The sequence below is a fragment of the Dietzia natronolimnaea genome (genome assembly GCF_002289575.1).
Classification (GTDB): Bacteria; Actinomycetota; Actinomycetes; order Mycobacteriales; family Mycobacteriaceae; genus Dietzia; species Dietzia natronolimnaea_A.
Map to the genome: position 1 here is coordinate 57672 of NZ_NTGA01000018.1, position 57671 is coordinate 115342.

General features: G+C 70.2%; 49 protein-coding genes and 2 tRNA genes (2 of these 51 cut by a window edge). 21 read left to right on the forward strand and 30 right to left on the reverse strand.

Translation table 11 applies throughout. The features are described from left to right. Positions 1-440, forward strand: the final stretch of a protein-coding gene (locus CEY15_RS10565) for a CaiB/BaiF CoA transferase family protein (RefSeq protein ID WP_245847539.1). Its footprint begins 712 nt before the window's first position; the window shows 440 of its 1152 coding nt (coding positions 713-1152); the start codon falls outside the window, past its left edge; it ends in the stop codon at positions 438-440. On the opposite strand, the gene CEY15_RS10570 is transcribed toward CEY15_RS10565, so the two are convergent. The 4 genes from CEY15_RS10570 to CEY15_RS10585 all read right to left on the reverse strand — a co-directional run bounded on the left by CEY15_RS10570 (position 424) and on the right by CEY15_RS10585 (position 5478). Further along, the gene (locus tag CEY15_RS10570) at positions 424-1599 is read right to left on the reverse strand and encodes a cytochrome P450 (protein ID WP_095718409.1); all 1176 of its coding nucleotides are present in this window, start codon (positions 1597-1599) and stop codon (positions 424-426) included. The two genes, CEY15_RS10565 and CEY15_RS10570, sit on opposite strands and share 17 nt — an antisense overlap. Positions 1600-1706: 107 nt before the next feature. Further along, complete coding sequence (locus CEY15_RS10575) at positions 1707-2879, reverse strand: MFS transporter (protein ID WP_245847542.1); 1173 nt, start codon at positions 2877-2879, stop codon at positions 1707-1709. 32 nt (positions 2880-2911) lie between these two features. Next, a complete protein-coding gene (locus tag CEY15_RS10580; RefSeq protein WP_176475085.1) occupies positions 2912-4732 on the reverse strand; it encodes an FAD-binding dehydrogenase in 1821 nt (606 codons plus the stop codon). A gap of 17 nt (positions 4733-4749) precedes the next feature. Continuing rightward, positions 4750-5478 (reverse strand): AAA family ATPase, encoded by a 729-nt coding sequence (locus CEY15_RS10585; protein WP_245847543.1) that lies wholly within the window; start codon positions 5476-5478, stop codon positions 4750-4752. 23 nt (positions 5479-5501) lie between these two features. Between CEY15_RS10585 and CEY15_RS10590 the strand changes: the two genes are divergently transcribed. After that, the gene (locus CEY15_RS10590) at positions 5502-6284 is read left to right on the forward strand and encodes an MBL fold metallo-hydrolase (RefSeq protein WP_017835679.1); all 783 of its coding nucleotides are present in this window, start codon (positions 5502-5504) and stop codon (positions 6282-6284) included. After that, a complete protein-coding gene (locus CEY15_RS10595; protein WP_095718411.1) occupies positions 6281-7159 on the forward strand; it encodes a Sir2 family NAD-dependent protein deacetylase in 879 nt (292 codons plus the stop codon). The genes CEY15_RS10590 and CEY15_RS10595 overlap by 4 nt, the downstream gene beginning before the upstream one ends. Before the next feature lie 22 nt (positions 7160-7181). On the opposite strand, the gene proB is transcribed toward CEY15_RS10595, so the two are convergent. The 12 genes from proB to CEY15_RS10655 all read right to left on the reverse strand — a co-directional run bounded on the left by proB (position 7182) and on the right by CEY15_RS10655 (position 22384). Then, positions 7182-8297 carry a glutamate 5-kinase gene (proB, locus tag CEY15_RS10600; protein WP_095718412.1) on the reverse strand — a complete coding sequence of 372 codons (1116 nt, stop codon included), beginning with the start codon at positions 8295-8297 and terminating at the stop codon, positions 7182-7184. Beyond that, complete coding sequence (obgE, locus tag CEY15_RS10605; protein WP_095718413.1) at positions 8294-9754, reverse strand: GTPase ObgE; 1461 nt, start codon at positions 9752-9754, stop codon at positions 8294-8296. The genes proB and obgE overlap by 4 nt, the downstream gene beginning before the upstream one ends. Positions 9755-9888: 134 nt before the next feature. Beyond that, a complete protein-coding gene (gene rpmA / locus CEY15_RS10610) occupies positions 9889-10152 on the reverse strand; it encodes a 50S ribosomal protein L27 (protein ID WP_017835683.1) in 264 nt (87 codons plus the stop codon). A gap of 67 nt (positions 10153-10219) precedes the next feature. Continuing rightward, complete coding sequence (gene rplU, locus CEY15_RS10615; RefSeq protein ID WP_017835684.1) at positions 10220-10525, reverse strand: 50S ribosomal protein L21; 306 nt, start codon at positions 10523-10525, stop codon at positions 10220-10222. 238 nt (positions 10526-10763) lie between these two features. Continuing rightward, the gene (locus CEY15_RS18990) at positions 10764-14315 is read right to left on the reverse strand and encodes a ribonuclease E/G (RefSeq protein WP_095718414.1); all 3552 of its coding nucleotides are present in this window, start codon (positions 14313-14315) and stop codon (positions 10764-10766) included. Between the two features lie 331 nt (positions 14316-14646). After that, positions 14647-15057: a nucleoside-diphosphate kinase gene (gene ndk, locus CEY15_RS10625; protein WP_017835686.1), complete on the reverse strand. Its 411-nt coding sequence runs from the start codon at positions 15055-15057 to the stop codon at positions 14647-14649. 30 nt (positions 15058-15087) lie between these two features. Beyond that, on the reverse strand, positions 15088-15519 hold the full coding sequence (locus CEY15_RS10630) for a DUF4233 domain-containing protein (protein WP_017835687.1): 432 nt from the start codon (positions 15517-15519) through the stop codon (positions 15088-15090). Then, positions 15516-17114, reverse strand: coding sequence for a bifunctional tetrahydrofolate synthase/dihydrofolate synthase (folC, locus tag CEY15_RS10635; RefSeq protein ID WP_176475086.1), 1599 nt, complete (start codon positions 17112-17114; stop codon positions 15516-15518). The genes CEY15_RS10630 and folC overlap by 4 nt, the downstream gene beginning before the upstream one ends. Beyond that, positions 17114-19822, reverse strand: a complete 2709-nt coding sequence (locus CEY15_RS10640; RefSeq protein WP_095718467.1) for a valine--tRNA ligase — start codon at positions 19820-19822, stop codon at positions 17114-17116. Before CEY15_RS10640 ends, folC begins: the two co-directional genes overlap by 1 nt. A 65-nt stretch (positions 19823-19887) precedes the next feature. Continuing rightward, the gene (locus CEY15_RS10645; RefSeq protein ID WP_095718415.1) at positions 19888-20880 is read right to left on the reverse strand and encodes a malate dehydrogenase; all 993 of its coding nucleotides are present in this window, start codon (positions 20878-20880) and stop codon (positions 19888-19890) included. A gap of 110 nt (positions 20881-20990) precedes the next feature. Continuing rightward, positions 20991-21620 carry a CoA transferase subunit B gene (locus tag CEY15_RS10650; RefSeq protein ID WP_095718416.1) on the reverse strand — a complete coding sequence of 210 codons (630 nt, stop codon included), beginning with the start codon at positions 21618-21620 and terminating at the stop codon, positions 20991-20993. Beyond that, a complete protein-coding gene (locus CEY15_RS10655) occupies positions 21617-22384 on the reverse strand; it encodes a CoA transferase subunit A (RefSeq protein ID WP_095718417.1) in 768 nt (255 codons plus the stop codon). Before CEY15_RS10655 ends, CEY15_RS10650 begins: the two co-directional genes overlap by 4 nt. A 146-nt stretch (positions 22385-22530) precedes the next feature. Between CEY15_RS10655 and pcaD the strand changes: the two genes are divergently transcribed. The 3 genes from pcaD to CEY15_RS10670 are packed head-to-tail and all read left to right on the forward strand — an operon-like array spanning position 22531 to position 25393. Further along, positions 22531-23322, forward strand: a complete 792-nt coding sequence (gene pcaD / locus CEY15_RS10660) for a 3-oxoadipate enol-lactonase (RefSeq protein WP_095718418.1) — start codon at positions 22531-22533, stop codon at positions 23320-23322. 14 nt (positions 23323-23336) lie between these two features. Beyond that, positions 23337-24146, forward strand: coding sequence for an IclR family transcriptional regulator (locus tag CEY15_RS10665; RefSeq protein WP_095718419.1), 810 nt, complete (start codon positions 23337-23339; stop codon positions 24144-24146). 35 nt (positions 24147-24181) lie between these two features. Beyond that, on the forward strand, positions 24182-25393 hold the full coding sequence (locus CEY15_RS10670; protein WP_095718420.1) for an acetyl-CoA C-acetyltransferase: 1212 nt from the start codon (positions 24182-24184) through the stop codon (positions 25391-25393). Between the two features lie 9 nt (positions 25394-25402). Here CEY15_RS10670 and catC read toward each other — a convergent pair whose 3' ends face one another. The 3 genes from catC to catA all read right to left on the reverse strand — a co-directional run bounded on the left by catC (position 25403) and on the right by catA (position 27823). After that, positions 25403-25684 (reverse strand): muconolactone Delta-isomerase, encoded by a 282-nt coding sequence (gene catC, locus CEY15_RS10675; RefSeq protein ID WP_095718421.1) that lies wholly within the window; start codon positions 25682-25684, stop codon positions 25403-25405. A 35-nt stretch (positions 25685-25719) separates the two neighbouring features. Further along, entirely contained in the window at positions 25720-26841 is a 1122-nt protein-coding gene (locus CEY15_RS10680; protein WP_095718422.1) for a muconate/chloromuconate family cycloisomerase, read from the reverse strand. A 115-nt stretch (positions 26842-26956) separates the two neighbouring features. Beyond that, a complete protein-coding gene (gene catA, locus CEY15_RS10685; protein ID WP_095718423.1) occupies positions 26957-27823 on the reverse strand; it encodes a catechol 1,2-dioxygenase in 867 nt (288 codons plus the stop codon). Positions 27824-28195: 372 nt separating this feature from the next. Here catA and benA point away from each other — a divergent pair, with 372 nt between their 5' ends. The 7 genes from benA (at position 28196) to CEY15_RS10720 (ending at position 38579) form a co-directional block, all read left to right on the forward strand. Then, on the forward strand, positions 28196-29551 hold the full coding sequence (benA, locus tag CEY15_RS10690; RefSeq protein WP_095718424.1) for a benzoate 1,2-dioxygenase large subunit: 1356 nt from the start codon (positions 28196-28198) through the stop codon (positions 29549-29551). A gap of 51 nt (positions 29552-29602) precedes the next feature. Then, entirely contained in the window at positions 29603-30112 is a 510-nt protein-coding gene (gene benB / locus CEY15_RS10695) for a benzoate 1,2-dioxygenase small subunit (protein ID WP_095718425.1), read from the forward strand. Positions 30113-30203: 91 nt separating this feature from the next. Further along, positions 30204-32114: a benzoate 1,2-dioxygenase electron transfer component BenC gene (gene benC / locus CEY15_RS10700; protein WP_095718426.1), complete on the forward strand. Its 1911-nt coding sequence runs from the start codon at positions 30204-30206 to the stop codon at positions 32112-32114. After that, positions 32111-32944, forward strand: a complete 834-nt coding sequence (locus CEY15_RS10705; RefSeq protein ID WP_428844197.1) for a 1,6-dihydroxycyclohexa-2,4-diene-1-carboxylate dehydrogenase — start codon at positions 32111-32113, stop codon at positions 32942-32944. Before benC ends, CEY15_RS10705 begins: the two co-directional genes overlap by 4 nt. Before the next feature lie 240 nt (positions 32945-33184). Next, the gene (locus CEY15_RS10710) at positions 33185-34519 is read left to right on the forward strand and encodes an MFS transporter (RefSeq protein ID WP_245847558.1); all 1335 of its coding nucleotides are present in this window, start codon (positions 33185-33187) and stop codon (positions 34517-34519) included. Positions 34520-34524: 5 nt separating this feature from the next. Continuing rightward, positions 34525-37344: a helix-turn-helix transcriptional regulator gene (locus CEY15_RS10715; RefSeq protein WP_095718428.1), complete on the forward strand. Its 2820-nt coding sequence runs from the start codon at positions 34525-34527 to the stop codon at positions 37342-37344. Next, complete coding sequence (locus CEY15_RS10720; RefSeq protein WP_095718429.1) at positions 37341-38579, forward strand: benzoate/H(+) symporter BenE family transporter; 1239 nt, start codon at positions 37341-37343, stop codon at positions 38577-38579. Before CEY15_RS10715 ends, CEY15_RS10720 begins: the two co-directional genes overlap by 4 nt. 27 nt (positions 38580-38606) lie before the next feature. Here CEY15_RS10720 and clpX read toward each other — a convergent pair whose 3' ends face one another. From clpX to CEY15_RS10745, 5 genes are all read right to left on the reverse strand, one after another. After that, a complete protein-coding gene (gene clpX / locus CEY15_RS10725; RefSeq protein ID WP_095718430.1) occupies positions 38607-39875 on the reverse strand; it encodes an ATP-dependent Clp protease ATP-binding subunit ClpX in 1269 nt (422 codons plus the stop codon). A 148-nt stretch (positions 39876-40023) separates the two neighbouring features. Then, a complete protein-coding gene (locus CEY15_RS10730) occupies positions 40024-40647 on the reverse strand; it encodes an ATP-dependent Clp protease proteolytic subunit (protein ID WP_095718469.1) in 624 nt (207 codons plus the stop codon). Between the two features lie 71 nt (positions 40648-40718). Beyond that, complete coding sequence (locus CEY15_RS10735; protein WP_176475089.1) at positions 40719-41288, reverse strand: ATP-dependent Clp protease proteolytic subunit; 570 nt, start codon at positions 41286-41288, stop codon at positions 40719-40721. Positions 41289-41610: 322 nt separating this feature from the next. Then, entirely contained in the window at positions 41611-43029 is a 1419-nt protein-coding gene (gene tig, locus CEY15_RS10740) for a trigger factor (protein ID WP_017835696.1), read from the reverse strand. A 50-nt stretch (positions 43030-43079) separates the two neighbouring features. Continuing rightward, a tRNA-Pro gene (locus CEY15_RS10745) sits at positions 43080-43156 on the reverse strand. A 197-nt stretch (positions 43157-43353) separates the two neighbouring features. On the opposite strand from CEY15_RS10745, the gene CEY15_RS10750 reads away from it, so the two are divergent. Next, a tRNA-Gly gene (locus tag CEY15_RS10750) sits at positions 43354-43427 on the forward strand. A 255-nt stretch (positions 43428-43682) separates the two neighbouring features. On the opposite strand, the gene CEY15_RS10755 is transcribed toward CEY15_RS10750, so the two are convergent. Both CEY15_RS10755 and CEY15_RS10760 read right to left on the reverse strand, forming a co-directional pair. After that, positions 43683-44576: an Fpg/Nei family DNA glycosylase gene (locus tag CEY15_RS10755; RefSeq protein ID WP_095718432.1), complete on the reverse strand. Its 894-nt coding sequence runs from the start codon at positions 44574-44576 to the stop codon at positions 43683-43685. A gap of 6 nt (positions 44577-44582) precedes the next feature. Next, positions 44583-45056, reverse strand: a complete 474-nt coding sequence (locus CEY15_RS10760; protein WP_095718433.1) for a ribose-5-phosphate isomerase — start codon at positions 45054-45056, stop codon at positions 44583-44585. Between the two features lie 78 nt (positions 45057-45134). Between CEY15_RS10760 and CEY15_RS10765 the strand changes: the two genes are divergently transcribed. Further along, complete coding sequence (locus CEY15_RS10765) at positions 45135-45476, forward strand: DUF1330 domain-containing protein (protein WP_095718434.1); 342 nt, start codon at positions 45135-45137, stop codon at positions 45474-45476. A 50-nt stretch (positions 45477-45526) separates the two neighbouring features. Here CEY15_RS10765 and CEY15_RS10770 read toward each other — a convergent pair whose 3' ends face one another. Then, a complete protein-coding gene (locus CEY15_RS10770) occupies positions 45527-46051 on the reverse strand; it encodes a GNAT family N-acetyltransferase (RefSeq protein WP_245847549.1) in 525 nt (174 codons plus the stop codon). Between the two features lie 10 nt (positions 46052-46061). Further along, entirely contained in the window at positions 46062-46688 is a 627-nt protein-coding gene (locus tag CEY15_RS10775; RefSeq protein ID WP_095718435.1) for a DsbA family protein, read from the reverse strand. 94 nt (positions 46689-46782) lie between these two features. Here CEY15_RS10775 and pepN point away from each other — a divergent pair, with 94 nt between their 5' ends. From pepN to CEY15_RS10790, 3 genes are all read left to right on the forward strand, one after another. Beyond that, positions 46783-49377, forward strand: coding sequence for an aminopeptidase N (gene pepN, locus CEY15_RS10780; RefSeq protein ID WP_095718436.1), 2595 nt, complete (start codon positions 46783-46785; stop codon positions 49375-49377). Between the two features lie 198 nt (positions 49378-49575). Next, entirely contained in the window at positions 49576-50721 is a 1146-nt protein-coding gene (locus tag CEY15_RS10785; RefSeq protein WP_245847550.1) for a cytochrome P450, read from the forward strand. Positions 50722-50776: 55 nt separating this feature from the next. After that, positions 50777-52441 (forward strand): FAD-dependent oxidoreductase, encoded by a 1665-nt coding sequence (locus CEY15_RS10790; protein ID WP_095718438.1) that lies wholly within the window; start codon positions 50777-50779, stop codon positions 52439-52441. Positions 52442-52477: 36 nt separating this feature from the next. Here CEY15_RS10790 and CEY15_RS10795 read toward each other — a convergent pair whose 3' ends face one another. Further along, entirely contained in the window at positions 52478-53116 is a 639-nt protein-coding gene (locus CEY15_RS10795; RefSeq protein WP_095718439.1) for a TetR/AcrR family transcriptional regulator, read from the reverse strand. A 123-nt stretch (positions 53117-53239) separates the two neighbouring features. Here CEY15_RS10795 and CEY15_RS10800 point away from each other — a divergent pair, with 123 nt between their 5' ends. From CEY15_RS10800 to CEY15_RS10810, 3 genes are read left to right on the forward strand one after another with little or no spacing between them, the layout of a single operon-like run. Continuing rightward, the gene (locus tag CEY15_RS10800; RefSeq protein ID WP_095718440.1) at positions 53240-54379 is read left to right on the forward strand and encodes a VOC family protein; all 1140 of its coding nucleotides are present in this window, start codon (positions 53240-53242) and stop codon (positions 54377-54379) included. Beyond that, positions 54376-55314: a fumarylacetoacetate hydrolase family protein gene (locus CEY15_RS10805; RefSeq protein WP_095718441.1), complete on the forward strand. Its 939-nt coding sequence runs from the start codon at positions 54376-54378 to the stop codon at positions 55312-55314. The genes CEY15_RS10800 and CEY15_RS10805 overlap by 4 nt, the downstream gene beginning before the upstream one ends. A gap of 58 nt (positions 55315-55372) precedes the next feature. Then, entirely contained in the window at positions 55373-56938 is a 1566-nt protein-coding gene (locus CEY15_RS10810) for a bifunctional 3-(3-hydroxy-phenyl)propionate/3-hydroxycinnamic acid hydroxylase (RefSeq protein WP_095718442.1), read from the forward strand. A gap of 72 nt (positions 56939-57010) precedes the next feature. Here CEY15_RS10810 and CEY15_RS10815 read toward each other — a convergent pair whose 3' ends face one another. After that, positions 57011-57671, reverse strand: partial view of a mycofactocin-coupled SDR family oxidoreductase gene (locus CEY15_RS10815; protein WP_095718443.1) — the 3' portion only. Its footprint extends 158 nt past the window's final position; only the last 661 of its 819 coding nucleotides appear in the window; the start codon falls outside the window, past its right edge; it ends in the stop codon at positions 57011-57013.

A 57671-nucleotide genomic window follows, 5' to 3' on the forward strand; every position in this document is an offset into this window, starting at 1 on the left:
CGTTCTACCGGGCCTACGAGTGCGCCGACGGCGGGTTCGTCGCGGTGGGAGCGCTCGAGGACGTGTTCTACGATCGCCTCATTCGCGGTCTCGGGCTGGATCCCGCCGCCCTGCCGAATCGCTGGGACACCACCAACTGGGGCGCTCTGACCGAACTCATCGGCCAACTGTTCGTCTCGCGTGACCGCGACGCCTGGGCCGAGGTCTTCGAGGAGCTGGACGCGTGCGTCACACCGGTGCTCACCCTCCGCGAGGCCACGCTCCACGACCACGCGCTGCAGCGGGAGGCCTTCGTCGACGCGGGTGGCTTCCCCATGCCCGCCGCCGCCCCCCGGATGGGCTCCTCCCGCGGAGCCGCACCACCGCCGGGGCGGGCGGACGTGGACGCGGCCCTGTCGCGGTGGGACGGGCCGCGCCGCCGCGTCACACCCGGAGACTGAGCGTCCGGAGTCGCCGGACCAGCAGACTCTGGTGCCACTCGGCGTGTGAGGAATCGATCTCGGGGGCCGGGTCGAGTTCGAGGAGGAAGTCCAGAGCGGCGAGCGACTCCATCCGAGCCAGCGCCGCGCCCACGCAGAAGTGGATCCCCCGCCCGAACGACAGGTGCGAGCCCTCCCCCCGGTCCGGCATGAACCGACCGGGTCGGCTGAACTGTCGGTCGTCACGGTTGGCGCTACCCCAGAGCAGGAACAGGTGGGTATCGGCAGCGAGCTCGACCCCACCGAGTTCGGTGTCCCTGGTGACGTGGCGATAGTGCCCCCGGAACGGCGCCTCGAGTCTGAGGGTCTCCTCGATGAAGAGCGGGCGCTCGGCGGGGTCCGACCGAAGTGGATCCAACCACTCCGGGTGCTGCCCCAGTCGCCAGACCAGCGACCCCAGGTGCCCGACCGTCGACTCGATCCCCGCCGCCACCAGCTGGACCAGGACCTGCACCGCGACCTCGTGTGTCATGTCGGCGTCGTCGACCAGTCGGGCGAGGTCTCCGAGCACCGAGGCCGGTCGGGTGGACCGCGCTTCTGCGAGCGCGCCGGAGAGGTAGTCGATCAATTCACCGACCGATCGGACCGAGTCGTCGAGCTCGTCGGCCGAGACCATCCCGTCCAGCATCCGCGTACTGGCGAACGCCCAGTGGCACAGCCTGTCGCCGTCCTGTCGGGGCAGACCCATGAGAGTGGCGACGACCGAGGCCGGGAGGCGTTCGGCGATGTACTTGACCCAGTCGATGCGACCGTCCCGGTGGCCCTCCGCCCACAGTTCGCGCAATCGGGTGTCGATGACGGGTCTCCAGGCTCGGAGCTTGCGCGGGGTGATCGACGGCATGACCAGCGTCCGGTGGGCCCGGTGGATCTCACCGTCCGCGGTGGCCAGCACGTGTACGGGGGACCCGAGTTCGGCGACGGGAAACTCGGTGACCCGCCCGTCCGGCGCCACCACCATCGTCGCGGTGAGGTTGGAGGAGAAGTCCTCGACCCGGGCTGCCGCCTCCACCATGAGGTCCCAGGAGCGGACCGCGTAGAACGACGAGTCCCCGACCCGTTCGATCCCCGGCGACACCCGTGACGGATCGAGGAGGTCCATGACGTCGCCCGCGCTCTGCATACCTGTCACCTTCGCGCACGAGCCCGAGCCGCACGGTGGATTCGGGGACACAGCGGTGTCCAGAATGCAGTGGCGTCGGGGACGCAGCGGTGTCGGGGCCGCTGCTCTCAGGCCGCGGGAGCGGTGGCGTTCCTGCGGATTCCGCCGAGCAGCACCAGCCCCACCCCACTGCCCAGGGAGACCGCGGCACTGAACAGGAGCAGCGGCCCGAGCCCGACTGTCGGGATCACGGTGCCCGCGATCGCCGGTGCGGCGACGGAGCTCACCGCCCCCACGACCAGGCACCCGGTGAACGCCGCGCCCGCGCGATCCGGCACCAGCTCGGCGGTCCACACCGCCAGCACGGCGGATCCAGTCATGTACCCCACACCGAAGACGCATGCCGACACCACGATCGCGGACAGGGAGTCGCCGGCCATGCCCAGCAGCGCCAGGGCGAGCGCCACGATCACGAGACACATCGCGGCGACCCGGGTGCTTCCCCAGCGCCCCGCCATTGCTCCGGTCGCCAGGGCAACAAGACCGCTGGCGCCGATCAGCACGTAGATCACCGGTACCGCCACAGCCGGTAGCTCCGTGCCGCCGAGGATGTCCGCGGCGTAGGTGAAGTAGATGACGATGACGGCGAAGTAGACGACCGAGTACCCGGCGGGGACCGCAAGCGCCCTGGCCAGGCCTGCGACGCCGCCCTGGGTGCGTGGTACGTCGTCCGGCTCGGTCCGCGGCACCAGTCGGAGGTTCACGATCGCCGCGATCACCGCTACGACCCCGACACCGGCCCACACCAGGCGCCACGATCCGAGCACGGCCAGAAATGCGAGCCCGCCCAACGCCATCAACCCGACGCCGGTGCCCGTCGTGATCATCGCCAACGCCCTGGACTGGTGGCGGGGCGACACCGTCCGGGTCACGATGTCGGAATACGGTGCCCAGACCCATCCGCCCGCGCTGCCGCACAGCACCGCGCCCGCTGCGAGAACCCCGGGTGAATGCGCTGCCACCACGGTCACCGCACCCACCGCGCCGCAGACCCCGCCGACGGTGGTGGGCGCACGCGCCCCGCGACGCGCCGACACCGGACCCGCGAGGACCAGACCCGCGAGGTATCCCGCGAACGTGGCGCTGGCGATCAGCCCCAGAACCAATTCCGAGAGCCCGAGGTCCTGCCTGATATCGGGAAGCGTCAGTCCGTAGACGTACCGCGCCATGCCGAAGGCGACGCCGACGACCGCCGCCCCGGCGATCCCGATCCTGGTCGCGGACGCGCTCGCCTCAGCCACACGTCACCAGGAACCACTCCCCATGTCGGCGGTCACACCTTCCTCGCCATCGCCCGCCCGGCCTTCATGCCCGAGAAGATGCAGCCGCCGAGGAACGTGCCCTCGAGGGAGTTGTATCCGTGCACTCCCCCGCCGCCGAATCCGGCGACCTCGCCGGCGGCGTACAGCCCGGGGAAGGGTTCGCCGTCGGGGCGTAGGCACTGGGAGTCGAGCGTGGTCTCGATCCCACCGAGGGTCTTACGGGTCATGAGGTGCACCTTGATCGCGATCAGCGGGCCACCCGGGCCCGCGGCGGAACCCTTGCCTGCGCCCGAGTCCGCGAGCAGCTTGTGCGGCTTGGCGATGCGGGTGAGCTTGTCGGTGAGGACCCGGCGCGAGTTGTGGATGGCCTGAACCTGCGCGTCCTTGGCGAAGGGATTGTCCATCTGGCCGTCCATCGACAGGACGAACTCGCGCACACTCTCCACGTCGAGCTCGGGCTCGTCCTCACCGACCAGCTCGTTCATCCCGGCGACCAACTCCTCCATGGTGTCGGCAACGACCCAGTCCACGCCCTTCTCGGCGAATGCGCCCACCGACGCCGGCAGCCCCTTCTTGGCGCGGGACAAGAACTTCTTGACCACTTTGTCGGTCATCTCCGGATTCTGCTCGGAACCGGAGAGCACGAACTCCTTCTCCGCGATGGCCGAGTCCAGGACGAACCACGAGTAGTCGTACCCGGTCCGGCGGATTGCCTCGACGGACGCGGTGGTGTGGAACCCCGGGAACAGCGGCACCGGCATGCGCGCGCCGGTGGCGTCCAACCACAGCGTCGACGGGCCCGGGATGATGCGGATGGCGTGCGAGGGCCAGATGGGCGCGAAGTTGGCGACCCCTTCCGTGTAGTGCCACATCCGGTCGCGGTTGATGAGATTCGCCCCGGCCGTGCCCGAGATCTCGAGCATGCGGCCGTCGACGTGCTCCGGGACCCCCAGGATGAGGTCCCGGGGCGCCTCGCCCATCCGGTCCGCCGGCCAGTACCGGCGCACCAGATCCGGGTTGCCGCCGATCCCGCCCGAGGACACGAGCACCGCGCCGCCGCGGAACTCGAAGGTCCCCGTCTCCTCGCGGGGGGAGGACACGCCCCGGTCCAGATCGCACGGGACCAGGGTGGCCCCGCGGACGCCGACAGCCCGCCCGTCCTCGACCACGATCTCGTCGACCCGGTGTCGCACCGCGAAACGCACCAGGCCCTCGGCGGCGGCCGCACGAACCGGCTCCTCGAAGACCCGCACCACCTCGGGCCCGGTGCCCCAGGTGACGTGGAAGCGCGGGACGGAGTTGCCGTGGCCCCCCACGTCGCCGCCACCACGTTCCGCCCAGCCGACGGTGGGGATGATCCTGAGCCCCAGCGCGTTGAGGTACGTCCGCTTCTCCCCCGCCGCGAACTCCACGTACGCCCGCGCCCACCGACGGGGCCAGTGGTCCTCCGGCCGGTCGAAGGCGGCCGACCCGAGCCAGTCGCGCCACGCCAGGTCCAGTGAGTCGTGGATGCCGATGCGCCGCTGCTCGGGGGTGTCCACCATGAACAGCCCGCCGAGCGACCAGTAGGCCTGTCCGCCCAGGTTCTTCTCGTTCTCCTGATCCACCACGAGGACTTTCTTGCCCGCACGGCTCGCCTCGTAGGTGGCCACCAACCCCGCCAGTCCGTGACCCACGACGATGATCTCGGGCTCGAACCCGGGTTCGGGGGCCGGGAGCGGCCCGGCGTTGGCCGCGGTCGAGGCGGACGGCGGCGCGTACGAGGGGTAGACGGGGTGGACGGGGCGGGCCTCCCCGGCGGTGCGGTCGGGGCGCGACGAGAAGTTGGTCATGAGTCCAGTGTGCCGGGTCACTCCAGGAGATGACGGAGATACCGCTCGGGCGCCGCGAGATATCGGCGGTAGTGGTCCACCATCGCCAGGTCCTCCCAGCGGCGACGGTGCATCCCGTCCTCCGACAGCTCGTACACTGCGGCTCCCGGCACGGAGGCCAGGATCGGCGAGTGGGTGGCCATGAGCACCTGGGTGCTCCGACGGTCGGCGAGGTCGAGCAGCAGCGCGACCAGGCGGAGTTGCGCGTCGAAGGACAACCCCGCCTCCGGCTCGTCCAACACGAACAGCCCGCCGCCGGTGAACCGTGAGTCCAGCAGGTCCCAGAACGCCTCGCCGTGGCTGCGCGCGTGGAAGTCCTGCCCCGGTCCCGTCGACTGCAGGTAGGTGAACAGGCCGTGCATGGTCTCGGCCCGCACGAAGTACCCCCACCGGGGCGCCCCGCCACCGCGCACCAGACGCAGCGCGTCGTGTAACGGGGACTCCGACGCCCACGTCGAGTTCCGGGCGCCGGTGGACCCGCCCTCGGCGTTGAGGCCGAACGCCATGGCCACCGCCTCGACGATCGTGGACTTGCCGGACCCGTTCTGCCCCACCAGCACGGTGAGGGTCTCCAGCTCCAACCCGTCGCGCGCCAGAGCGGACACCGCGGGTACCGAGTACGGCCACTCCCCCACGGGCGGAACGAGACCGGGGTCCACCGTGACGCGGACCAGCGGCCGCGGGTCCAGCACGCCGTCTCGACTCACGCGGCCACGGTACCGTTACCGACATGCGGATCCACCAGATGAACTGCGGGACGTTCGCCGGACGGATGCCCACCCGCGTGCTGCTGGTGGAGACCCCGGGGGGACTGGTGCTGGTGGACACCGGCATCGGACTCCGCGACATCGCGGACCCCGCCGCCCGGCTGGGCCCGATGAGACATGCGATGCGGCCCCGACTGGACGCGGATGAGACGGCGTACCGACGCATCGAGGCGATGGGGCTGGACCCCCGCGAGGTACGCCACATCGTGCTCACCCACATGGACTTCGATCACATCGGCGGTCTCGCCGACTTCCCAGAGGCGCAGGTCCACGTGTCCTCCGAGGCTCTGACGTGGGCGGCGCGCACCCCGCGCTGGATCGAGCGGCGGCGGTACCGGCGTGCCCAGTGGGCGCACGGGCCGGACTTCGTCGAGTACACCTACGGGACCGACCGGTGGGAGGGCTTCCGGGTGCACCCCCTCGACCGGGTCCTCGAGGGGATGATCCTGGTGGACCTGCCGGGTCACACCGTCGGACATGCCGGGGTCCTGGTGCCGGGAGATCCCCGGGACCCGGGCGAACTCGACGTCCTGCACGCCGGGGATGCGTTCTACCTGAGGGGCCAGATCGACCCCTCCGTCGGATACCCCAGAGCGGTCGCGGTCGCAGAACGCACCCTGTCGCTGGTCCCGTCGGCAGTGGACCTGACCCACGCGCGCCTCGCGGCGCTGGCCGGGCGTCGGGGCGCGGACCTGCGTGTGGTGTGTGCCCACGACCCGGCCGGCCCGGGAGGCGTACCGGGGTGAGGATCCGGGACACGGCCTGGACCCCCGCCGCGCGCACCGATCCTGACCGGGACCTGCCGGCGCGGGCGGCCGCGGTCGCCGACCTCATGCGGGGCCGGAACACCACGATCCTCACCGGCGCGGGGATCTCCACCCCCTCCGGGATCCCCGACTACCGTGGCCCCGACTCCCCCGCCCGGACGCCCATGACGTTCCAGCAGTTCGTCGGCGACCCCGGGTTCCGCCGCCACTACTGGGCCCGCAACCACCTGGGCTGGCGACACATGGAGGCCGCCCGCCCCAACGCGGCCCACGCGCTGCTGGCCGACTGGGAGCGTCGGGGGCTGGTCAGCGGTGTCATCACCCAGAACGTGGACCTGCTCCACCTCAAGGCCGGCAGCCGCCGGCTCGTGGACCTCCACGGCACCTACGCCGTGGTGACGTGCCTCGACTGCGGGCTACGGCAGAGCAGGTGGGCACTGCACGAGGAGCTCGACCGCCTGAACCCCGGGTTCGCGGAGCGAGTGGCCACACGCGGCGCCATCGAGGTCGCCCCGGACGCCGACGCCGTCCTCACCGACACCTCGGACTTCCGCATGGTGGACTGCCGCCGGTGTTCGGGAGTGCTCAAACCAGACATCGTCTACTTCGGGGAGAACGTCCCGGCGCACCGCGTGGCCGAGGCCAACGACCTGGTCGACGGGTCCGACCTCGTCGTCGTCGTGGGGTCTTCTCTCACCGTACGGTCCGGTTATCGGTTCGTGCGGCGTGCGGTGACCACCGGCACGCCCGTGGTCGTGATCAACCGCGGCCATACCCGGGCACACGCGGAGGCCACCCTGACGATCGACGGCGACTGCGTGGACGTGCTCGCGCTCGTCGACAACGCGTTGTAGAGACCAGGCACTCCGGCGCCGTCTACAGCGCCACCAGGTCGTCGGCGTGGACGAGCGGACGACCCTGGCCCGTCGTGCCGCTGCCCGAGGCGCGTTCGGCCAGTCGCGTCCGCACCTCGACCGAGTCGTACTGGGCGATCCCCCTCGCGACGGTCTGACCGGCGGGATCGCGCATCTCGATCACGTCGCCGAAGTGGAACAGACCGTCGACGCCGGTCACCCCCGCCAGCAGCAGCGAGCGCCGCGATCCGGTGACGGCACGCACCGCGCCGTCGTCCAGGAGCACCGCGCCCCGCGCGTCGGCGGCGTGGCGGACCCAGAACCGGCGCGCGGTCATCCGCTCGGGCCGGGGCGCGAACACCGTGCCCACCCCCGGATCGTCGGCCAACGCCTCTGCCGCCCGCTCGGCCGCGGTGAGCAGCACCGGGATGCCGGCGTCAGCCGCCAGCCTCGCGGCCGCGAGCTTGGAGGCCATCCCGCCGGTCCCGAGCGCGCCGCCGGCCCCGGCCACCACCCCGTCGAGGTCGGCCGCGCCCGACACCATCGTCACCGCGGTGGCGTCGCCCTTCCGCGGGTCCGAGTCGTAGAGGGCGTCCACGTCCGAGAGCAGGACGAGCGCATCGGCGCTGATGAGGTGCGCCACCAGAGCGGCCAGGCGGTCGTTGTCGCCGAAGCGGATCTCGTTGGTGGCCACCGTGTCGTTCTCGTTGACCACCGGTACCGCGCCGAGTGTGCGGAGGCGGTCCAGGGTGCGCTGCGCGTTGGCGGCGCTCTCGCGGCGCCCGATGTCGCCGGCCGTCAACAGGACCTGGCCCACCACCCGGTCGTATCGGGAGAAGGAGTCGCCCCACGCCCGGGCCAGCTCGAGCTGCCCCACGCTGGCGGCGGCCTGCTTGGCGGACAGTGTCGAGGGGCGGGTCGTCATCCCCAGCGGGGACATCCCCGCTCCGATCGCGCCGGAGGAGACCACGAACACATCCGACCCCGCGGCCATGCGCGCCTGACAGACGTCGGCCAGGGCATCGAGCTGCGGTCTGCGGATCCCGCCCCCGAAGCTCGTGATGGCCGAGGAACCGATCTTGACCACCACGCGGCGGGCCGTGCCTATCCGGCGCCGCAGCTCCGGTTCGTCGGTCACTCCAGGATCTCCTCGTCGGGATCGATCAGTCCGCGGCGCACGCGCTTGCGGTACTTGCGCTCATGCGCGCCCACGCGCTCGTCTGACTCCAACCGGATGTCCGTGCCGCGCCCGGTGCGCATGAGGTCCACGCCGGCCGGGGTCTGGGGTTCCCAGTCGAACGAGACGTCGCCGATGGTGACCGCGCAGCCCGCCTGCGCCCCGGCCTTGATGAGCGCGTCCTCGACACCCAGGCGCGCCAGCCGGTCGGCGAGGAAGCCCACGGCTTCGTCGTTGGCGAAGTCGGTCTGGCGGATCCAGCGTTCGGGCTTGGATCCCGACACCACGAAGGCACCGGCCTCGTCCGGATCCTTGCGGACCGTGAACTCGGCCACGTCCACGGCCCTGGGCCGCAGGACGATCCGCTCGGGCGCCGCAGGCGGGTTCGCCTTGCGATGGGCCTTGATGAGCTCGTACAGCCCGTACCGGAGCTCATCGAGACCCTTGTGCGCGACCGCGGAGATGGCGTACACCGGCCAGCCCTTGGCCTCGAAGTGGACGGTGACCATCTCGGCCATGTCGGCGGCATCCGGAACATCGATCTTGTTGAGCACCACGACCCGGGGCCGGTCGGCCAGGTCCCCCAGCCCGGCGTCGGCGAGTTCCGGTTGGTAGGCGGCGAGCTCCGCCTCGAGTGCGTCGACATCCGAGACGGGGTCGCGGTCGGATTCGAGGTTCGCGCAGTCCACCACGTGCGCGAGGACGGCCGTGCGTTCGATGTGGCGCAGGAAGTCCAGGCCCAGACCGCGTCCCTCGCTGGCACCGGGGATGAGCCCGGGCACGTCCGCGATGGTGAACGTGTCGTCACCCACCGAGACCACACCGAGGTTTGGGGCCAGGGTGGTGAACGGGTAGTCGGCGATCTTGGGCTTGGCCGCGGACAGCACCGACACGAGCGACGATTTGCCCGCCGAGGGGAACCCGACCAGTCCGACGTCCGCCATTGACTTCAGTTCGAGGGTCAGGTCGCGGACCTCGCCGGGTTCCCCGAGCAGGGCGAAACCGGGAGCCTTGCGGGCCCTGGAGGCGAGCGCGGCGTTGCCGAGCCCGCCCTTGCCGCCCTCGGCCGCCACGAAGCGGGTCCCGGCGCCGACCAGATCGGCCAGCACCTGCCCGTCCTCGTTCAGGACGACGGTCCCGGGCGGGACCGCGAGGACGAGATCCTCGCCGCGGGCGCCGTTGCGGTTGGCCCCCATGCCGGGCTGCCCCTTGCCCGCCCGGGCGTGGGGCCGGAAGTGGAAGTCGAGCAGGGTGTGGACCTGCGGGTCCACCACCAGCACGACGTCGCCACCGCTGCCGCCGTTGCCCCCGTCAGGGCCCCCGAGCGGTTTGAACTTCTCCCGGTGCACGGACGTGCAGCCGCGGCCACCGTCCCCCGCCGCGAGGTGGAGCACTACGCGGTCGACGAATCTCGACATGGGCGGACTCCTCCTGCTGCTGGTGGGTGGTGGTGGGATTCGGGCGACTGCGGCGGAAATGAGCTCGGGGGCCGGGCGTGGGGTCCTCCGACCCCGCCCGGCCCCCGAGGGCGTTTCTCGTCAGCGTTGCCGGGTCAGCCCTCGACGCCGACCGGGACGATGTTGACGGTCTTGCGACCACGCTTGGTCCCGAACTCGACCGCACCGGCGGCCAGAGCGAACAGCGTGTCGTCGCCGCCACGGCCGACGCCCACGCCCGGGTGGAACTTGGTGCCACGCTGGCGGATCAGGATCTCGCCGGCATTGACCTCCTGGCCACCGAAGCGCTTGACGCCGAGGCGCTGCGCGTTGGAGTCACGACCGTTACGGGTGCTGGATGCGCCCTTCTTACTTGCCATGTCCGAACCCTCCTTCAGGGAAGACGCCCGAGGGCGCTGAACTGGTGGCCTTGGCGGCCGTGATGGATTACTTGATACCGGTGATCTTGAGCACCGTCAGCTTCTGACGGTGACCCTGACGCTTGTGGTAGCCGGTCTTGTTCTTGAACTTGTGGATCCGGATCTTCGGACCCTTGGTCTGCTCCACAATCTCACCGGAGACGGAGACCTTGGCCAGGGCGTCGGCAGCGGAGGTGACGGTCGACCCGTCGACCACGAGGATCGGGGACAGGGACACGGAGGTGCCGGCCTCACCCTCGATCTTCTCGACCTTGACATGGTCACCTTCGGCGACCTTGTACTGCTTGCCGCCGGTCTTGACGATCGCGTACATCGAGGGCTTCCCCTTGCTTCTCGGGTGTGTGACCGCCGCTGGGGACGACCACGACTACTGTGCGGTGTTCTCTCTGACCGACCGACTCTCGTCGGCCGGGATCGCCGGTCCCGGGGCCTCGGAAGGCCCGGCCCGCGACTTCTCGCGCGACGACATAGCGCCGCCACGAGCGACTTGTCAAGGTTACGGCCCGGCGGCGCAGCAGGTCAAACCGGCAGCGCCTCCGGGCTCGAGACCTCTATCGATCGCCCCCTTCGGGAGCTGTCGTGGTCCGCGTCGCGCGTCGTCGCGCCGGACGCCGGCGCGGCTCGGCGAGGGCGACCGGGGGCGCCTCCGCGAGCGGGGCGGCCTCGACGGGGACCACCGTCACCGGTGCCGACTCCCCCGTCGGGGCCTGGGTCGCGGCGGCGCCGGCCTCGCGACGGGTCGACCGCCTGCGCGGCCGTCGGCCGGGCGCGCCGGATTCCGCGGGGTCGGGATCCGACTCGACGGCCGCGACCGTCTGCACGACCTCCGCGGCCTCCGCCACGACCGCGGCCTCGTCCTCGGGCGTCTCGGCGGCCTCTGCGGCAGCACCGTCCTCCGCCGCGACGGCCGGGGCGATGGTCCCGTCGGCGGGGCGACGAGTGGCGCGACGACGACGGCGACCCGGGCGCGACCCGGCGGCGTCCGCGGACTCGGGCACCCCGGCGTCGGTGTCCGCGGGCTCCGCTATGTGAGTGTCCGCGGGCTTCGCGGTGTCGGAGGACCCGGCGTCACCGGTCGTGGCCGGCGGCGTCGGCTCGGCGGTGACGACCTTCGCCTGGCCCGATGTGCCCTTGGCCACCTGATCCGTGTCCGACGTCGCTGCGACGGCCTGATCCGTGTCGGGCTTCTCCGCGGCCGCCTGCTCGGCCTCGTGACGCGCGATCGCGAGCGCGGCCGGGTGGGCGGCCGGGGCGGGCCCGTCCTTCTTGGGCGCCTGCCTGGGCGCGGTCGACGACGTGGCCTGGGAATCGGACTGATCCGAGTCCGCTCCCTTGCCACCACGCTTGCGGCCCCGTCGCGAGCCGGGCTCGTCGGCGTTGTGCGACTCGGTGTGCACCGGGTCGGCGTGCACGATCAGCCCACGGCCCTGGCAGTGCTCACACGGCGTGGAGAAGGCCTCGATGAGACCGGTGCCGAGCTTCTTGCGGGTGAGCTGGACGAGTCCCAGGGAGGTGACCTCGGAGACCTGGTGCCGGGTGCGGTCGCGGCCCAACGCCTCGGTGAGCCGCCGCAGCACGAGGTCGCGGTTGGCCTCGAGCACCATGTCGATGAAGTCGATGATCACCATGCCGCCCACGTCGCGCAGGCGCAGTTGGCGGACGATCTCCTCGGCCGCCTCGAGGTTGTTCTTCGTGACGGTCTCCTCGAGGTTGCCGCCCGAGCCGGTGTACTTGCCGGTGTTGACGTCGATGACCGTCATGGCCTCGGTGCGGTCGATCACGAGTGAGCCGCCGGAGGGCAGCCACACCTTGCGATCGAGCGCCTTGGCCAGTTGTTCGTCCACGCGGTGGGTGGCGAACACGTCGACGTCGGGGTTGTCGTAGCGCTCGAGTCGTTCGGTCATCTCCGGTGCGACCCTCGAGACGTAGTCGTGGACGGTGTCCCATGAGGTCTCGCCCTGGATCACCAGCGAGGAGAAGTCCTCGTTGAACAGGTCGCGCACCACCTTGACCAGCAGGTCGGGCTCCTCGTACAGGGCGACCGGAGTGCCCGAGCCGGAGGAGGTCCGCTTGGCCGCGGCCTCGGAGATCTCGGTCCACTGGGCCGCGAGGCGTTCGACGTCCCGGCCGATCTCCTCCTCGCTGACCCCCTCCGCGGCGGTCCGGATGATCACACCCGAGCCCTCGGGGACCACGTCCTTGAGGATCGCCTTGAGCCGGCGCCGCTCGGTGTCGGGGAGTTTGCGGGAGATACCGGTGGAGTTGCCGTCGGGCACGTACACGAGGAACCGGCCGGCCAGCGAGATCTGCGTGGTCAGCCGGGCACCCTTCTGGCCGATCGGGTCCTTGGTGACCTGCACCAGGACCATGTCGCCGGGCTTGAGCGCCTGCTCGATCCGCCGGGCCTTGCCGCCGAGTCCGGCGGCCTCCCAGTTGACCTCGCCGGCGTACAGCACGCCGTTGCGGCCACGCCCGATGTCGACGAACGCGGCCTCCATGCTCGGGAGCACGTTCTGGACGCGGCCGAGGTAGACGTTGCCCACCATGGACCGGGCGGATTCGGTGGTGACGAAATGCTCCACCAGGACCTTGTCCTCGAGCACGCCGACCTGGGTCATGACCCCCTTGCCGTCGCCGCGCTTCTTCTCCCGCACCACCATCACGCGGTCGACGGACTCGCGGCGGGCGAGGAACTCGGACTCGGAGAGGATCGGCTGACGGCGGCGCCCGGCATCGCGCCCGTCACGGCGACGCTGCCGCTTGGCCTCGAGCCGCGTCGACCCGCTGATGCCCTGCACCTCGTCGGTGGCCGGGCCGGAGCCCTGGCCGCCGCGCGCCGAGCGGCGTCGAGGTTCGCGCTGCTCCCGGGCGTCAGAGTCGGCGGAATCGTCACCGGCGGCCTGGGTGTCGTCGTTGCCCGACCCCCCTCCGCGACGACGACGACGGCGGCGCCGACGCGAACCGGACGGCGACCCGTCGGAGTCGTCCGAGACGTCCTCCGCGGCGTCGTCCCCCGACCCGGACCGCCCGTCGGACGTGTCGGACTCGGGACTGGCATCGCCCCCACCCGACGCGCCCCCACCCGACGCGCCGGCGTCGGACTTGTCCTGCTCGTCGGAGCCTGCGGCCTCCGGCGACCCCTCGGCGCCGTTCGTGTCGACGTTCTGCTCGTCCTGGTTCTCGCCCCGGCCACGCCCGCGGCCACGACGGCCCCGGCGACGGCGACGACCACCCTCCCCGGCGTCGTTCTGGTCATCGGACGCGTCGGACGCGAGGGACGGATCGGACGTGCCGGTGGTCTCCGCGGCCTCGGCGTCGGACCCGGTCCGGGCCTTCTCGGTGGTGGGCTTCTCAGCCCGGGCGGTGTCGGACGCGGTGGACGTCGAGCGGGACGGACGCTCCTTCGCGGCCTTGGCGGCGGCCTCGTCGGGCGAGAGGAACAGAGGAGAGAACGAGGGGGTGGCGGTGGACCGGCGACGGTTGCGCGATTCCGCCGCGCCCACCTCGCCGGTCACGATCGACATCTCCGGCAGGGGCCGACGGCCGGTCGCCCTCGACCCGGACTTCGCGTCGGTGGCGTCTGCGGTTCCGGGCTCGGTGGTATCGGGCTCGGTGGTAGCCGACTCTGCGGCAGGGCGGTCGGCTGTCGGTTCCGTCGCCGCGCCGCCCGCGGCGGACTTGCGGGTCTTCTTCGCCGGCGCCTTCTTATCGGCCGGCGCCTTCTTATCGGTTGCCGCCTTTTTTTCAGTGGCTTTCTTCATCTCGGCGGGCGCCTTCTTCGCCGCAGACTTTCTGGCGGGGGCCTTACCGGCTGCCGCCTTCTCCGCGGGGGCCGTGTCGGCCGGGACATCCTCGGCGGGGGCGTCCTGGTCGGCGGGGGACGCCGCGGGGGCCGCCCCGCCTCCGTCCTCACGGCCGGCGAACCAGGTGAGCAGCACCTCGCGGGTCACGCCGGACTGGGCGCTCCTGATCTCCACGCCGATCCCGGCCATCGCGGCCAGGAACTCCTTGCTGGTCATGCCCACGGCCTTGGCCGCGGCGTGCGCGCGCATCTTCTCCGGGAGCGCGTTGAGATCGTCGATGGTCAGGGTCGAATCCGACACGTGTCTCCTCTGGCCGGACTCCGGGCGCGATCACGTCACCGGAACAACTCCGGTGACCCACGCCGCCGCACGGGGTCGGCATTTCTCTCTGGGCCCCACACAGGTGGGGCTGTGTCATGTGGTCCGCGATTCCGGTGTGATCCGGCCCGCGGATGGCGGGCGCCCGATCCGGGGCGAACTGGTGGTCCGCTCGCCAAGAATGTGGGCTCCGGCCATTGTCCCACACCCGCCGTCGATGCGTTGCCGCGCGGGAGCGGTGGGTAGACAGATGCGCCCGCCGGGCACAGGGCCGACGGGCGCATCCAGCGCGGGCGCTGGCGAGGAATCCGGATCAGAGGTCGGGGAACCACAGTCCGATCTCGCGGGCCGCGGACTCCTCGGAATCGGATCCGTGGACGAGGTTGAACTGGGTCTCCAACCCGAAGTCGCCGCGGATGGACCCGGGAGCGGCCTTGTCCACCGGGTCGGTCCCGCCGGCCAGCTGGCGCCAGGCGGCGATCGCGCGGGGGCCCTCGACGACACCGGCCACGACCGGCCCGGAGGTGATGAACTCGAGCAGATCGCCGTAGAACGGACGCTCGGCGTGCTCGGCGTAGTGCTCGGCCGCGGTCTCCTGGGGAACGTGGCGCATGTCCATGGCCACGAGCCGGAGGCCCTTGGCCTCGATTCGCGCGAGAATGGTCCCGGTCAGGCCTCGCTGGACGCCGTCGGGCTTGATGAGGAAGAAGGTTCTCTCGGTCACGGCCGCAATGCTACAAGTACCCGGACCCCGTCAGTCGTGTTGGCTGGGCAGGTAACCGGCGGCCATCCTCCGGGACAGGTCCCGCCGAAGATAGAGGATGTACGCCCACACCGCCGCGAACATCAGCCCGCACACCCCCATCGACCAGTGCACGGCCCACCCGGCCACCGCCAGTCCGGCGAGAGTGAGGTTCATCGGGATCGCCCAGGGCCGCCGCTGCAGACCACTGGCCACGACCATCGCCACGGCGAGGAGGCTGACGAACCACACCTTCCATGGTTGGAAGTGCTCGCCGTCGTCCACCCGGGCGATCACCGTGAGCACCAGTCCGATCACGATGGCCTCGAGGATCAGTGTCCCGGCCATGATCCCCCGCAGGCCCTTCCACGGGTCGACGGAGGGTTCGTGCGCGGTGGCGCCGGGATCGACGGAACCGGAGTCGACGGAACCGGAGTCGGTCACTGTGCGTCCTTTCCGAACAGGCCGCGGGCGGCGCCCGCGGTGACCACCGACCCCGTGACCAGTACGCCGACTCCCGAGACGTCGTCGTCGGCGGTCGGGTCGGGAACCCCCACCAGGTCCAGCGCGGCGCTGATCGCCTCGGGCAGGGTGTCGACCACGTGGACCCGTTGGGCGGTGAACCGGTCCTCGGCGATGCGGGCGAGGTCGCCCGGCGACATCGCCCGCGGCGATCCGGTCCTGGTGACGACGACCTCGTCGACGACGGGCTCGATGGCCGCGAGGAACGCGTCGGCGTCCTTGCCGTCGAGCATCGCCACCACGGCGACCAGACGGCGGAAGTCGAACTCGGAGGTGACCGCCTCGGCCAGGGCGCGACCGCCGTGACCGTTGTGCGCGGCGTCCACCAGCACCGTGGGGCTCGAGCTGAGCCGCTCGAGCCGGCCGGGGTTGTCCACGGCCGCAAATCCGGCGCGGATGAGTTCGGGGTCCAGCGAGCGGTCGGGCCCCGCCCCGAAGAACGCCTCGACGGCGGCCAGCGCGGTGGCGGCGTTCTCGGCCTGGTGCTCGCCGAACAATGGCAGGAACACCTCCGGGTACTCGCCGCCGAGACCGCGCAGGGTGAGCTGCTGGCCACCCACCGCCAGTCGTCGCTCGACCACGTCGAACTCGGAACCCAGACGCGCCACCACCGCGCCCACCTCGACCGCCCGACGCAGCAGCACCTCCATCGCCTCGGGCTCCTGGCGGCCGATCACGGCGATCGGGTCCCTCGGCAGCAGGTCGTCCTCGGCTCCCGGCTGGATGATCCCCGCCTTCTCCCCCGCGATGGTCGCCAGGTCCTCGCCGAGGTAGTCGGTGTGGTCGAGGCCGATCGGGGTGACCACGGCGACGGCCGGCCGCACCACGTTGGTGGCGTCCCAGGTCCCGCCCATGCCGGTCTCCACCACGGCCACGTCCACCGGGGCGTCGGCGAAGGCCGCGAAGGCCATTGCGGTGAGCACCTCGAAGTAGCTCATCCGGGGACCGCCGTCGGACACGGACCGCTGGTCCACCAGTTCCAGGTACGGCTGCAATTCGCGGTAAGTGTCCACGAACAGACGGGCCGGGACCGGCTGGCCGTCGAGGGCGATGCGTTCGGTGACCGTCTGGAGGTGCGGGCTGGTGTTACGTCCGGTCCGCTGGTGCAGAGCCCGCAGGAGGGCATCGATCATCCGGGTCACGGAGGTCTTGCCGTTGGTCCCCGCCACGTGGACGACCGGGTAGGCGTGCTGCGGGTCGCCGAGGACGCCGGTGAGCTCCGCGATCCGGTCGAGGCTCGGTTCGAGGCGGGTCTCCGGCCAGCGGGTGGCCAGCTCCTCCTCGACCGCGGCGAGTTCGGCGGTGTCGGCCTGCCACTCGGGGCTGCCGACCTCCGGGATCGGGCGCGGCTCCTGGTGGTCCTCACCGTCCCCGTCCTCGTCACCGGGCAGCGGTCCGCCGAGGGAGACGCCGGAGACCAGGCCCTCCTCGCCGAGCAGCTCGGCGACGTCCTCCTCAGTGGGGGTGTCCCAGCCCTCCTCCGGGTCGTGGGGCTCGAGCCACCGGTGGCCCGCCATCAGGCGCCGCCCCCGACGGGGAGGCCCTCGAGTCGGGCGGTGATCCTGGCGACCTCGGCCGCGGCGAGATCCCGGCGCGCGCGGATCTTGTCCACCACGTGGTCGGGGGCTTTGCCCAGGAACGCCTCGTTCCCCAGCTTCGCGCCGGTGGTCTCCAGCTCCTTGCGCGCGGCCGCGAGGTCCTTTTCCAGACGACGCCGCTCGGCCGCCAGGTCGATGGTCCCCGAGGTGTCGATCTCGACCCCCACGGTGGACAGCCCAAGCCGGACCTCCAGCGAGGCGGTGGCGGTGAAGTCGTCCCCGGCCGGGGTGAACCGCGCGAGCGAGGCCACCTGGTCGAGCAGGTCGGCGGGCAGATCCGCCCGGTCGACCCCGGTGACGCGTGCGGGCACCCGCTGGCCGGGCTTGAGTCCCTGGTCGGAGCGGAAGCGACGGATCTCGGTGACCAGGGTCTGGGCGTCGGCCACCCGGCGCACGGACTCCGTGGCGCCCTCGGTCGGGACGACGTCGGAGGGCCAGTCCGCGATCACCACGGAGTCGCGCCCGGTCAGGGCCGTCCACAGCACCTCGGTGACGAACGGGATGACGGGATGCAGCATCCGCAGCACCACGTCGAGCACGTGCCCCAGGACGAGACGGGTGTTGTCTGCCCGATCGGAGCGGCGCGACTCGTCGTCGCTTCCGAACTGGACCTTGGCCAGCTCCAGGTACCAGTCGCACAGCTCGTCCCACGCGAAGTGGTACAGGGCCTCGCAGGCCTTGGAGAACTCGTAGCGATCCAGTGCGTCGTCGACGGAGACCCGAACCTCACCGAGGCGCCGGAGGATCCAGCGATCCGCGTCGGTGAGCGCGGCATCCTCCGGCAGGTCGCCCACCCTCGCGCCGTTCATCAGCGCGAAACGGGTGGCGTTGAAGAGCTTGGTGGCGAAGTTGCGTGAGGCCTGGGCGGCGTCGTCGCCCACGGACAGGTCACCGCCGGGATTGGCGCCCCGGGCCAGGGTGAAGCGCAGCGCGTCGGCGCCGAAACGGTCCACCCAGTCGAGCGGGTCGATGCCGTTGCCCTTGGACTTGGACATCTTCTGGCCGTGCTCGTCGCGGACGAGCCCGTGGAGGAACACGTCGGTGAACGGGACCTTCCCCGGGGCGGACCTCTCGCCGGTGAGGGTACGACCCACGAAGGTGCCGAACATCATCATCCGGGCCACCCAGAAGAACAGGATGTCGTATCCGGTCACCAACACGGAGGTGGGATAGAAGCGCTCGAGGTCCGCGGTCCGGTCGGGCCAGCCCATGGTCGAGAACGGCCACAGACCGGAGGAGAACCACGTATCGAGCACGTCCGTGTCCTGCGTGTACCCGGCGGGCGGCTGCTCGTCGGCTCCCACACAGACCACCTCGCCACCCGGCCCGTACCAGATGGGGATGCGATGGCCCCACCACAGCTGGCGGGAGATGCACCAGTCGTGCATGTCGTCGACCCAGTCGAACCAGCGCGGTTCCTGGCTCGTCGGGTGGATCACCGTGTCACCGTCGCGCACGGCATCACCCGCCATCCGGGCCAGTTCCTCGACCCTGACCCACCATTGCAGGGACAAGCGGGGCTCGATGGGCTCACCGGAACGCTCCGAGTGACCGACGGAGTGCAGGTACGGCCGCACCTCCTTGACGATCCGGCCCTGGGCGGCGAGGTCCTCGCGGATCACCCGCCGCGCCTCGAACCGGTCCATCCCGTCGTACCGCGTCCCGGTGTCGGCGATGCGACCGGTCGCGTCCATGATCGTGGGCATCTCGAGCCCGTGGCGCTGGCCGATCGCGAAGTCGTTGGGGTCGTGCGCGGGCGTGACCTTGACCGCGCCCGTGCCGAACTCCGGGTCGACGTGCTCGTCCGCCACGACACGCATGGTCCACCCGTCGCGGAACGGATGCTCGATCTCGGTGCCCACGAGGTGGGCGTAGCGCTCATCCTGCGGGTGCACGGCGATGGCCGTGTCGCCCAGCATCGTCTCGAGCCGGGTCGTGGCCACCACCAGGTGCGCCTCCGAGTCGTCCATGGAGCCGTAGCGGAAGCTCACCAGCTCGCCCTCGACGTCCGCGTACTTGACCTCGATATCCGAGATCGCTGTCTGCAGGGTCGGCGACCAGTTGACCAGTCGCTCGGCCCGGTAGATCAGACCGGCGTCGTAGAGCTCCTTGAAGATCGTCTGCACCGCGCGGGACAGACCGTCGTCGAGGGTGAACCGCTCGCGGGACCAGTCCACGCCGTCGCCGAGCCGCCGCATCTGTTCGCCGATGGTCCCACCGGACTCGCGCTTCCACTCCCAGACCTTTTCGATAAAGGCCTCGCGCCCGATCTCGTGCCGGTCGATTCCCTCGGCGACGAGCTGGCGGTCCACGAGCGTCTGCGTGGCGATGCCCGCGTGGTCCATTCCCGGCAGCCACAGCACCTCGAACCCCTGCATGCGCTTGCGGCGTGTGAGGACGTCCATGAGCGTGTGGTCGAGTGCGTGCCCCATGTGCAGGTTGCCCGTGACGTTGGGCGGAGGGAGGACCACCGAGTACGCGGGTTTGTCACTGGAGGGGTCGGCCTCGAAGTACCCGGCCTCGACCCAGCGTTGATACAGCTCGGACTCGACCTCGCCGGGGTTCCAGGCGGCGGGGAGCAGATCCGCGCGGGTGGTCTCGGGGCCGGAAGTCGCTGCTGTCGTCACCCGACCATCGTAGGCCGTCCGCACCGGGGCCCCTCAACCTGCGGGCCGGACCCCGCCCCCCGGGGTCAGTCCGTCAGGTTGAGGGCGTGCACGGCGTCGCGCTCGGAGACCAGCTCGGCCACCGAGGCGTCGATGCGCGCGCGCTGGAAGTCGTCGATCGCCAGACCCTCGACGACCTCCCATTCCCCGCCACGGCTGCGGCACGGCAACCCGGTGACCACACCCGGGACCGTGCCGTAGTGCCCCTCGGAGGGAAGCGCGACCGTGGTCCAGCTCTGCCCCGGGGTGCCGTGCACCCAGTCGTGCATCTGGTCGACGGCAGCGCCTGCGGCCGAGGCGGCCGACGACGAACCCCGCACCGCGATGATCTCGGACCCCCGGTTCGCGACCCGCGGGATGAAGGTGTCGACCAACCAGTCACGCTCGAGTCCCGCGGTCACGGGCTCGCCCGCGCGGGTGAGATAGGAGACGTCCGGGAACTGGGTGGCCGAGTGGTTGCCCCACACCACTACCCCGTCGAGTTCGGCGACGGGGGCGACCAGGCGGGCGGCGAGCTGACTCAGCGCCCGGTTGTGGTCCAGTCGCATGAGGGCGGTGAAGCGGCCGGCCGGGACGTCCGGGGCGTGCTTGTGCGCGATGTAGGCGTTGGTGTTGGCGGGATTGCCCACCACCACCACGCGGATGTCGTCCGCGGCACCGGCGTTGATCGAGCGGCCCTGGTCGCGGAAGATGGCACCGTTCGCGCTCAGCAGGTCGGACCTCTCCATGCCCTTGCCCCGCGGCATCGCGCCGACGAGGAACGCGGCGTTGGTGCCGTCGAAGGCGACGTCCGCCTCGTCGGTGATCTCGATTGAGTCGACCAACGGAAGAGCGCAGTCCTCGATCTCCATCGCCACGCCCTCGGCTGCCGCAACCGCGGTCGGGACGTCCAACAACCGCAGCCGTACCGGGGTGTCGGGGCCGAAGACCAGACCGGACGCCACTCTGAAGAGCAAGGAGTAGGCGATCTTTCCGGCGGCACCGGTGACGGTGACGGTGACCGGGGCGGAGGAGTTCATGCGCGGGGACCTTCCTCGGACGACGACGGGGCCGGTCCCCACAGTAGTGAGTAGTGCGCGCCCTGTTGACCGCCTGAGTCGTCGTACACCCGTTGTTCGCCCCCCGGCCGCTAGGCGTGGACCTCCGCGCCCGTCCTGGCACGGATCTCCTCGATCGAGACGCCCGGGGCGGGCTCGACGAGCCGGAACCCCTCCGTACGGATGTCGAGGACGCACAGGTCGGTGACGACCCGCTGCACGCATCCGCGCCCGGTGTACGGAAGGGAGTTCTTCGCCAGCAATTTGGCCTCGCCCTTGCGGGTGACGTGGTCCATCATCACGATCACCCGACCGGCGCCGTGGACCAGGTCCATGGCGCCGCCCATGCCCTTGACCATGGCGCCGGGGATCATCCAGTTGGACAGGTCCCCGTTCTGCGAGACCTGCATCGCTCCCAGGACCGCGACGTCGACGTGCCCACCGCGGATCATCGCGAAGGACTCCGAGGACGAGAAGTACGCCGCGCCGGGCGCTGCCGTGATGGTCTCCTTGCCGGCGTTGATCAACTCGGGATCGAGCTGCTCGGGCGTGGGGTACGGCCCGACCCCCAGGATCCCGTTCTCCGAGTGGAGCGTGACGTCGACGCCCGCCGGGAGATGATCGGGGATGAGAGTCGGCATCCCGATCCCCAGGTTGACGTACTGCCCGTCTGAGAACTCGGCGGCGATGCGGGCCGCCATCTCCTCGTGGGTCCAGCTCATGACCGGTCCTCTCCCCTGCGCGCGAGCTTCTCGATCTCGACGCCGATCTCCTGTCTTCCGACCTCGACGAGCCGCTGAACGAAGATGCCGGGGAGATGGACGTCCGCCGGATCGATCTCGCCAGCCGCGACGATCTGCTCGGCCTGGACGATCGTGACGCGGCCTGCCATCGCCGCGTCGGGGTTGAAGTTCCGGGCTGTGCCGTAGAACTGCAGGTTCCCCGCGGTATCCGCCCGGCGGGCGTGGACGAGGGCGAAGTCCGTGACGATCGCTCTTTCCAGGACGTACGGGACCCCGTCGAACTCGCGGACCTCTTTGGGCTCGGACGCCGACGCCACTGCCCCGTCACCGTCGTAGCGCAGCGGCAAGCCCCCCTCGGCGACCATCGTCCCGACGCCTGCAGGGGTGTAGAACGCCGGGATCCCCGCCCCTCCGGCCCGCATCCGCTCGGCGAGGGTGCCCTGAGGGGTGAGCTCCACCTCCAGTTCACCCGAGAGGTACTGCCGGGCGAACTCCTTGTTGGCCCCGACGTACGAGGCCGTGGTGCGGGAGATCCGGCGGGCCTCGAGCAGTGTGCCCAGGCCGACGCCGTCGGTCCCGCAGTTGTTGCTCACGGTCTGCAGATCGGTGGCCCCCTGCTCGAGGAGCGCATCGATGAGGACGGCGGGGATGCCGACCAGACCGAAACCCCCCACGGCGAGGGAGGCGCCGTCCGGGATGTCCGCGACCGCCGCGGCGGCCGAGGAGAAGATCTTGTTGGTCATGTCACCCACCGTAGGCGGTGTTCGTATGTTGCACAACTGTTCGTTATTCGCACAATCGGCGGGTATGGTGGTCTCCATCGCGCCGCGTGGGCCCGTCCCTGCCCTGCCCGCCGCGCCACCACAGAACGCCCGAAAGGACCGACGCCATGCCTGCCACCCTGTCCCACGAGGTCAGCGGACCCCGCTCCGCGGACGCCCCCGTTGTCGTCCTCCTCGGATCACTGGGCTCCGACCGGTCGATGTGGAACGCCCAGGTCCGTGACCTCTCCCGAGACCACACCGTGATCGCGGTGGACCACCGGGGTCACGGCAGTTCCGAGGTCGTCCCCGGGCCGTGCACGGTCGCCGACCTGGCCGGCGATGTCACGGCGTTGCTCGACTCGCTCGAGGTTGACCGGTTCCACGTGGCCGGGTTGTCACTCGGTGGCGCCGTGGCCCAGTGGCTCGCGGTCCACGAACCCACCCGCGTGCTCTCCACCGCCCTGTTGTGCACCGCCGCCAGATTCGGCGAACCGTCCGGCTGGGTTGACCGCGCCGCGGCGGTCCGTGAGGGCGGGACGGCCGCCGTCGCCGATGCCGTCGTCCCGCGGTGGATCACCGCCTCACGCGCGAAGGCCGAGCCCGAACTCGCGGCGAGAGTGCGCGAGATGCTCCTGGCCACCCCGGCCGAGGGATACGCCTCCTGCTGTGACGCGCTGGCCGGCTGGGACAACCGGGCCGACCTGGGCCGGATCTCCTGTCCCACCCTCGTCCTCGCGGGGGATGAGGACCCGTCCACCCCCCCGGAGGTCGTGCGGGAGATCGCCGACGGGGTGCCCGGCGCAGACTTCGTGGTCGTCTCCCCCGCAGCCCACGTCCCCACCATCGAGATCCCGGAGCGCATCACCGACGCACTCCGCCGACACCTCGAGTCCGCCCGGAACACGGACGCGCCGTGACGAGTTCAGACGCCATGGACGACCACGGCGTACCCCCCGCCGAAGGAGACGAGCGTGCGGCCTCCACGGATTTCGTCCAGTCCCTCGCGCGCGGACTCACGGTCATCCGGGCGTTCGACGCCCGCCGCCCACGACAGACCCTCAGCGACGTCGCGCGCCACACCGGCCTGACACGTGCGACCGCCCGCCGCTTCCTGCACACTCTCGTCGAACTCGGCTACGTGGACACGGCCGACTCCGTCTTCTGGCTCACTCCCCGCGTGCTCGATCTCGGGTACAGCTACCTGTCCTCCCTCCCGCTCACGGATCTCGCGCAACCGCACCTCGAGAAGCTCAGTTCGCGACTCGGGGAATCCTCGTCCGTCGCCGTGCTCGACGGCGCCGACATCGTCTACGTGGGGCGTGTCCAGGTGCGTCGCATCATGACCATCGGCATCACCATCGGAACCCGGTTCCCCGCCTACGCCACGTCGATGGGGCGGGTGCTGCTGGCCGCGCTCCCGGCCGAGGACCTCGACGCCTACCTCGCCGCGACGGACCTGCGGGCGCTCACCCCGCACGGCCTCGCCGACGAGTCCGCACTCCGCGCAGAGCTATCGCGGGTGGTCGATCGCGGGTGGTGTGTCGTCGACCAGGAACTCGAGCCGGGACTGCGCTCGGTGGCCGCCCCGGTCCACGACCGCCACGGCGAGGTCGGCGCCGCCCTCAACATCTCGACCCACGCCGCCCGCTACTCTCCCGACCAACTCCACGACGAGCTCGTCCCGGAGCTGCTGGCCACCGCCCGCGCACTGTCGGCCGATCTCGCTATCGTCCACCGCTGAGCCCGAACCCGCTGACCCCGAACCGAGGAATGCCCATGCGTGACGTCGTCATCTGCCAACCCCTGCGCACGCCCGTAGGGCGCTTCGGCGGGGTGTTCCGCGACCTGGACGCGAACACCCTGGCAACCCACCTGCTCACCGCTCTCGTCGAGCGCACCGGCCTGACCGGAGCCGACGTCGACGACGTGGTGCTGGGGCAGGGCTCCCCGAACGGCGAGGGGCCCGCCGTCGGTCGGATCGCCGCACTCGACTCCCCTCTCGGGATCGACGTGCCGGGGATGCAGCTCGACCGGCGCTGCGGTTCCGGGCTCCAGGCGATCATCGCCGGCGCCCTGCAGGTGGCCTCCGGGGGCATGGACCTCGTGGTGGCCGGTGGTGTCGAGTCCATGAGCCAGGTGGAGTTCTACGCCTCGCCCAGCCCCCGCTGGGGCATCCGCGGTAACGGGATCTCGCTGGTCGACAGACTCGGCCGGGCCCGCACCACCGTCGGCGGGCACTCACACATCATCGACGGCGGGATGATCGAGACCGCCGAGAACCTCCGCCGTGAGTACGGCATCGGTCGGGAAGAGCAGGACCGGCTCGCCGTCCAGTCCCACCAGCGCGCCGTGGCCGCGCAACAGTCCGGGGTGTTCGCCGAGGAGATCGTCCCGGTGACCGTCCCGCAGCGCAAGGGCGACGACCTGGTCGTCGACACCGACGAACACCCTCGGGCCGACAGTTCGGTCGAGGCGCTCGCGGGCCTGCGCCCCGTCATGGGGCGCACCGACCCGGAGGCCACCGTCACCGCCGGCAACGCGTCCGGACAGAACGACGGCGCCGCGATGTGCATCGTCACCACCGCCGACAGGGCCTCCGCCCTCGGGCTCACGCCGCTGGTCCGCCTCGCGTCGTGGGCCGTCGCGGGAGTGGCCCCCGAGACGATGGGGATCGGACCCGTCCCCGCCACCGCCAAGGCCCTGGACCAGCTCGGTCTGACCCTGTCGGACATGGGTGTCATCGAGCTCAACGAGGCGTTCGCCGCGCAGGCCCTGTCGGTCATGCGCGAATGGGACGTCGACCCCACCTCCGCACATCTCAACCCACACGGGTCCGGCATCTCCCTGGGCCATCCCGTCGGCGCGACCGGTGCCCGCATGCTGACGACCCTGTCGCGCGAGATGGTGCGACAGGACGCCCAGTGGGGCCTGGAGACCATGTGCATCGGGGGCGGCCAGGGGCTGGCCGCCGTGTTCGAGCGAGTCTGACCGTCGTGATCAGTCGATCCGAGACGGGTGCCGCGTCAAGGCCATGACCTGCATGTCCATGTACGGGAACAGCGGGAGGCCCTGGAGGATCTCGTGGAGCTCGTCGGCCGACTCGACGTCGAAGATGCTGATGTTGGAGTATTGGCCCACGATGCGCCAGAGCTCGCGCCACTTACCGGAGCGCTGCAGCTCCTGGCTGTAGGCCTTCTCGCGCGCCACGGTCTGGGCGCGGACCTCGGGGTCCAGGTCGTGCGGGATGTGGACGTCCATGCGGACGTGGAACAGTGCCATCGTGGGATCCTCCTTCGGGGGTGGTGTCGCCGCGGTCAGCGGCGGGTGAACTTCTCGACGGCGTCGTGGTCGATCTCGACGCCCAGGCCGGGCCCGGGCGGCAGGTGGACCCGGCCGGCCTCGTAGCGGATCGGCGTGGTCACATACGTCTCGGCGAGCAACAGGGGCCCGAACAGTTCCGAGCCGTAGTTGAATCCGGGCTCAGCGCAGGCGAGGTGCAGCGAGGCGACCGTCCCGATCGGGCCCTCGAGGGAGGTCGCCGCATGGCAGGCGATCCCGGCCGCACGGGCGATCGCCACGACCTCCTTGCCGCGGGTCAGACCCCCGAGCTTGGTGGTCTTCACCGCGATCACCCCGGCGGCGTCCCGGCGCGCCACCTCGAGGGCGTCGTGGGGGGACTGGACCGACTCGTCGGCCATGAACTGCACGGGCAGCGAGCGGTTGAGCTCGGCCAGCACCTCGATGTGTTCGGTGGGGGTCGGCTGCTCGATGAGCTCGATACCGGCCTCCACCAGCGCCGGGAGGTGGACGTTCGCGGTGAACCGGTCCCACCGGGCGTTGATGTCCACCCGCAGTCCGGCGCGCCCGTCGAGTCGGTCGGCCAGCGCGGCGATGCGGGCGACGTCCTCGGCCGGGTCCAGCGCTCCCATCTTCAACTTGAAACTGCGGTGACGATCCGCCGCCAACAGCTCGTCGATCTCGGCGACCATCTCCTCGAGCGGCATGGCGCCCAGGGCCCAGGTGCACTCGATCGAGTCGCGGACCGCGCCGCCCAGCAGCGAGCGGACCGGGACCTCCACCGACCGGGCCCACGCGTCGAACATGGCGATCTCCAGGGCGGCCTTGGCGAAACGGCCGCGGGCCACCACACCCTCCATCGCCTCGAGCACGGCCGGGACCTCGTCGACCCGACGGCCGACGGCCACCGGAGCGAGGTACTTCTCCACCAACACCTGCATGGTCTCCGCAGACTCACCACCCCACCACGGGCCGCCCGGGGTCACACCTTCGCCGTAGCCGACAACCCCGTCCTCGGTGATGACCGCCACGAGCAGGATCGACTGTGCCGTGGCGGTGGTGGTGGCGAACTTGTGCGGCCTGATGAGCGGCACGTCGAGAATCCGTGTCTCCACGGAACGGATGATCAGGTCAGACACTCTTCAGTCCTTCGTCTTGGTGGCCTTCGTCTTGGTGGCCCGGCCGGGCGATCGCCGACGCCCCGGCCGCGCGTGCCGGCCGGGGCGGGTGGGCATGAAGCGAGGTCGTTACCGGTCAGGCCACGAAACGCTTCTCGGAGACGGGGTCCAGAACGAAGTCGTAGACGACCTCGTCGATCCCGTCGGCGTTGGGCCGCGGAGCCAGGATCAGCTCGGGCTTGACCGCGCCGGCCACGTCGTCCTCCACCCACTCGCCACCCTGGAAGTACAGCTGGGTGGTGATCAGGCGCTTGCCCGGGGCGGTGACCTTCAGGTGCAGGTGCGCCGGGCGCCAGGGATGACCGCCGTAGCTGGAGATGAACTCACCTGTCGGGCCGTCGTGCGGGATCTGGTACGGGGCCGGCTGGACGGTGGTGATGTGGAATCCGCCGTCGGCGTCGGTGGTGAAGGTCGCCCGCAGGTTCCACTCCGGGATGCCCATACCGTCGTCGAACTGCGAGTAGAACCCGTCGGCGTCGGCATGCCACAACTCGACGGTCGCGCCCTCGATCCCCGCGCCCTCCAGGTCGCGGACCTGGCCCGTGAAGACGAACATCGTGCCCTTCTCGTCCTCACGCATCGGCATGACACCCTTGGCCCCGAGATCGGGAGCGTTCGGGACGTAGTAGGGGCCCTCGATGGAGCCCTTGGTGCCGGTGAAGATGCGGCCGTTGGAGTCCTCGATGAAGTGCTCCAGGAAGACGTCCAGCCACAGCGGCCACTCGCCGCCCTCGCCGACCTCGATCAGCCACTGCTTGAGGACCCGGTACTCGTCGTAGGTGACCTCGTGCTCGTAGATCACCTCGGACAGCTTCGTGAGCACGTCCTTGTAGATGGCAGCGGCGCGCTCGGTGCTCGTCTCGGACGAGAACCGGTTGCCCTTGAACTTGTCCGTCGCGGCCGAGCCGGAACCGGCGGCGGTGGGCACTGCGGTGGTGGTCATGACGCTCCCTCTGGTGGGTGTGGGTGTGGGGTGTGGGGTGTGGGATCAGACCGGCCGGATCGGGTCTGGCCGGGTCGGGTCGGGCCGGGTCGGTCCGGTCGATGCCCCCACTGTGCGCCGGGTCCGGTGTGTCGTCAATCACGGTCCATTACGTGTGTAGAGCGCCACTCGTGCGCCGACCGCGCGTCCGAGGTGCGTTTGCGCAGGTCCCGCCGCCGAGAGAGGGAATGTGTTCGCACTGCGAACAGTGCACGCCTAGGTATGACTAGGAGGTGCCCTAGTGTGATCGAGAGCACAACAGGGCACGGTGGAGGCACACCGGCAGCGGGTCGCATCGTCGCGACCGGAACCGAACCATGCTAGGAGCCCTCGATGTCAGATCGACTCGACCACGTCCAGGCCACCCTCGAGACCGCACTCGAGGACCGGCCTGCCGACGGCGTCATCCGCGCCAACCGCCGCATCTTCACCGATGAGGAGCTCTTCGAGCTCGAGATGACGCACATCTTCGAGGGCAACTGGGTCTACCTCGCGCACGAGAGCCAGATCCCCGACGTCGGCGACTACTTCACCACCGACATCGGACGTCAGCCCGTGGTGATCACCCGCGGCAAGGACGGCGAGCTCAACTGCCTCATCAACGCCTGTTCCCACCGTGGTGCGATGCTGTGCCGACGCAAGACCGATAACCGCACCACCCTCACCTGCCCGTTCCACGGCTGGACGTTCTCGAACTCCGGTGAACTGCTCAAGGTCAAGGACCCCCGCGACGCCGGGTACCCCGAGCAGTTCAACACCGACGGTTCGCACGATCTACGACGCGTGGTCCGCTTCGAGAGCTACCGAGGGTTCCTCTTCGGCAGCCTCAACCCGGATGTCCTCCCGCTGGAGGAGCATCTCGGCGACAGCCGGACCATCATCGACATGCTCGTCGACCAGTCACCCGAGGGCCTGGAGGTCCTGCGCGGCTCGTCCACCTACACCTTCGACGGGAACTGGAAGCTCCAGGCGGAGAACGGCGCCGACGGCTACCACGTCTCGGCGACCCACTGGAACTACGCGGCCACCACCGCGCGCCGCTCGTCGGGAGAGTCCAAGAACGAGACCAAAGCGATGGACGCCGGGACCTGGGGCAAGCAGGGCGGCGGCTACTGGTCGTTCGAGCACGGCCACCTGCTCCTGTGGATGTGGTGGGGCAACCCGGAGGATCGCCCGCTGTGGGGCCGCCGTCAGGAGCTCGCCGAACAGATCGGCGCGAAGAAGGCCGAGTTCATGGTGGGCGCCTCCCGCAACCTCTGCCTGTACCCGAACGTCTACCTCATGGACCAGTTCTCCAGCCAGATCCGGCACTTCAAGCCCATCTCTGTGGACAAGACCGAGGTGACGATCTACTGCATCGCCCCGAAGGGTGAGAGCGCTGAGAGCCGGGCGGCCAGGATCCGGCAGTACGAGGACTTCTTCAACGCGACCGGCATGGCGACCCCGGACGACCTGGAGGAGTTCCGCTCCTGCCAGAAGACGTACCTCGCCGACGCCGCGCCGTGGAACGACATGACGCGGGGCAGCACCCATCAGGTCACCGGACCGGACGAGACCGCCCGAGGCCTGGGGATGGAGAACGTGCTGTCCTCCGGCGCCAAGACCGAGGACGAGGGTCTGTACCCGGTCCAGCACGGGTACTGGCTCCGGACCATGCAGCGCGCGCTCAGGGCGGAGACCGGCGCCTGAGCCGTCCCACGCAGACCTCCCGCACCCCCTCCCCCACGAAAGGCCAGATCCATGACCGCCCCCACCGTGGCGTCGATCTCCGTTGACGAGATCTCCGCCTTCCTGTTCCGCGAAGCCCGCCTGCTCGACGACCGCCAGTTCGAGCAGTGGATCGCGTGCTACCGCGAGGACGCGATGTACTGGATGCCCGCCTGGGACGACGACGGCGAGCTCACCACCGACCCGTACTCGGAGATCTCGCTGATCTTCTACCCCAATCGGGCCGGCATCGAGGACCGCGTGTTCCGCATCCGGACCGAGCGTTCCTCGGCCACGTCGCTGCCGGAACCCCGCACGAATCACCTCATCAGCAACATCGAGGTGCTGGACCGCCGGCCCGGAGAGGTCGACATCCGGTTCAACTGGCTGTCGTCGTACTTCCGGTACAACACCACCGACCAGTACTTCGGCACCTCCTTCTACACCCTCGACGTCACCGGGGAGTCGCCGCTGATCACCTACAAGAAGGTGGTCCTGAAGAACGACTACATCCACCACATCGTGGACGTCTACATGGTGTGAGCCCACACCCGCGCCGGCGTCCGTCCAGGGCCCCGGCCCCCACCCGGTCGCCTGTGCGGCCGGCATCGCCAGCGACCTGGAGTGAGACCCCATGAGCTATTCAGTGGCACTGGCCTTCGAGGACGGCGTGACGCGCTTCGTCAACTGCGGTCCGACGGAGACCGTCGCCGACGCCTCGTACAAGGCCCGGATCAACATCCCCCTCGATTGCCGCGACGGAGCGTGCGGGACGTGCAAGTCCCTCTGCGAGTCCGGCGACTTCGACGGCGGCGACTACATCGACGACGCCCTCACCGAGGACGAGGCCGCGGCCGGGTACTGCCTGCCCTGCCAGATGGTCCCGCGATCCGACCTGGTCGTCCAAATCCCCACCACCTCCGACGTGGCCAAGACCACCGCCGCGGCGCACCCCGCGACGGTCACGGCCGTCGAGCGCCTGGCCGAGGGTGCGTTCGCGTTGACGGTTGAGCTGGACGACCGCGACGCCCTGGCGTTCCTGCCCGGCCAGTACGTCAGCATCGCGGTTCCGGGCACCGACCAGACGCGGTCGTACTCGTTCTCCACCGGAGCCGACTCGAAGCACTTGTCGTTCCTCGTCAAGTACGCCTCCGGCGGCGCGATGTCGGAGTACCTGGCCCAGCGCTGCGCGGTGGGCGACCGCCTGAATTTGACCGGTCCGATGGGCAGCTTCTTCCTCCGCGAGTCCAGCCGCCCCCTACTGCTCCTGGCGGGCGGCACCGGCCTGGCGCCCGTGCTGTCGATCCTGGAGACCCTCGCCGCCGACACCACCGACCGGCCGATCCACCTCATCTACGGCACCTCGTTCGACACCGACGTGGTCTACACGGACCTGCTGGACGAGTACACCACCCGGATCACTGGGATGACCTGGGAGCTGGTCGTGGCGGACCCGGCGACGGCGTATCCGAACAGCGGGTACGTCACCGGGCTGATCCGCCCGGAGCACCTCCACGACGGGACCGCCGACATCTACCTCTGCGGGCCGCCCCCGATGGTCGAGGCGGTCAGGGGCTTCCTCGACGCCGAGGGCCTCCAGGTGACGCACTTCTACTACGAGAAGTTCACCCCCGCGACCGCGGTGCCCGACCAGTCGGCGGAGCAGCGCGAGACGGCACCGACGGCCCCCACGACCACGGCCGCGCCCCCGGCACCCCTCGTCTTCCGTCGGCCCGGGGACCCGGTGCCGGCCATCGAGGCCCGCCCGGTCGGGTACGTCCCACCGATCCCCGGGGAGCACGCGGCCGCCGGCGCCCGTTCCGTGGAGCCGGTGGCCCCCCTCGCCGCGCGTCCGGTCGGGTACACCCCGCCCGCTCCGGGCGGACACCCCGCACCGGCCGCCCGCTCGGCCGAACCCTTCGCCGCCATCGCCGCCCGCCCGGTCGGCTTCGTCCCGCGCCAGGTCACCCTGGCGCCCGTGTCGACCACCCGCGACGCGGCCGGCACCACCACGGTGTCCGTTGCCGGCGGTGGACGCTCGGAGACCATCACCTCGGCACCCGGCGTGGTCAGCGGTGAGGTGCACCCCGCGATCCGGCGGTCCGATGCGCAGTTCGACGCCCGCATGGCGCTCGAGCTCGGCGTGATCGAACTGATCATGGGACGTCTCGACGACGCCCGCCTCGCGGAGTTCCGGATGCTCGCGGAGTCCGCCAATCAGTACATCGAGGGCGACCGGTTCCTCGACCCCGAGCGGTTCACCGCCGCGAACGCCCAGTTCCACGAGTTCCTGTTCCGCTGCACCGGCAACGACTCCCTGCTCCAGGCCTACCGCATGCTGGAGGTGACCCAGGTGATGAACAGCGTCCTGCCCGACGCCCGCTGGGTGTCCGAGGACATCGTCCCCGAGCACCTCGAGATCGTGGCCGCGTTCGAATCAGGGGACCGTGACGCCGCGCGTTACCTCATCCGGCGGCACAGCGCACACGCCAAGGCCACCATGCGCACCGCGCTGGACCAGCAGGCCGTGGGTGAGGCGTCGTGAGTGCGCCCGTCGGCGAGTACGACCCCGTGCCCCCCGTCGTCTCCCCCGGCCGCTTCGCCGCGCGGTCGGTGCTCGTCACCGGCGCCGTCCAGGGCATCGGTCGGGCGGTCGCGGACCGGGTGGTCCGCGAGGGCGGACTTGTCACCGTCGTGGACCGGGCCGACCTCATCGGAGCGGTCGCCGACGACCTGTCCGCCCTCTCCCCCGCCGGACACCGCGTGGTGCCGGTGGAGGCAGATCTGGAGACGTTCGAGGGCGCCGAGGCCTCGGTCCGTGCGGCGCTTGACGCGCACGGCCGGATCGACGTGCTGATCAACAACGTCGGCGGGACCATCTGGGCCCGGCCCTATGAGGAGTACTCGGCCGAGCAGATCGAGGCCGAGGTCCGGCGATCCCTCTTCCCCACGCTGTGGATGTGCCGTGCGGTTCTGCCGTCGATGGTCGCGGCCGGCGCTGGCACGATCGTCAACGTCTCCTCCGTCGCCACCCGCGGAGTGAACCGGGCCCCCTACGCAGCGTCCAAGGGAGGCGTCAACGGCCTCACCTCGGCCCTGGCCCTGGAGGCCGCCCCGCACGGTGTGCGGGTGGTGGCCACCGCCCCCGGCGGCACCCTCGCCCCCGAACGCCGCGTCTCGCGGGGTGGCGACGCCCGCAGCGACCAGGAGAAGGCCTGGTACACCCAGATCGTCGAGCAGACCGTCGACTCCACCGTCATGGGCAGGTACGGCACGCTCCACGAACAGGTGGCCCCGATCTGCTTCCTCGCCTCGGAGGAGGCCTCCTACATCACCGGGTCGACCCTTCCCGTCGCCGGTGGCGACCAGGGCTGAGAGCCCGCGCAGTACGCCGCGCCGGCCGACCGCCACACGCCCGCCTCGTTCCCACACCCACCTCGACCCCGCACCTTCATCGCCCACTGCGTCATCGTCCACACCGAACGGAGCCCTCCCGTGTCCTCGAGCACCCCCGCGCCCCCCGGGCGCCCCGTACCCTCCAACCCGCCCACGGATCCCGGCCCCTCCCCCGATGTCTGGGAGTCCCCGGCCCACAAGCGCACCGTCTACGGCGTCCTGACCGTGGTCGCCCTGGCGATCCTCTTCGACGGCTATGACCTCGTCATCTACGGCGCCGTCCTGCCCACCCTCCTGGCCGACCCCGGTCAGATCGGCGCCCTCGGGGCGGCGCAGGCCGGTGCGCTCGGGTCCTATGCCCTCGTCGGCGTGATGATCGGCGCTCTGGGTGCCGGAGCCGTCGGCGACCGCATCGGCCGCCGCCGGATCATGCTCGGCGCCATCGCCTGGTTCTCCATCGGTATGGCCGCCACCTCATTCGCCCGCGACATCACCACGTTCGGCGTCCTGCGCCTGCTCACCGGGTTGGGCATCGGTGCCATCGTGGCCACAGCCGGCGCGATCATCGCCGAGTTCGCCCCCGCGGGACGGCGCAACCTGTTCAACGCCATCGTCTACAGCGGCATCCCCGCCGGTGGCGTCATGGCCTCTGCACTCGCGATGATGCTGCGCGACCACATCGGGTGGCGGGGGTTGTTCCTCATCGGGGCCCTGCCCCTGGTGATCGTGCTGCCCTACGCCTGGTACGCGCTCCCCGAGTCACCACGGTGGCTGGCCTCCCGTGGCCAGACCCGTCGAGCCGCCGAGGTGTGCGCGGCCAGGGGCCTGCCGCTCGAGATGGCGGCGGTGCCGGACGCGCCCGTCACCGCAGATCCGGCGCGGGGCGGTGGCGACGACGACGAGGTGGTCCCCCGCACCGGCTTCGCCGCCCTGCTCTCGCCCGACTACCGTCTGGGCACTCTCCTGCTGGGGTTCATGAGTTTCGCCGGCCTGCTGCTGACCTACGGTCTCAACACCTGGTTGCCCACGATCATGGAGACCTACGGTATCGACGCCAGGAGCTCCCTGGGTTTCCTCCTCGTCCTCAACGGCGGCGCGATCGCGGGCGGGCTCGTCGCCTCCTGGTTCGCCGACAGGCACGGGCCGCGCGTCATCGTGGCCTTCTCGTTCGTGCTGGCGACACTGGCCCTGGTGTCCATCACCTTCTCCCCGCCGTTCGCCCTGGTGGTGGCGTTGGTCGCGGCTGCCGGCATGGGCACGATCGGTACGCAGGTCCTGCTCTACGGCTTCGTCTCCAACTATTACGAGACGGGTGCGCGGGCCGCCGGCGTGGCGTGGTGCGCCGGGTTCGGCCGCCTGGGCGGGATCCTCGGCCCGGTGATCGGTGGCCTCCTCGTGGCCGCCGGCCTGGACGCGGACACGTCCTTCCTCGTGTTCGGCGGGATCGCCCTCGCCGGCGCCGCCCTCACCCTGGCCGTGCCCCGGTCCCCGGTGCGGGAGGAAGCGGCCGTGGTGACGGAACCGGTCGAGAGCACCGGCTCGGACCTACGCTGACCTCCATGACCTTCGCCGACCCCGTTCCCCGTTACGGTCACCACCGCGCCGTGGACCGCCTGCAGGCGATCCACGGCGCGGTGGTGGGCTCGCGATCAACGATCGTCCTGGTCACGGCCGCCGACGGTGGGGGCAAGAGTCATCTGGTCGATTCCGTGGTGGCGCGGATCCCCGGGGTGACCTCGGTCCTCGTGCGCGCGCTGCCCTGGGAGAAGGACACGAGGTGTGTGGTGGCCGCGCGGATACTCGAGCGGCTGCCACACACCGATACCTCCCACCCGGACCGGGCGGGGGCCGGATCCACGGAGAGCGAGGGGGTCGACGGCACGACCCTGGTCGACGCGCTGTCCCGGGCGTATCTCGCCGCGGGCCCCGGCGCGGTGGTGGTGGTCGACGACGCGGAGTACGCGGACCCCGACTCCCTCCGCGGCCTGGCGTCCGCGATGGAGGCGGCGGGCCGGGCCACGGTCATGCTCGTCCTGACGCTCGGTAGCCCCGCCCACGGGGCCTCGGCCGAGCTGTGCACGCGGCTCGCCCGCGAGACCATCCGGTTGGGCGCGCTGGACCAGGCGGAGATCCGGACCCTCGTCGCGATGCGGACCGGCCGGGAGCCGTCGGCCGCGGCGGCCCGCCGTTTGATGCAGTACACGGGAGGCGAGGCGGGAGCCGTGGCGACGGTGGCGGACCAGGCACCCGACTCGTGGTGGGTCGCGCCCTTCTCCGTCCCGCCCCTTCCCGCCTCGGTCGAGCGGGAGATCTCCGCCCTGCTCGCGGCCATGGAGCCCTCCCATCGGGAGATCATCGAGGCGGCCGCCGTCCTGTCGCCCCCGGTCACGATGGATTCCCTGACCGCGCTCGTCGGCGCGCGGAGCGGAGTCACTCCCACCACAGCGGCGATCTCCGCCGCCCTGGACTCCGCGCATTCCGCCGATCTGGCGCGGGTCGACCTCTCCCCCGGTGCCGCTACCGTCCGATTCCGTTCCCCCCTGCTGCGGACGGCGGTGCTGCGCGGGATACCACCGAGTGATCTCCTGCGCCTGCACTCACTCGCCGCCCGCGTCGCGGAGGAGGCCGGGGACCACGGGGACACCGATGCGGCCCTGGACCACCGTGCCTCGGCGGCGACGGGCCCGGATCCCGACCTGTCCGACACCCTCCGTGCCCGCGCCCTCGTCCACGCCCGCGCCGGACGATGGAGTGCGTCGGGCCACGCCTATCTCACCGCTGCTGCTCTGACCCCGGACGTCGACCGGTCCCGCGAACTGCACATCGACGGGGTCGACGCCCTGATCAACTCCGGTCGGATCAGCGAGGCCCGGTCACTGGCCCAAGGGCTCGAGCGGGTGCGCTCTGATCCCCGCCGGGACGCCGTGCTCGGGTCCCTCGCCGTCCACCTCGGTCACGCCGGTGAGGCCCAGGTCCTGCTCGACCGTGCTCTGGCGACCCGCGAGGGCGGGGTGCCGGCGTCACCGGCCGCGGACCCGGTCGCACTCGCCCAGAAGTTCGTCGTCCACTCCCTGTGCGAATGGGAGCCCACCCGGATCCTCCACTGGGCCCGGGTCGTCACCGGCAGCGGGCGCCCGGATCAGCCGGAGGTCGAGGAAGCCCGGGCGATCGAGATGCTGGCGCTCGCGATCCGGGGAGAACAGGAGGCGGTTCCCGCGGTGGAGGAACGGATCGCGGGCCTCGCCCCGGCCGTGGCGCAGCGCTTCGAGATGGCGGCGGGCTGGATCGCCCTCGCGAACGACGACCTCGAGACCGCCCGCCGGCACCTGGGCTCCGCGGTCCCCACCGCGGACGTCTCCGGGTCCGCGCGGATCTCGATCTGGGCGCAGGCTTGGTTGGCCCGCACCCTCCTGCTGCGAGGCGACTGGGACGACGCGCTCCGCGTCGTCGACACCGCGGCCCGCCGGGTGGATGACCTCGAGTTGGACCTGCTGGCCCCCGTGGTGCACTGGCCGGGTGCGGTGATCCGCTCGATGCGCGGCGACCACCTCGGCGCCGCCTCCCACCTGAGGAACCTGACGACCAGTGCCGACGCCTACCCGGTCCAGATCATCCCGTCGGCCATGGCGCGGATGCAGGTGGCGGCCTCGTCCGGCGACTACACCTCCGTTCGCCTTGCCGCCGAGCCCGTCGTGGCACTGGCCCGCGAACTCGACATCGATCAGCCCGGGTACTGGCCGTGGCACGACCTGTACTCCCACTCGCTCGTCCTGGCCGGGCGTCTCGACGAGGCCGAGAACCTCATCGGCCCCGCCGAGGCCCGCGCCGGACGCCAGGGCCACCGCTCGACGCTGGCCCGCCTCGGGGCGGTCCGTGCCCGCATCGCGGCGGTACGGGGAGACGTGGACGAGTGCATCCTGATTTTCCGCCGGAGCCTCGACCACCTCGACGGCCTGGCCATGCCCTACTACTCGGCCCGCATGCATTTCGGCCACGGCCAGACTCTCCGCCGCGCGGGCCGCCGCCGGGAGGCTCACCTCGCACTCGGGACCGCCCGCGACATCTACGAGCAACTGGGGGCGAGCGCCTACGTCGAGCGGTGTGACCGCGAGCGCCGCGCGGGCGGAGTGGACGTGGTCCGCACCGGCGGCAACAGCACGCTGACGCCGCAGGAGAGCGCTGTCGCGACCCTGGTGGCCGCGGGCCGGACCAACGCCCAGGCGGCGGAGGAACTGTTCCTGTCCGTCAAGACCGTCCAGTACCACCTCACCCGCATCTACTCGAAGCTCGGCGTGAGCGGCCGCACCGAACTCGCGGCCCACGTGGCCCGACGCGGCGAGACGTTCCGTACCGACCCCGACCCCACGGGAGACCAATGAGCACCGTCCCACCGACGACCGGCCGGCAACTCGATCTCGTCGGATCGGGCCGGCCCTCGCCCCGTCGTGTCCTGGCCGACCTCGGTCCCCGCGAGTTCGCCAACGCCCTCATCGCGCTGGTGTTCTCGGCGACCGGCCCCGTCGCCGTGATCCTCGCCGCCGGAGGGCAGGGTGAGCTGACCCCCGCCCAGCTGTCCTCGTGGATCTTCGGGGTCTTCTTCGCCAACGGACTGCTCACCATCATCATGAGCTGGGCCTACCGCACGCCGCTCGCGTTCTTCTGGACCATCCCGGGCACGGTGATCGTCGGCAATTCCCTGGGGCACCTGCGATGGTCGGAGGTCCTCGGGGCCTATGTGGTGACAGGAGTGGTGATCCTCCTGGTCGGCCTGTCCGGCCTGGCCCGCAGGCTCATGGACTGGATCCCCATGCCGATCATCATGGCGATGGTCGCCGGGGTGTTCCTCCGGTTCGGTCTGGGGCTGGTCGAAGCGGTCTGGACCTCCGCCGCGGTGGCCCTGCCGATGGCGGTCGCCTTCCTCGCCGTCGGCGCCGTCCCCCGCCTGGCCCGGATCGTTCCACCCATTCTCGCCGCGATGATTGTGGGCATCGCCGCCGTCGTGGTGGCCGGCGGGCTGTCCCGCGGGATCATCGATGACGGCATCATCGCCGCCCCGATGCTGCAGTCGCCGGAGTTCACGCTCCGGGCGATGACCGAGTTGGTCGTCCCGCTCGCCATCACCGTCCTGGTGGTGCAGAACGGGCAGGGCATCGCGGTCCTCCGGGCGAAAGGGCACCGTCCCCCGGTCTCCGCGTGTGCGGTGGCCTGTGGGGTCTGGTCCCTCCTGGTCTCCGCGATCGGTGCGGTGTCGACGTGCCTGACCGGGCCCACGAACGCCCTCCTCGTCTCGTCGGGTGAGCGGAGTCGGCACTATGCCGCGGCGATCGCCAACGGCGCCCTCGCACTCGTGGTGGGCGTCGTCGCCCCGGCCTTCGTCGGGCTCATCCTGGGCACCCCCGCGGCGTTCATCGCCGCCCTCGGCGGGTTGGCGATGCTCGCCCCGCTCCAGTCGGCGTTCGTCACGGCATTCCGCACCGACCGGGCGCTCGGCCCGCTCGTGTGCCTGCTCGTCACCGTGGCGGACGTGTCGCTACTCGGGGTCTCGGCACCGTTCTGGGGCATCGTGCTGGGGATGGCGGTCTCGGCGCTACTCGAGCGCCGCCACCCGGCCTGACGAGCCGGATGCGCCGACCGGAGCAGGTCAGGCCGACTTCTCGCGGGGCTCGGACTCGGAGAACGGGACGATCGTCGGCAGCACGTTGTGGCGCACCGTCTCACCGGTCACCACCACGCGGGCGACGTCATCGCGCCCGGGGATGTCGTACATCACCGGGAGGAGGACCTCCTCCATGATGGCGCGCAGTCCGCGGGCTCCGGTGCCCCGCAGGATCGCCTGGTCGGCCACCGCCTCGAGGGCGTCCTGCGAGAACTCGAGCTCGACGCCGTCCATCTCGAACAGCCGCGCGTACTGCTTGACGAGTGCGTTCTTGGGCTCGCTGAGGATGTTGACCAGCGCCTCGCGGTCGAGGCTCGTCACCGTGGCCACCACCGGGAGTCGACCGATGAACTCCGGGATCAGCCCGTACTTCACGAGGTCCTCCGGCATGACCTCGCTGAAGTTCTCCGTCGTGTCGAGGCTCGCCTTGCTGGCGACCTCGGCGCCGAAGCCCAACCCCTTGCGCCCGACCCGGTCACCGACGAGCTTCTCCAGACCCTGGAACGCCCCGGCGACGATGAACAACACGTTAGACGTGTCGATCTGGATGAACTCCTGGTGCGGGTGCTTGCGACCACCCTGCGGCGGCACCGACGCCTGCGTGCCCTCGAGGATCTTGAGCAGCGCCTGCTGCACGCCTTCGCCGGACACGTCGCGGGTGATCGACGGGTTCTCGGCCTTCCGGGCGATCTTGTCGACCTCGTCGATGTAGATGATGCCCATCTCGGCGCGCTTGGTGTCGTAGTCGGCGGCCTGGATGAGCTTGAGGAGGATGTTCTCCACGTCCTCGCCGACGTATCCCGCCTCGGTCAGCGCGGTGGCGTCGGCGATGGCGAACGGGACGTTGAGCATCTTGGCCAGCGTCTGGGCGAGGTACGTCTTGCCACACCCGGTCGGCCCCAGCATGAGGATGTTGGACTTGGCCAGTTCCACCGCGTCACCGCGGCCGAGCGAGGCCCCCACGCGAATGCGCTTGTAGTGGTTGTAGACGGCCACCGCGAGGTTTCGCTTGGCCGCGTCCTGCCCTACCACGTACTCGTCGAGGAAGGCGTGGATCTCCGCCGGCTTGGGCAGCTCGTCGAGCGCCGATTCCTGCGAGTCCTCGACCTCGGACTCGATGATCTCGTTGCACAGCTCGATGCACTCGTCGCAGATGTAGACCCCGGGGCCGGCGATCAGCTTCTTGACCTGCTTCTGGCTCTTCCCACAGAAAGAACACTTCAACAGGTCGCCGCTCTCGCCCACACGTGCCATGAGTTCTACGTCCTCGCATTCCAGGGGCCCGGATTCACACCCCGTAGTCGACGGTACGCGGCAGGGACGACAATTCCGACCCCTCGCGCGATGAGGTTCATTGGACCTGACGGCGCACCGCTACCCTCCACGGCGCGCCGCCCGGGCGTCAGTTGGTCGTCGACAGTTTGCGGTAGTCGAACACGGTGTCGATGATCCCGTAGTCCTTGGCCTCGGCGGCCGTGAGGATCTTGTCGCGGTCGGTGTCCTTGCGGATCTTGTCCGCCTCGTGACCGGTGTGCCGCGCCAGGGTGGTCTCCATGAGACGACGCATCCGCTCGATCTCCGCTGCCTGGATCTCCAGATCCGATGCCTGCCCCTGGATCCCGCCGGTGGCGGGCTGGTGGATGAGGATGCGGGCGTTGGGCAAGGCGGCCCGCTTGCCCTTGGTGCCCGCCGCGAGCAGGACCGCGGCGGCCGAAGCAGCCTGCCCCAGGCACACCGTCACGATGTCGGGACGCACGTACTGCATCGTGTCGTAGATCGCCATGAGCGAGGTGAACGAGCCGCCGGGCGAGTTGATGTACATCGTGATGTCGCGGTCCGGATCCTGGCCCTCGAGCACCAGGAGCTGGGCCATGATGTCATTCGCCGAGGCATCGTCGACCTGGGTGCCCAGGAAGATGATGCGCTCCTCGAAGAGCTTGTTGTACGGGTTGGACTCCTTGACGCCATAGCTCGAGTGCTCGACGAAGGAGGGAAGGATGTAGCGCGAGGTCGGCAGTGAGGTCATCGGTGACTCCGTGGTGGTGTGCGGGGCGGGCTGGGCTGCGGGAGCGCTCCCGTGGGCGACGGGGTCGATGATCACGACGGGGAGGTCCCTCCGGTCTGGGAGGCGCGCGTGATCACGTGATCGACGAACCCGTACTCCTTGGCCTGCTGCGCGGTGAACCACCGGTCGCGGTCGGAGTCCTCGGTGACCTGCTCGAATGTCTGGCCCGTGTGGTCGGCGATAAGCTCGGCCATCTGCTTCTTGGTCAGGGCGAGCTGCTCGGCCTGGATGGCGATGTCGATGGCCGAGCCGCCGACTCCGCCGGAGGGCTGATGCATCATGATCTTGGCGTGCGGCAGGGCGTAGCGCTTTCCCTTGGTGCCGGCGGCCAGGAGGAACTGGCCCATCGAGGCCGCAAGTCCCATCGCATACGTGGAGACGTCGCACTCTACGAACTGCATGGTGTCGAAAATCGCCATACCCGCGGACACCGAGCCGCCGGGCGAGTTGATGTACATGGCGATGTCGCGGGTGGGGTCCTCCGCCGCGAGCAGCAGGATCTGCGCGCAGAGGCGGTTGGCGATGTCGTCGTCCACCTGGGAACCCAGGAAGATGATCCGTTCCTGCAGGAGACGCTCGTACACCGAGTCGCCGAGGGTCAGCCCATGGGATCCGGGCGAGCTGAGGGCGGGCTGCGTCGAACCGGGCTGTGCCGCTGAACCGTTCTGGGCCACGGGGTACCTACCTTCGCTGGTCGTCTCACCGCTCCCGCGGTGCCCGACCGTCCGGCGGCCGGGTATCCGTTACTCCAAACAGTAACCAACGCCAACGACCGAACCGTCCCGACGGGGCGGGTGTTCGCTCTCAGCGTCGGCGTCCGCAGTCGCCGTCGGCGGGCACCGGGTGCACCGCCACCCCGAACGACGGAGCCGGGGACCACCATGGGGTGGCCCCCGGCTCCGAGGGTGATGCAGGCGAGAACCGTCAGGCGTCGTCGCCCTTGCCGTCGGTGTCCGCGGCGTCGGTGGACTCGACGGCCTCGGCGGTGTCCGCGGCATCGGTGGAGTCGGCGGACTCCTCCTCACGGGACCCGAAGAACTCGGTGGTGTCGACGGAGTTGCCCTCGGTGTCGGTGACGTTCGCCTGGACGATGACGTCGGCCAGCGCCTTGGAACGGCGCACGTCGGAGAACAGCGAGCCCAGCTGGCCGGCCTGCTGGATCTGCTGCACGAACTGGTTCGGGTCCATGCCGTAGCGCTGGGCCTGGAACATGATGTGCTGCGTGAGCTCCTCCTGCGAGACCTCCGTCGAGGCCTGCTCGGCCACGGCGTCCAGCAGGAGCTGGCTACGGATGGCGCGCGCGGCGCCCTCGCGGGTCTCCGCCTCGAAGGTCTCGCGGTCCGTGCCCTCGGCGGCCAGCGCCTGGTCGAGGATCGCCGGGTCCCCACCGAACTGGTCGATGAGCTGGTGCATCTGCGCGTGCGCCTCGGACTCGACGAGGGACTCGGGGGTCGGGATGTCGGTGGCCTCGATCAACGCGTCCAGGACCTTGTCGCGGATCTCGCCCGCGAGGCCGGCCTTGGCCTGCTGCGCCACCTTCTCCGTGAGGTCGGCCTTGAGCTCGTCGAGGGTGTCGAACTCGCTGGCCATCTGGGCGAACTCGTCGTCGGCGTCGGGGAGCTCGCGCTCCTTGACGGACTGGACGGTCACGGTGATGACCGCCTCCTTGCCCGCGTGGTCGCCCGCGACGAGGGACGAGGTGAACTCCTTGGACTCGCCGGCCTTGAGGCCCTCGGCCGCGTCGTCGAGGCCCTCGATGAGCGTGCCGGAACCGAGCTCGTAGGACAGGCCCTCGGTCGAGGCGTCGTCGACGGGTTCACCGTCGACGGTGGCGGCCAGGTCCACCGAGAGGAAGTCGCCCTTCTCGGCACCACGCTCGACGCCCTTGAGGGTGCCGAAGCGGGCGCGGAGGTTGTCGAGCTCCGTCTCCACCGCCGCGTCGTCGGCGGCCGGGGCCTCGACGGTGACCGCCAGCTCCGAGTAGGTGGGCAGGGTGATCTCCGGGCGCACGTCCACCTCGGCGGTGAACTCCACGACGTCGCCGTCCTCGAGCTTCGTCACCTCGATCTCCGGCTGGGCCAGGACCTTGAGGTCGTGCTCGTCGACGGCCTGGCCGTAGCGGGTCGGGATCATGTCGTTGATGACCTGCTCCAGGACCGCCGGGCGACCGATGCGTGCCTCGAGGAGCTTGGCGGGGGCCTTACCCGGACGGAAACCGGCGATGTTGACCTGGCCGGCGAGCGACTTGTAGGCCTTGGCGAAGTCCGGCTCGAGCTCCGCGAACGGCACCTCCACCGTGACCTTGACCCGGGTCGGGTTCAGCTGCTCGACAGTGCTCTTCACGGTGATGATCTCCTAGGAAAGTCGTGTGGGGTTCATGTCTCGGGCTCCGCTGGTCGGGATGACAGGATTCGAACCTGCGACCCTCCGCTCCCAAAGCGGATGCGCTACCAAGCTGCGCCACATCCCGGTGAGTCGCGCGACCGACCGCCCGCGACATACGCGGAGAACCTGCCGGGCCGCCAAACCAACTCGGCCAGTGTACGACAGTGCCGCATCACGGCAGATTCCGCGTTGGCGGGCCGGGAGTTGGGGGTGCCGCACCGGTCCGGTAGTGTGATCACCGCGCGAGCGAACCCCGGGGGGAACTCCAGGTCAGCCGCCGACGCGGGCGTAGCTTAATGGTAAAGCCCCTGCCTTCCAAGCAGGCTACGCGGGTTCGATTCCCGTCGCCCGCTCCACACGACGACCCGCGCCGCCCTCCCGGCGCTCCCGAGGATGGCGTCTCGCAGTAGCGCCTGTTCAATCAGATCCCAGCCGCCCCTCGGCATGGCGTCTCGCGGTAGCGCCTGCTCGATCAGATCCCAGCCGCCCCTCGGCATGGCGTCTCGCAGGCACTTCGGTGCGCGCGAGACGCCGTCGCGACGTGCGGCTGCGAGATGATCGCCCGCTACCCGGCTAACCCGCCCGCCCGCGGCTGCGACGCGGCGACGGGTTCAGCGCGGCCGTCCCGGCTGGCAGGTCGGGCACCAGAAGAGGGTCCGCGCCTCCAACGTCTGCAGGACGATCTCGTCGCGGCACACCCGGCAGGGCCAACCGTCGCGTTGGTAGACGTAGTTGCGCGGTCGGTCGGCGCCGCGTCTGGGCACGTCGCCATGGTCGTGCTCCGGGCGGATCGTGTGGATGGCGCCGGTCGCCACCCCCACCCCCATCAACTGCACCAGGTCGTCCCAGATCGCGCGGAACTCGCCCTCCGTCACCCGCGAACCGGCGCGGAACGGATCGACACCGTGCCGAAACAGCACCTCGGCCCGGTAGACGTTGCCCACCCCGGCCAGCACCTTCTGGTCCATCAGCAGAGCGCCGATCGGTCGCGCGCTGCGGGAGATCCGCGTCCAGGCCCGCTCGGGGTCGGCGTCGGCGTCCAGCGGATCGGGCCCCAGACGGCCTCTGACCTCGACCACCCCCGCCTCGTCGATCACCTCGCACCTGGTGGGCCCGCGGAGGTCCACATAGTGCACCGGCCCGCCTTCCGCTTCCCACTCCACGCCGGCCGCCTCGTCGCGGACTGCCTCGTCACGGACTGCCTCGCCACGGACCGAGCCGACCCGCATCCGCACCTGCCCGACCGGTGTCGGGGGCTCCTCCCCCTGCGGCACCAGGTGCGTGTCGAAGAACCCGTAGAGCCCCAGGTGGACGTGGACCGCCAGGCCGCCCTCGTAGTGGTGGAAGAGGTGCTTGCCGACCGCCGTGGCGCGGTCGAAGTACCGACCGTCGACGACGATGTGGTCGGCGAACCGCCCCTGCGGGCTCGAGACGCGGACGGGCCCGCCTGCGAAGTACTCGGTGTGCAGGCGGGCCAGTCGGTGGAGGGTGTGCCCCTCTGGCACGGGAACTCAGGCGCCGGGGACCGGCGGGGCCTCGTGGGTGCGCTCGTACTCGGCGAGGATGTCGATGCGCCGCTGGTGGCGCTCGGCCTCCGACCAGCTCTGGTCGAGGAACGCGTCGACGATCGCCAGCGCCTCCTCCTGTGAGTGCATGCGCCCGCCGATGCCGATCAGCTGGGCGTTGTTGTGCTCGCGGGCCAGACGAGCGGTCTCGACGCTCCACGCCAGCGCACACCGGGCGCCGGGGACCTTGTTGGCCGCGATCTGCTCGCCGTTGCCGGATCCGCCCAGCACGATGCCGAGACTGCCGGGGTCCGCGACGACCTTGCGAGCCGCGTCAATGCAGAACGCCGGGTAGTCGTCCTCGGCGTCGTAGGTGTGGGCACCGCAGTCAACCACCTCGTGGCCGGAGGCCGTCAGGTGCTCGGCGATGACGTTCTTGGTCTCGAAGCCGGCGTGGTCCGCTCCCAGGTAGATGCGCATGTCGGCGATTCTGCCACGCGGACCCGGCCCTCTCCTCGTCCGCCTTCGGGCCCGGGGATCATTCGCTAGGTTCGAGCTATGACCGCCCCCGCCTACGTGCTCGTCCGGAGCGACGACCTCCAGCTGACCCCAGAGCTCGGCGAGTACGTCCGTTCCGTCGACGCCTCGCTCACGGCATACGGGGCCGAGATCCTCGTCCAGAACCTCCCGGCCCGAGTGCTGGAAGGGTCGTGGGGCGGTTTCGTCACCCTGCTGCGGTTCGCCGATCCCGCGTCCGCCGAGAGATGGTATGACTCCCCCGAGTACAGGGCCGTGCGCCACCTGAGGCAACAATCGTCGACCCCCACGGCGATCATCGTCGAGGGGGTCGCACCGGGACACATATCGGCGGATCTGGCGGACATCTTCGGGCTGCGCTGAGGTGTCTCCCACGGACGATCCGGGCCGTCACCGGCTGGCCATCGGGGCTCTCACCGGCTCAGCGAGACCACCATCGTCCCCGGGGACGCGGCGTCCACGTCGACGAAGCCCATGTCGGCATATAGCCTCCTGGCGGGATTCCCCGCCTCGACGCTGAGGGACACCCGATCCAGACCCCGGTCCCGCGCGGCCTGCAAGGCTTCCCCGAGGAGCAGGGTTCCGACGCCTCTTCCGCGATACCCCGGCCAGACGCAGACGCTGAGCTCGGGAATCTCGTCCGCCACGTAGCCGTAACCGGGATCAGTGGCGTCGAGGAACAGCAACCACACCACCCCGACCGGGCGACCGGACATCTCGGCCACCACCCCGAAGTCGCCTCGGTCGGGCCTGAGCGCGGTGTAGTGGGCCAGCGCGGGATCGGCCGCTACGTCGGACACGGTGACCCGCTCTCCACCCGTCCAGTTGACGTTGAGCAGGGTGGCGTGAGCCAGGAGTTCGACATCGTCCGTCCCCAGTGGCCGGAGGTCCGCCACTCCTTCCGGGTCCACGAGGTCTGCCGTCGATCCGCCCGCCATCGCTACCGCGTCAGTCGAACTGCGGGGCCTCGGTGCGGCTGCGCTTGAGCTCGAAGAAGTAGGGATATCCGGCGAGCAGGGCGGCGCCGTCGAAGACCTTCCCGGCGTCCTCGCCGCGCGGGATCCGAGTGAGGACGGGCCCGAAGAATGCCACGCCGTCAACGTGAACGACCGGGGTGCCGACCTCGTCGCCCACCGGGTCCATGCCGCGGTGGTGCGAGGCGCGCAACTCGTCGTCGTACTCATCCGTCGCCGCCGCGGCGGCGAGGCCCGCGTCCAGTCCGGCGGCCTGAAGCGCCTCGGTGATCACGGTGGGGTCCTCGATCCCCCGGCCCTGGTCGTGGATGCGGGTGCCGAGCTCGGTGTACAGCCTGCCCAGGACCTCCTGGCCGTGACGCTGTGCGGCGGCGATCGCCACGCGGACCGGGCCCCAGCCCCGGGTCATCAGCGCGGAGTACTCCTCGGGCAGGTCCCGGCCGTCGTTGAGGACGGACAGGCTCATCACGTTCCAGGTCAGATCGATGTCGCGGACCTTCTCCACCTCGAGGATCCAGCGGCTGGTGACCCACGCGAAGGGGCACAGGGGGTCGAACCAGAAGTCGACGGAACGGCGAGCGGTGGAATCGGAAGATGTCATGGCCCCATCCTCCTCGTCAGGGTCCCCGACTGCCACCCCGCCCCGGGTGGTAGGACTGGGGCCACCACCCCCGCCAGGAACCGAGGACCTCCCGATGCGCTCGCTCAATCTCACCCGTTCCGACGCCGCCGCCAGGGCGGAGCTGCTCGACGTGGACACCTACGAGGTGGACCTGGACCTCACCGACGGCTCCGGTGGGCCGGGATCCGGGACGTTCCGGTCCCGCACGGTCGTCCGGTTCACCTGCTCCCGCCCCGGGGCCCAGACGTTCATCGACCTGAGGTCGGCGCGGATCCGATCGGCGACGTTGAACGGACAGACCCTGGAGACCGGGCGCTATGACGACGAGGTGGGGCTGACGCTGCCCGACCTGCAGGAGACCAACGAGCTCGTCGTGGACGCCGATCTGGCCTACACCTCGACCGGAGAGGGCCTGCACCGCATGGTCGATCCCGTGGACGGGGAGGTCTATCTCTACACGCAGTTCCAGACCGCCGACGCCAAGCGGGTGTTCGCCTGCTTCGACCAGCCCGACCTCAAGGCGCGCTACACGCTGACCGTCACGGCTCCCGCCGCCTGGGTCGTGGTGGCCAACACCCCGGCCGCCGAGTCCCCGGGCGAGTCGGGGGCGGTCGTTCATCGGTTCGAGCAGACGGAGGTCCTCTCGACCTACCTGGTGGCCCTGATCGCCGGCCCGTACCACGTGGCGGAGGACTCCTACACGGACGAGCACGGGACCATCCCTCTACGACTGTTGTGTCGCCGGTCGCTCGCCGAGCACCTCGACGCCGACCGGCTGTTCGCCGAGACCAAGGAGGGCTTCGGGTTCTACCACCGCGAGTTCGGCATGCCGTACGCCTTCGGCAAGTACGACCAGATCTTCGTTCCCGAGTTCAACGCGGGCGCCATGGAGAACGCCGGGGCGGTGACCTTCCTCGAGGACTACGTCTTCCGCTCCCGCGTCACCGGTTACCGCTACGAACGCCGCAACGAGACGATCCTGCACGAGATGGCCCACATGTGGTTCGGCGACCTGGTGACCATGCGGTGGTGGGACGACCTGTGGCTCAACGAGTCGTTCGCGACCTTCGCCTCGGTCCTCGCCCAGGTCGACGTCACGCAGTACACCGACGCGTGGACCACCTTCGCCAACGTGGAGAAGGCGTGGGCGTACCGGCAGGACCAACTGCCCTCGACCCACCCCGTCGCAGCCGACATGACGGACCTGGAGACGGTCGAGGCGAACTTCGACGGGATCACCTACGCCAAGGGCGCGTCCGTGCTCAAGCAGCTGGTGGCGTACGTGGGGCGCGAGCCGTTCCTGGCGGGTCTGCGCGCCTACTTCTCCGAGCACGCCTTCGGCAACGCCGAGTTCGACGATCTCCTCCGCGCCCTCGAGGCGTCATCCGGTCGCGACCTGTCCGACTGGGCCGCCCAGTGGTTGCGGACGACCGGCATCAACCCGATCTCCGTGGAGGTGAGCACCCCCGCCGACGCCCCGGGGACGATCTCCGAACTGACCGTCGTCCAGGGGCCGGCCGCCCCCGGGGCCGGGGAACTGCGCACGCACCGCCTCGGGGTGGGTCTCTACAGCCGTGACGACTCGGGGGCTCTGGTCCGGACCGCGTTCGCAGAGTTGGACGTCGACGCCGAGCGCACGACCGTCCCGGACATGGCCGGGCTCCCCCTGCCGGAGCTGATCCTGCCCAACGACGCAGACCTGACGTACTGCTCGGTGCGGCTCGACGAGCGCTCGCTCGACACAGTCCTGCGCTCGATCGAGGACGTGACGGATTCGCTCGCCCGCACCCTGTGCTGGTCCGCGCTGTGGGAGATGACCCGCGAGGCCCGGATGCCGGCTCGACGGTTCGTCGAGGTGGTCACCCGCGCGGCCCCGCGAGAGCCCCACATCGGAGTGGTCCAGCGCGTGCTCGCCCAGGCGCAGACCGCGCTGGCGAGGTACGCCGACCCGGACTGGGCGGCCGCCACCGGCTGGCCCGAGTTCTCCGCCGCGATGCTCACGGCGGCCCGGGACGCGGAGGCGGGATCCGACCACCAGCTGGCATTCCTCACCGCGCTGTGCAGTTGCCCGGTGGGTGCCGACGAGGCGCGCGTTCTCGCGTGCCTCCTCGACGCGGGCCCGGACGAGGCGGGCCTGCCCGGCGTGACCCTGGACACCGACCTCCGGTGGACCGTCCTCACCGCGCTCGTGGCCGCCGGCGCGGAGACCACCGACCGGATCGACGAGGAGCTGGCGGCCGATGACACCGCCGGAGGCGCCCGGCGGGCGGCCACCGCCCGCGCCGCCAGGCCCACCGTCGGCGCCAAGGAAGAGGCCGAGACGCTGCTCACCGCCACCGGGGACGACGCACCGAGCAACGCGCTGGTGCGTGCCACCCTGCTGGGCGTCGACCTGCCGGGCCAGGAGCACCTGCTCACCGGCCTCTGCGAGCGCTACCTGGACGACGTGACCGCACTGTGGAAGGCACGCTCCGGCGACCTGGCCAAGACCGTCGCCGCCGGGTTGTTCCCCGCGTGGTCGGTGGACGCCGAGACCGTGGCCCGCTTCGACGCCGTGATCGCGGACGCCTCATACCCGGCCGGCCTGCGCCGGATCCTCGCCGAGCAGAACGCGGACCTCACCCGCGCTCTCGAGGCCCGCGCCGTGGATGCGGCGGCCGCCGGCTGAGCCGGGGACCAACAGCTGAGGTCGAGGCGGCGCCCCGATGTCATGGCTTGACCTGCACCCCATCTTGGAGTGATGATTTCGTCAGTAATGACGGAATCGACTCGCGGCACGCATGCCAGTGCGACTCGCGACACCAGGACGGGGCCGATGACGGATCGACGCACTGCACACCGGACGGCCACACACCGCGGGGCGCCGGTGGTTGACGTCGATCTGTACGGCGATGAGGTGATCGACAGACCGCACGAGGTGTATAGCCGAATCCGGGACGCGGGCCCCGTCGTCTGGCTCCCGCGTCATCGGATGTTCGCGGTCGGCCGGTTCGACGACGTGCGGCTGGCCCTGCGCGACGACGCGACTTTCCGCAGTGGCAGAGGCGTGGCCGCCAACCCGGTCGCCAACACTCTCGGGCACTACACCACGCTCGCGAGTGACGACGCCACGCACATGAACCGCCGGATGATCCTCATGCAATCGCTGACCTCGCGGGCGATACGCCCCTCGCTGCCCACGCTCGAGAAGGAGGCCGCGGATACCGTCGACCGACTGTTGGCGCAAGATCACTTCGACGGCATCGCGGATTTCGCGACCCGCCTGCCGGTGCAGGCGGTCGCCGAACTGGTCGGTGTAAAAGTGACCCCGGAGCAGATGCTGAACTGGGGCCAGTCGACGTTCGACGGGCTCGGTTCGGCGAATCGGCGAGCGCGGGGCTCCCTACGCGGATCGCTCGGCTTGTTCCTCTACACGTTGGCGGTCGGCCGCCGGAACGTGACACCCGGCGGGTGGGCGTCGACGGTCCTTGATGCCGCGGACCGGGGAGAGATCGGTCGAGTCGAGGCCAAGAACATGATCATCGACTTCGTTGCACCGAGTCTGGACACCACGATCCTGTCGACCGGCCAACTTCTCTGGAGCCTGGGGACGACTCCCGGGCTGTGGGAACGGCTGCGACGGGACCCGGACCTGATCCCGACCGCGGTGGTGGAGGCAGTGCGGATTGCCTCACCGGTACGGTCGTTCACTCGATCCGTCGCAGCGCATACCGAGTTCGGTGGGGTCCAGCTGCGCCCGAGGGACCGTGTCGCGGTGGTGTTCGCCGCCGCGAACAGCGACGAGCGGCACTTCCACCACCCCGAGAGATTCTCGCTGGAGTGGCGAGGGAGCAATGTCGGATGGGGGCACGGCGTGCACACCTGCGTCGGCATGCAACTGGCGAAGTTGGAGATGCAGACCTTGCTGCGGGCGATGGTCGCGCGCGTCTCGTCCATCGAGGTCAGCGAACCCGAATTGCTGCGCAACAACTGCCTTCAGGGCTTCGAGTCCTTCCGGGCCTCGTTCCGCTGAGTGAACGCCGTCCGCCACCAGCGGGCGGTTCGTGACGATCCAAGGAGGATCCCCGGTGGCCCATGTCATCACGCGGCCGTGCTGTAACGACGCGAGCTGCGTCACGGTCTGCCCGGTGAACTGCATTCATCCCACACCCGGGACACCCGACTTCGCTCGGGCGGAGATGCTACATATCGACCCGGTCGCCTGCATCGACTGCGGGGCGTGCGTGGACGAGTGTCCCGTCGACGCCATCGTCCCGGACGACCTCCTGCCGCCGGACTCAGTCTTCCCCGAGATGAACGCCGACTATTTTGAGGGACGCGAGGTCGTCCGATCATGGACCCCGCCTCGCCCCGCACGCGCCTCCGGCCCCGGCGCCCTCCGGGTGGCGGTCATCGGAGCCGGGCCGGCAGCCTTCTATACGTCGGGCGAACTGTTGCGGCACAGCGGCGTCACGGTCGACATGTTCGACCGCCTCCCCACCCCCTATGGTCTGGTGCGCGCTGGTGTCGCCCCGGATCACGCAGCGACCAAGGGCGTCGAGCGGACGTTCTCGGCAACCGCCTCTCGCGAGGCGTTCCGGTACTTCCTCAACGTCGAGGTGGGAGTCGACGTCACTTTGGACGAACTCCGCGCCAGGTATCACGCGGTGATCGTCGCCACCGGGGCGGCCGCTGATCGTTCTCTGAACATATCCGGCGAGGACCTACCCGGATCACTCGCCGCCACGAGTTTCGTGGCCTGGTACAACGGCCACCCTGACCATGCCGACGACGCCATCGACCTCAGCGGCGAGTCCGTCGTCATCGTGGGCAACGGCAACGTGGCCCTCGATGCGGCACGGATCCTCGTGACAGACCCTGATGAGCTGGCGCGCACCGATATCGCCGATCACGCGCTCCGGGCTCTTCGAGAATCGCAGGTGCGACAGGTGACGATCCTGGGTAGACGCGGTCCGGCTCACGCCGCGTACACCAACTCCGAATTCCAGGCATTCGCCTCGCTCTCCGGCGTGGACGTGGTCGTGGACCCGGCTGACCTCGTTCTCGACCCCCAGACCCACCGGGACGAGCAGGCGCGAACGCTCGACCCGACGACCGCCACCAAGTTGAGCCTCGCCCGCCGCTACGCGGCCCGCCCGCCGACGGGTGCGGCACGCACGGTCGCGTTCCGCTACCTGTCCTCCCCCGCTGCCATCCTCGGTGACCACAACGGCGTGTCAGGAGTGCGGGTCTCGCGCATGGCGTACAGCACCGACGGCACCGGTCGCGTCGTCCCGACAGGACCGGAGACGACCGAACCCGCGTCCATGGTGATCCGGTCGATCGGGTATCGCGCAGATCCATTTCCCGGCCTTCCGTTCGACACCGGCGCAAGCGTCATCCCCAACGAAGGCGGTCGCGTCACCGAGGACGGATCCCCGATTGTCGGCGTCTACGTCGCAGGGTGGATCAAGCGCGGCGCGCGGGGCGGGATCGGCACCAACAGGCAATGCGGTCTTCAGACCGCCGGGGCCGTCATCGCCGATTGGACTCACGATCGCCTTCCGCCGCCGGCGATCGATGACGACGACATCGGCGCTCTCATCGGCGAGCGCCATGGCCACCGGGTCGACGCGGCCGGATGGGCCGCGATCGACGACCACGAAAGGGCGGCCGGGCGGGCCGACGGTCGCCGCCGACACAAACTGGTGTCGATCGACGAGATGGTGCAGGTCGCAGCCACCGCTATCTGACAAACCCGGACGCCACGCCCGGGATGGCCAGCGAGATCAGTCCCAGGCCGGCAGTGGTAGAGAAATGAGCGCTGCAGCCTCGTCCTCACTGACGCCCAACGCACGCAGAACATGAGCCGTCACGGTATCGGTCGTGGCCCCGTCGTCCCGCGCGGGCTGATCGTGGAGCAGCAGCGCCAGCGTCAAGGTCGCCCCAGCGACGACGGCCAGCGCCGCGTCGATATCGGTGGCGACGAACCGTCCGGCAGAGATCGCCGCCTCGACATCACGACGAGCGCGGGGTAGCAGTCCCGAGTCGTCCGCGGAGAGTACCGACAGTCCGTAGTTGACGACGACTCTGCTCAACTCGGGATACCTGCGGTGCAGCCGGCCGGTCAGGCGGAAGCTCTGGGTGAACGCCTGCGCCGGATCGTCCACGCCGTCGGTGAGGTCGTCCAGCAGTTCGCCGTGGTCCTCGACGACGGCCAGCACCGCCGCCTCGAACAGCTCTTCCTTGGTCGAGAAGTGGTTGTAGAACGAGCCGTTGCCGACATCGGCCAGCGACGTGATGTCGAGCACCGAGACCGCGGTCCGCCCCTGCGCCATGAGCTGCTGGGCGGCACCGATGAGGGACCGCCGGGTCTGGGCTTTGCGCCTCTGGGCCCGCGTGAGAGTGCCCGGATCAGCCTGGGCCATCGCAATCTCCTTTCACGACGGCTCACATGGTCCCATACCCAACAATGACGAAATCGCCAGATGACTTGACTGACGCATGCGGCGCATATGACGATATCGTCAATCAATACGACGGGAGCCGAGATGACGGTCAGCCACGACGTGCACGAGGGGCTGCACGCCGACGAGGGCGCCCTGCCCGGCGAGCACCCCGGACGCCGGACGAACCCGGTGGTGAAGGTCCACGACATCGCCTGGCTGGAGTTCGACAAGCCCGATCTCACGCGCACCGCGGCGTTCGCGGTGGACTTCGGTTTCACTCCCACCTTCCAGACACCCGATGAGCTGCATCTCCGGGGCGCCCTGCCGGGACCGCCCTGCGTCATCGTCCGTCGCGCCCCGCGCACCGCCTTCACCGCCGCGGCCTTCCGCGCGGCCGACTCCGCCGACGTCCACACTCTGGCCTCGGAGTGGGGGCGACCAGTGGAGCCTCTCGGCGACGCGCTGGGCGGGCACGCGGTGACCACCCGGGATCCGAGCGGATGTCGCGTTCGAGTGGTCTCGGGAGTGACCGAATGGCCTGCGCTGCCCCTGCAGAGGGTGCGCAACCCGTTCAACTTCGAGGCCCACCGCACCCGGGTCAACAGCACCCAACGGCCCCCGCGCGCGCCTGCACTCGTCGAGAGGCTCGGCCACGTGGTGCTCTCGTCGACGCGCTACCTGGCGTCACTCAACTGGTACCTGCACAACCTGGGAATGATCGTCAGCGACTTCCTCTACTACCCGGGACAGCGTGAACGCGGGCCCGTGATGAGCTTCATCCGGTGTGACCGTGGCGGCGAGGTGGCCGACCACCACACCCTGGCCCTGACACTCGGCCCCGCCGACCGCTACGTCCATTCCGCGTATCAGGTCTGCGATCTCGACGCCCTGGCCGCCGGCAGCGAGTATCTACTCGACCGGGGATACGACCACTCGTGGGGCCTGGGTCGCCACATCCAGGGCAGCCAGCTCTTCGACTACTGGCGCGATCCGGATGGGTTCCTGGTGGAGCACTTCACCGACGGGGACCACTTCGACAGCACTGTCGCCGCCGGGTGGGCCCCGATGACGGCCTCAGGTCTCAACCAGTGGGGCCCGCCGGCCACCGCAGACTTCCTGGGCATCAAGCCCGGCCGCGCCGCACTGCGCGAGTTCACCTCGATCCTCACGTCACTGCGCGAGTCCGACAACGAGTTCGACGTCCAACGCCTCTTCGGCCTGATGAAAGTAGCCCGCACATGAGCCTGTCCGTCCTCCGTACCGCCGACGCGTGGTGGGTGCTGGTGCCCGCCGGTGCCCGTCGCGTCGACACCCGTGCGACCACTACCGCCGAGCTGATCGCGGACCGAGAGTCCGTCGTCCGGGCCACGACCGACGACGGCGAGACCGTGGACCCGTCGAGTCTGGCCCTGCAGTCGCCGGTCACCGCGCCCTGCCGCGTGATCGCGCAGATGACCAACTACGTCTCACACGTCCGCGATTCCGGCATGAACCCCGACAAGGTCCCACTGACGTTCTTCCGCAAGGCCTCGGGGTCGATCGTCGGACCGAACGACGACATCATCAAACCCGCCCACGTACAACTGCTGGACTACGAGGTCGAGATCGGTGTGGTCTTCGGTCGCAGCCTGCCGGTCGGCACCAGCATCGACGACGAGACCCTCGCCGACGCCGTGGCCGGCCTAGTGATCACCAACGACGTGTCAGCGCGCGACGTCCAGCTGCCCAAGACGCAGTTCTACGAGGCAAAGTCCTACCCCAGCTTCACCCCAGTCGGCCCCGTCCTGGTACTGCTGGAACCCGGCGAGTGGGAGAAGTTCTCCACGCTCACCCTTGAGCTGCGGGTGAACGGGGCGACACGGCAGAACAGCACCGTCGCCGACATGATCTACAGCCCACTGCAGGCAGTGCGGACCTTGAACAGATTCCAGCGCGTCGACGCCGGAGACCTGCTGCTGACCGGCACCCCCGGAGGAACCGCGCTCACCGCACCCGCGAAACCGATCGAGATGATCGGGGCACTGCTCCCGCCGCACCTGAAGTGGAAGGCGTTCTTCAAGCGCCAGGCCGGCAACCCCAAGTACCTACAGGACGGCGACATCGTGGAGACGTCGGTCCGCGCAGGCGACGGAACTCTCGACCTGGGCATGCAGCGCAACGTGGTGCGCTACGCATGATCCCCGCCACCCCGACGATGCGAATCGCTGGCGGCGCTAAGGAGCGGGAGAGAACTCGATGAGCTACGGCACCGATCCTGTCCTCATCGTCGGCGCCGGACCGACCGGACTCACCGCAGCGGCGCTGCTGGCCGACCTCGGGGTGCCGTCGATTCTTCTCGAGCGGTGGGAGGGCATCTTCCCGCAACCGCGTGCGGTGCACCTCGACGACGAGGTGTGCCGGATCATCGCCCGACTCGGTCTCGCCCCGGAGTTCGCGGAAATCTCCCGCCCCGCACTGGGCTTGCGTCTGGTCACGTCCTCGTTGCAGGTCATCGCCGAGTTCCCCCGCGAACCGGGCGCGGGCCCGAACGGTTTTCCGGCCGCCTCCATGTTCGACCAGCCACGCCTCGAGGCACTCCTGCGCACCGCCGTGGCCCGGCGCGCGGAATCCATCACCTTCCGCTCAGGGGTCGAGGTGAGCGGGATCGATCAATCCGGAACAGGGGTCACGGTCTCGGCGACCGACCGCGACACGGGTGAGCCGATCACGTTCCGGGGGAGCTACCTACTCGGGTGCGACGGCGCCGGCAGCATCACCCGCTCGTCGATCTCGGCCGGGTGGCGGGACCTCGGATTCAGTCAGCGGTGGCTCGTCATCGACGTCGCGACGTCGGCCGATCTACGCCAGTGGGACGGGGTGGCGCAGGTCTGCGACACCCACAGAGCGGCCACCTACATGCGCATCGGCGAGACCCGCTACCGGTGGGAGTTCCAGCTACTCGACCACGAGACCGTTGAGGACTACAGCGACATCGACGCGGTGGTGCCGCTGCTGCGGCCCTGGCTCGCAGGCGTGGAGGCGGCAGACCTCGAGTTGGTCCGATCAGCTGAGTACACATTCCAGGCCCGGGTTGCCCAGCGATGGCGTGACCGCCGGATCTTCCTCCTCGGTGATGCCGCACATCTGACGCCACCGTTCATCGGCCAAGGCATGGGCGCGGGCCTGCGCGACGCCGCGAACCTCAGCTGGAAGCTCGCCGCCGTCCTGAGGGACGGAGCATCGTCGTCGACGCTCGACTCCTACGGGCAGGAGCGCATCCCGCACTGCACCGGTCTCATCCGTCTCGCGATGGCGACGGGCGCCGCCATGACCGGCGGCGGGCACGGTGGTGATGTCCTGCGCCGGACGATAGCGCCCATTCTCGCGGCGGTTCCGCGTGTGGCGACGAGACTGACCGACAGTACGACCCCCGCACTCCGGCCGTCCCACTACATCAGGCGCGGGGCGCTGGGCTCCGTTGCTCCCCCGTGGGTGACGGCCCCGGGCGCCTCTCGGCTGGCCGGGCGCCTCGTGCCCAACGCCGTGGTGTCCGACGTCGGCCGCCGCCTCGACGACTCCACGGCCGGCTTCCGGGTCCTCACCGTGGACACCCCCACCCCCGAGCAGGACTTCGAGATCACACGCCGGGGTGGAACCCCCGTCGTCGTCGCGCCAGCCAGTCCCCTCGGAGAGTGGTTGCGCGCCCACCGCGCACGAGCGGCGGTCGTGCGCCCCGACGCGACGGTGATGGCCGCGGGACGCTCGATCGCGGAGGTGTACACCCTGGTCCCCGGATTCGCGTCCGCCGAAATCGGCCAGTAGCACCTGGCGCTGAGGGCGACCGAGATAAGCAGCCCGGCCTCGGCGCCGCGATCACGGCGGCTGGGCAGCACGTCAGAAGTACTGGGAGCCGCCGTCGATGCTGATGTGCTCGGCGGTGATGAACTTCGACTCGTCCGAAGCGAGGAATGCCACGACGTTCGAGATCTCCTCGGGCTCGGCGTAGGTCTGCTCGAGGAATGTCGTGCCCATCAGGTTGAGCGGAGGGTTGGTCTCGCCCACGGCTTCCAGTTGGCTCACCATGCCCCCGCCGCCCATGGGGGTGGCCACCCCACCCGGGTGGACGCTGTTGACCCGTACGTTCTTGGGTCCGAGCTCCGCGGCGAAGGCGCGGGTCATGCCGACCAGGGCGTGCTTGGAGGTGGTGTAGTGCACCATGAACGGCTGGATCTTCTTGCCCGCGTACGAGCTGGTGAGGATGAGCGACCCGCCGCCTGCGGCGATCACGTGATGCGCTGTGGCCATGATGGTGTTCCACACGCCGGTGGTGTTGATCTCGAGCGTCGTCCCGAAGGTCTCCGGGGTGATCGAATCCCACGCCTGCGGGATGCAGATGCCGGCGTTGGCCACCACCACATCCAGGCGTCCGAGTTCCGCCACGCCGTCGTCGACGATCTTCTTCATGCCGTCGAGATCGCGAACATCGCCGACCGACAGCAGTGCCCGGCGCCCCTGCGCCTCCACCAGACGGCGCGTCTCCTCCAGGTCCTGCGGA

What these genes read in the sequence shown, in the direction of transcription:
- rplU (WP_017835684.1), bottom strand. Translation starts at nt 10,525, where the DNA reads ATGTACGCGATCGTCAAGACCGGCGGCAAGCAGTACAAGGTCGCCGAA.
- CEY15_RS10730 (WP_095718469.1), bottom strand. Translation starts at nt 40,647, where the DNA reads ATGACCTCACTGCCGACCTCGCGCTACATCCTTCCCTCCTTCGTCGAG.
- rpmA (WP_017835683.1), bottom strand. Translation starts at nt 10,152, where the DNA reads ATGGCAAGTAAGAAGGGCGCATCCAGCACCCGTAACGGTCGTGACTCC.
- clpX (WP_095718430.1), bottom strand. Translation starts at nt 39,875, where the DNA reads ATGGCACGTGTGGGCGAGAGCGGCGACCTGTTGAAGTGTTCTTTCTGT.
- CEY15_RS10805 (WP_095718441.1), top strand. Translation starts at nt 54,376, where the DNA reads ATGAGCCTGTCCGTCCTCCGTACCGCCGACGCGTGGTGGGTGCTGGTG.
- benA (WP_095718424.1), top strand. Translation starts at nt 28,196, where the DNA reads ATGTCAGATCGACTCGACCACGTCCAGGCCACCCTCGAGACCGCACTC.
- catA (WP_095718423.1), bottom strand. Translation starts at nt 27,823, where the DNA reads ATGACCACCACCGCAGTGCCCACCGCCGCCGGTTCCGGCTCGGCCGCG.
- catC (WP_095718421.1), bottom strand. Translation starts at nt 25,684, where the DNA reads ATGGCACTGTTCCACGTCCGCATGGACGTCCACATCCCGCACGACCTG.
- CEY15_RS10765 (WP_095718434.1), top strand. Translation starts at nt 45,135, where the DNA reads ATGACCGCCCCCGCCTACGTGCTCGTCCGGAGCGACGACCTCCAGCTG.
- pcaD (WP_095718418.1), top strand. Translation starts at nt 22,531, where the DNA reads ATGCCTGCCACCCTGTCCCACGAGGTCAGCGGACCCCGCTCCGCGGAC.
- obgE (WP_095718413.1), bottom strand. Translation starts at nt 9,754, where the DNA reads ATGTCGAGATTCGTCGACCGCGTAGTGCTCCACCTCGCGGCGGGGGAC.
- CEY15_RS10775 (WP_095718435.1), bottom strand. Translation starts at nt 46,688, where the DNA reads ATGACATCTTCCGATTCCACCGCTCGCCGTTCCGTCGACTTCTGGTTC.
- CEY15_RS10580 (WP_176475085.1), bottom strand. Translation starts at nt 4,732, where the DNA reads ATGACCAACTTCTCGTCGCGCCCCGACCGCACCGCCGGGGAGGCCCGC.
- folC (WP_176475086.1), bottom strand. Translation starts at nt 17,114, where the DNA reads ATGGCGGGCCACCGGTGGCTCGAGCCCCACGACCCGGAGGAGGGCTGG.
- CEY15_RS10800 (WP_095718440.1), top strand. Translation starts at nt 53,240, where the DNA reads ATGACGGTCAGCCACGACGTGCACGAGGGGCTGCACGCCGACGAGGGC.
- benC (WP_095718426.1), top strand. Translation starts at nt 30,204, where the DNA reads ATGAGCTATTCAGTGGCACTGGCCTTCGAGGACGGCGTGACGCGCTTC.
- CEY15_RS10650 (WP_095718416.1), bottom strand. Translation starts at nt 21,620, where the DNA reads ATGAGCTGGACCCACGAGGAGATGGCGGCCCGCATCGCCGCCGAGTTC.
- CEY15_RS10795 (WP_095718439.1), bottom strand. Translation starts at nt 53,116, where the DNA reads ATGGCCCAGGCTGATCCGGGCACTCTCACGCGGGCCCAGAGGCGCAAA.
- benB (WP_095718425.1), top strand. Translation starts at nt 29,603, where the DNA reads ATGACCGCCCCCACCGTGGCGTCGATCTCCGTTGACGAGATCTCCGCC.
- CEY15_RS10720 (WP_095718429.1), top strand. Translation starts at nt 37,341, where the DNA reads ATGAGCACCGTCCCACCGACGACCGGCCGGCAACTCGATCTCGTCGGA.
- pepN (WP_095718436.1), top strand. Translation starts at nt 46,783, where the DNA reads ATGCGCTCGCTCAATCTCACCCGTTCCGACGCCGCCGCCAGGGCGGAG.
- CEY15_RS10810 (WP_095718442.1), top strand. Translation starts at nt 55,373, where the DNA reads ATGAGCTACGGCACCGATCCTGTCCTCATCGTCGGCGCCGGACCGACC.
- CEY15_RS10665 (WP_095718419.1), top strand. Translation starts at nt 23,337, where the DNA reads ATGGACGACCACGGCGTACCCCCCGCCGAAGGAGACGAGCGTGCGGCC.
- CEY15_RS10670 (WP_095718420.1), top strand. Translation starts at nt 24,182, where the DNA reads ATGCGTGACGTCGTCATCTGCCAACCCCTGCGCACGCCCGTAGGGCGC.
- CEY15_RS10655 (WP_095718417.1), bottom strand. Translation starts at nt 22,384, where the DNA reads ATGACCAACAAGATCTTCTCCTCGGCCGCCGCGGCGGTCGCGGACATC.
- CEY15_RS10645 (WP_095718415.1), bottom strand. Translation starts at nt 20,880, where the DNA reads ATGAACTCCTCCGCCCCGGTCACCGTCACCGTCACCGGTGCCGCCGGA.
- CEY15_RS10760 (WP_095718433.1), bottom strand. Translation starts at nt 45,056, where the DNA reads ATGCGCATCTACCTGGGAGCGGACCACGCCGGCTTCGAGACCAAGAAC.
- CEY15_RS10570 (WP_095718409.1), bottom strand. Translation starts at nt 1,599, where the DNA reads ATGCAGAGCGCGGGCGACGTCATGGACCTCCTCGATCCGTCACGGGTG.
- CEY15_RS10590 (WP_017835679.1), top strand. Translation starts at nt 5,502, where the DNA reads ATGCGGATCCACCAGATGAACTGCGGGACGTTCGCCGGACGGATGCCC.
- CEY15_RS10770 (WP_245847549.1), bottom strand. Translation starts at nt 46,051, where the DNA reads ATGGCGGGCGGATCGACGGCAGACCTCGTGGACCCGGAAGGAGTGGCG.
- CEY15_RS10715 (WP_095718428.1), top strand. Translation starts at nt 34,525, where the DNA reads ATGACCTTCGCCGACCCCGTTCCCCGTTACGGTCACCACCGCGCCGTG.